This window comes from Micromonospora sp. CPCC 205739 (assembly GCF_036906795.1).
GTDB lineage: Bacteria > Actinomycetota > Actinomycetes > Mycobacteriales > Micromonosporaceae > Micromonospora.
In genome coordinates this window covers 341,372-397,617 of record NZ_JBAKHS010000002.1, presented here as the reverse complement: position 1 = coordinate 397,617, position 56,246 = coordinate 341,372, and the positions used below count along the sequence as shown (strand labels likewise).

Below are 56,246 nucleotides of genomic sequence, written 5' to 3'. Positions count from 1 at the left end.
AGCCCGCTGGAGCGAACTCCACTGGCGGGCGCTACAGACCTGATGACGTGAACGATTCACCCGGCCCGCGCGGCGTCAGGCCGTCGGCGTCGACACCGGCGGCGCGGTCGGTGCGCCGGCGGCGGCCTCGATCGCCCGGATGTGCCGGTAGGCGAACCAGAGCGGTGGGAAGGCGCCTACGGCGAAGGAGAGGTCGACCAGCGTCCAGAACCACGGGATGTCCCGGATCGGCCCGCAGATCAGCGCGAGCGGCACGATGCCGGCGCAGGCGATCATGCCGAGCTGCACCACCCAGACGTTGCGCACCGGGTCCCGCAGCGGACCCCAGAAGGCCACCGCCAGCACCAGGTGGGCGAAGGCGAGCCAGTCGGTGCCGTAGAGCATGAACGGGTAGCGGTCGCCGGTCTCCACCAGCCCGGTGTGTACCCGCTCGACCCAGTCGACCAGCGCCGGCAGGTCGTCGGCGAGCGGGTCCAGCGCGCGCAGCAGCCAGCGCACCTCGATCTCCAGCGGGAACGCGGTCACTCCACTGAGGAAGAGACCCACCAGCACGACCCACAGCCACCGGCGGACGCGCCGCAGCCGCTCCTCGGTATCCATGCCCGGAGCGTAGCGATGATCTTCGCGCCGCCCGGTCCCGTGGACGCCGGATCCACCGGCGAACCTCATGACCTCGCTCACCCGCAACCGGTCGCCTCAGGGCAGGCAGTCGGCCGGGGGCACCTCGATCAGGGCCGCGCCGGCCGACCGGGGGTGACGGCGGGACCGGGCCGGCGCCCCGCCGGCGCAGTCCGCTTCGGCCCGGACCAGTCGGCTGGACGGCAGCCGCCCCGCCCCCGGCCGGCGCACCGCCGCCGGGTACCAGCCGGGCGGCGGGCTCCCCGCCGGGCGGGGCGTCGTGGCCGGGCGGGCGGTCGCCACGGGCCGGGTCGCGGGCCGGACGACGCGGGTGGCGATGGCGGCGACCCGGCGGGCCGGGCGGCGCACCATGGGCGCGGCCAGCGCCAGGGCGACCCGGCGACGCAGCCGGTGGTCGCGCAGCCCGTCGAGGGCGACGCCTGCGGCGGTCGTGGCGACGGCGGTCACCGCGCCGGCCAGCACCAGGGTCTGCCGGGGGCCGGCGTGCTCGGAGAGCCAGCCGAGCAGGGGCGCGCCGACCGCCGCCGAGACCGAGCCGGTGACCGCCAGGGCGGCCAGCACCCGGCCGCGCATGGCGTAGTCGGTGTCGAGCTGGGCGCGGGCGCCGACCGTGGTGTCGATGACCACCGCCGCCGCGGCCACCGGGAGGATCACCGCGGCGAAGGTGACCGTGCCGGGAGCCAGCCCGGCGGCGATCTGCAACACGCTGGCCAGCAGGCCGGCGCAGATCAGCAGCCCGTAGCCCAGCTCGCGGCGGCGGGCCGCCACCAGCGCGCCCAGCACCGTGCCGACCGCGAAGACGGTGGAGAGCACGCCGTAGCCCGACGCCCCGGCGGCCAGCGGGCCGTCACTCATCGCCGCCATGGTCACCTGGTAGTTGCGGCCCAAGCTGCCCAGCACGAACGACAGCGCCAACGCGACCAGCACCACCGGCTGGCGCAGCAGGTAGCGGAAGCCGGCCCGGATGCCGCCGCCCGCCGGCGCCGCATCGGCCGCCGCCGGCTCGCCGGTGTGCCGCTCCCCCTCGCGTACGGCGAACAGGGCGCCGACCACCGCGACGAAGCTGGCCGCGTTGACGGCGAAGAGCAGTGCGGGGCCGGCGGCGGCGACCACGACGGCGCCGGCGCTCATGCCGAGGATGCGGCCGGCGGAGTTGGTCAGCGAGCCGAGCGCGAGGGCGTTGCCGAGGTCCTCCCGGTCGACCAGCGTCGAGGACCAGCGGCCCGACACCGGCCCCTCGATCGCCGACACCGCCCCGGTCACCAGCGCGATCGCGTAGATCGCCGGGAGGCCGCCGACGCCGGTGACGGCGACCACCGCCAGTCCCGCGGCGAGCAGAGCGTGTACCGCCTGGGCGGCGATCAGCAACGGCTTCGCCCGCAGCCGGTCGGCCAGCGCCCCGCCCCAGACGCTGAGCAGCAGCGTCGGCAGGGCTTGGAGCAGGACGGCCAGGCCCATCGAGGTCGCCGAGCGGGTCTGCTCGAGCACGTACCAGTTGACGCCGAGCACCTGCATCCAGGTCCCGATCACTGATACGAAACCGGCACCGGCCCAGATCCGGTAGTTGCGGTGACGCAGCGCGGCGAACGTGCTTCCGAGGGCCACGAGGGCCTCCCCGTCCAGACGACGACATGACGAAGCCGAACCCACGGCGGGTTCGGCAGCGGCCAAGTCTGCCGCGCGCTAAACCGATTTGCGGCTTTCGTGAGCGGACTCACCGGGTCGACGGCGCCGGCGTGGGGGCACGCCCCGCCAGCCCGGCAGGCCCCGGGACGGACCGGACGCCGACGACAGACACCCCGGTCGGGACGGGCACGTCCGGACCGGGGTGTCGGTGCGGCGGGGTCGCCGCCGAGGTCGTCAGCGGGCGGCGAGCGGCTGCCGGGCCGGGTCCACCAGCGCGGGCAGGGTGCCGACCCCGCCCAGGTACGAGTGGATCGCCGCGGCGGCGGCCCGCCCCTCGGCGATGGCCCAGACGATCAGCGAGGCCCCCCGGTGCATGTCACCGGCGACGAAGACGCCGTCGGCGTCGGTCTGCCAGTCGGGCCGGGCGTCGACCGCGCCCCGGGAATTGCGGCGCACCCCGAACTGCTCCAGCAGCGGCTGCTGCTCGGTGCCCTCGAAGCCGATCGCCAGCAGGACCAGGTCGGCCGGGAGTTCACGCTCGGAGCCGGGCAGCGGGGTGACGATCCGCCGGCCGTCCCGCTTCTCGACCCGGACCTCGGCGATCCGCACGCCCTTGACCTGGCCGGTCCCGTCGTCGACGAACTCCTGCACGGCGACGGCGAAGACCCGCCCGCCGCCCTCCTCGTGCGCCGGGTAGTTGCGCAGCACCCACGGCCAGGTCGGCCACGGGTCCCGGGCGGCGTCCCGGGCCTGCGGGGGCTCCGGGTAGAGATCGAGCTGGTGCACCCCGGCCGCGCCCTGCCGGTGGGCCACCCCGAGACAGTCGGCGGCGGTGTCACCGCCGCCGATGATCACGACGTGCTTGCCGGCGGCGTCGATGGGAGTGCCGTCGGGCAGCACCGCCAGGGCCGGGCGGCCCTCGCCCGCCGCCGCGACCACCCGATTCGCCGCGACCAGGTGCGCCATCGCCTGGTGGACGCCGCGCAGCTGCCGCCCGGGCGTCTCGGGAGTGTCCCGACCCTGGAGCGCGCCGCAGGCCAGCAGCACCGCGTCGTGCTCGGCGCGCAACTGCTCGGCGGTCACGTCCACCCCGACGTCCACCCCGGTGCGGAACTGGACGCCCTCGGCGGCGAGCTGGGCCAGCCGCCGGTCGATGTGCTGCTTCTCCAGCTTGAAGTCGGGAATGCCGTACCGCAGCAGGCCACCGAGCGCGTCGTCGCGCTCGTACACGGTCACCGCGTGACCGGCGCGGGCGAGCTGCTGCGCGGCGGCGAGACCGGCGGGACCGGAGCCGACCACCGCCACCGACCGGCCGGTCGGCGCCGGCACCGGGCGGGGCCGCAGCCCGCCCCGGGCCACCGCCGCGTCGGCGATCTCCACCTCGACCTGCTTGATGGTGACCGGCTGACCGCCACCGATGCCCAGCACGCAGGCGGCCTCGCAGGGCGCCGGGCAGAGCCGGCCGGTGAACTCGGGGAAGTTGTTGGTGGCGTGCAGCGACTCCACCGCGGCGTCCCAGTTGCCGGTCCGGACCAGGTCGTTCCAGTCCGGGATGCGGTTGCCCAGCGGGCAGCCGTCGTGGCAGAACGGGATGCCGCAGTCCATGCACCGGGTGGCCTGCTCGCGGATCAGCTCCTCGCCGGCCGGCGGGTAGACCTCGCGCCAGTCGCTGATCCGCACCGACACCGGGCGGCGCGCCGGCAGCCGCCGGTCGTAGCGCAGGAAACCGTTCGGGTCAGGCACGAGCCACCTCCTGGGCCGCCACCCGCGGGGCGGGCGGCACCGGCGCGGTCAGCGCAGACATGACCGCGTCGTCGACGTCACGGCCGGCGGCTTCGGCGGCCCGCATGATCTCCATCACCCGGCGGTAGTCCCGGGGGACCACCGCGGTGAACTCCTCCACCGCTTCCGGCCAGCGCTTGAGCAGCTCCGCGCCGAGCACCGAGTCGGTCTCCGCGACGTGCCGTTGCACCAGCTCGTGCAGCAGGTCGCGCTCGGAGTCGCGCAGCGACACCAGGTCCACCAGTTCGGTGTTGACCCGGCCCCGGTCCAGCCGGTGCACGTACGCGGTCCCGCCGGACATGCCGGCGGCGAAGTTGCGACCGGTCTCGCCGAGCACCACCACGGTGCCGCCGGTCATGTACTCGCACCCGTGGTCGCCGACGCCCTCGACGACGGCCACCGCGCCCGAGTTGCGCACCGCGAAGCGCTCCCCCACCCGGCCGCGCAGGAACAGCTCGCCGCCGGTCGCCCCGTACAGGATGGTGTTGCCGGCGATGATCTGGTCCTCGGCCCGCGCCCCGGCGGCGGCCTCCGGGTCGGCGAACGGCGCGGCGGCGTCCGGGCGGACGACGATCCGGCCGCCGGAGAGCCCCTTGCCGACGTAGTCGTTGGCGTCGCCGTGCAGCCGCAGGGTGACCCCGCGCGGCAGGAACGCGCCGAAGGACTGGCCGGCGGTGCCCCGCAGCACGAACTCGATCGTGTCGTCGGGCAGGCCGGCGCCGCCGAAGCGGCGGGTGACCTCGCCGCCGAGCATCGCGCCGACGCTGCGGTGCTCGTTGCGCACCGCCACCTCGACCCGCACCGGGCTGCCGTCGCGCAGCGCCGGCTGCGCCAGCGCGATCAGCTCGTTGTCCAGGGCCAGCTCCAGGCCGTGGTCCTGGGCCCGCACCCCGCGCCGCGCGGCGTCCGCCGGCAGCTCCGGCAGGTGCAGTACGCGCCCGAGGTCCAGCCCGTGCGCCTTCCAGTGCTCCACCGCCGGGGCGACGTCGAGCAGCTCGGCGTGCCCGATCGCCTCGTCGATGCTGCGGAAGCCCAGCTCGGCGAGGTAGCCGCGGACCTCCTCGGCGAGGAAGAGGAAGAAGTTCTCCACGAACTCCGGCTTGCCGGTGAACCGCTCGCGCAGCACCGGGTTCTGGGTGGCGATGCCGACCGGACAGGTGTCCAGGTGGCAGACCCGCATCATCACGCAGCCCTCGACGATCAGCGGGGCGGTGGCGAAGCCGAACTCCTCGGCGCCGAGCAGCGCCGCGACCAGCACGTCCCGGCCGGTCTTGAGCTGGCCGTCGACCTGCACCGTGACCCGGTCGCGGAGCTTGTTGAGCAGCAGCGTCTGCTGCGCCTCGGCCAGGCCCAGCTCCCACGGCGTACCGGCGTGCTTGAGGGAGTTCAGCGGGGACGCGCCGGTACCGCCGTCGTGCCCGGAGATCAGGATGACGTCGGCCTTGAGCTTGGCGACGCCGGCCGCGACGGTACCCACGCCGACCTCGCTGACCAGCTTGACGTGCACCCGCGCGGCGGGGTTGACGCACTTGAGGTCGTGCACCAGCTGGGCGAGGTCCTCGATGGAGTAGATGTCGTGGTGCGGCGGCGGGGAGATCAGGCCGACGCCCGGGGTGGCGTGCCGGGTACGGGCGATCCACGGCCAGACCTTGTTGCCGGGCAGCTGCCCGCCCTCGCCAGGCTTGGCGCCCTGGGCCATCTTGATCTGGAGGTCGTCGGCGTTGACCAGGTATTCGCTGGTCACGCCGAAGCGGCCGCTGGCGATCTGCTTGACCGCGGAGCGGCGCGCCGGGTCGTACAGCCGCTCGACGTCCTCGCCGCCCTCGCCGGTGTTGGACTTGCCGCCGAGCCGGTTCATCGCGATCGCCAGGGTCTCGTGCGCCTCCGCCGAGATCGACCCGTACGACATGGCGCCGGTGGCGAACCGCTTGACGATCTCGGTGGCCGGCTCGACCTCGTCCAGCGGCACCGCCGGGCGCACCCCGGTACGCAGGGTGAACAGCCCACGCAGCGAGCCGCCCTGCGCGGCCAGCTCGTCGACCTTGGCGGTGTACTGCCGGAAGACGTCGTACTGGCGGCTGCGGGTGGCGTGCTGGAGCAGGAAGACCGTCTCCGGGTTGAACAGGTGCAGCTCGCCCTCGCGGCGCCACTGGTACTCGCCGCCGACCTCCAGCCGGTCGGAGGTCTGCGCGCCCGGTGCCGGCCAGGCCAGCGCGTGCCGGGCGGCCACCTCGGCGTGGATCTCGTCCAGCCCGACGCCGCTGATGGTGCTGGGGGTGCCGCGGAAGTAGCGCTCCACCAGCCGGGTGTGCAGCCCGACCGCCTCGAAGACCTGCGCGCCGCAGTACGACGACACGGTGGAGATGCCCATCTTGGACATGATCTTCAGGACGCCCTTGCCGAGCGCCTTGACGTAGTTGCGGACCGCCCTCGCCGCCAGCTCCGACGGCGGCTCATCGGGCCTGGTCGGGGCGACTCCGGTCAGTACTCCGGTGGAGATCATGTCCTCGACCGACTCGAAGGCCAGGTACGGGTTGACCGCCGCCGCGCCGTACCCGATCAGCACGGCCGCGTGGTGCACCTCGCGGCAGTCGCCGGACTCCACGATCAGCGCCACCTGGGTGCGGGTCTGCTCGCGGACCAGGTGCTGGTGCACCGCGGCGGTGAGCAGCAGCGACGGGATCGGCGCCAGGTCGGCGTTGGAGTCGCGGTCGGAGAGGACCAGGATCCGGACGCCGTCCTCGATCGCCTCGGAGACGTGCCGGCAGATCTCGGTCAGCCGGGCCTTGATGCCGGCGCCGCCGTCGCGGACCCGGTAGAGCCCGGAGACCCGGACCGCCTTGAAGCCGGGCAGGTCGCCGTCCTCGTCGATGGAGAGGATCTTGGCCAGCTCGTCGTTGTCGATCACCGGGTAGGGCAGCACGATCTGCCGGCAGCTGGCCGGTCCCGGGTCGAGCAGGTTGCCCTCCGGCCCGATGGTCGACGACAGGCTGGTCACCAGCTCCTCCCGGATGGCGTCCAGCGGCGGGTTGGTGACCTGGGCGAAGAGCTGGTGGAAGTAGTCGTAGAGCAGCCGCGGCCGGGTCGACAGCGGGGAGATCGGAGTGTCGGTGCCCATCGAGCCGAGCGGCTCCGCGCCGAGGCGGGCCATCGGCGCGAGCAGGATCTTCAGCTCCTCCTCGGTGTAGCCGAAGGTCTGCTGGCGGCGGCGCACCGAGTCGTGGGTGTAGACGATGTGCTTGCGCGGCGGCAGATCGGTCAGGTCGATCAGCCCGGCGTGCAGCCACTCGGCGTACGGCTGGGCGGCGGCCAGCTCGGTCTTGATCTCGTCGTCCTGCACGATCCGCCCGTTGACCGTGTCGACCAGGAACATCTTCCCCGGCTGGAGGCGGCCCTTGGCGACCACGGTGGCCGGGTCGAGGTCGAGTACGCCGGCCTCGCTGCCCAGCACGACCAGCCCGTCGGAGGTCCGCCACCAGCGGCCCGGGCGCAGCCCGTTGCGGTCCAGCACCGCGCCGACGATCTCGCCGTCGGTGAAGGCGACCGAGGCGGGGCCGTCCCACGGCTCCATCAGGCTGGCGTGGAAGCGGTAAAAGGCCCGCTTGTCGGCCCGCATGCCCGGGTCGTTCTCCCAGGCCTCCGGGATCATCATCAGCACCGCGTGCGGCAGGCTCCGCCCGGCCAGGTGCAGCAGTTCGAGGACCTCGTCGAAGTTCGCCGAGTCGGAGGCGCCCGGGGTGCAGACCGGGAAGATCCGCCGGATGTTGCCGGGCAGGTCCGGGCTGCGCAGCAGCGCCTCCCGGGCCTGCATCCAGTTCCGGTTGCCGCGGATCGTGTTGATCTCACCGTTGTGCGCGATGAACCGGTACGGGTGCGCCAGCGGCCAGGACGGGAAGGTGTTGGTGGAGAAGCGGGAGTGCACCAGCGCGATCGCACTCTCCACCCGCTCGTCGGTCAGCTCCGGGAAGTACGCCGGGAGCTGGTCCGGGGTGAGCATGCCCTTCCAGGTCATGGTCCGCGCCGACAGCGACGGGAAGTACGCGGGCACACCCCGCTCGGCGCTCTCCCGCTCGGCCTGCTTGCGCACGCAGAACGCCACCCGGTCCAGTTCGAGGCCGCTCAGCGGGGAGCCGGCCGGGCCGGCCGGGGTGTCGGTGAGCCGGTGCGCGGCCAGGAAGAGCTGGCGGATCCGGGGCATCGCCGCGAGCGCGGTCTCGCCCAGCCCGCTCGGGTCGACCGGGACGTCCCGCCAGCCGAGCAGGTCGGCCCCCTCGACCAGGGCGTACTTCTCCACCACCTGCCGGGCACGGGCCTCGGCGGCGTCGTCGTCGGGGAGGAAGACCAGGCCGGTGGCGTACTGGCCGGCCGGCGGCAACGGGAAGTCGACCACGGCGCGCAGGAACGCGTCCGGGATCTGGATCATGATCCCCGCGCCGTCGCCGGTGTTGTGCTCCGCGCCCCGGGCGCCGCGATGGTCCAGGCGGCAGAGCGCGCCGAGGCCGTTCGCCACCACCGCGTGGGAGCGCCGGCCGTGCAGGTCCGCCACGAAGGCCACGCCGCACGCGTCGTGCTCGTTCGCCGGGTCGTAGAGACCGGCCGCGGGCGGTGCCGACTGCGGGCTGTGAGGGTACGGAAAGGCCACCGGGCCTCCTGTCGTCACTCAGGGATGGATCATGGTCGGGACGACGTCGGCCCTTGGCGGTTTATTGAGTCTACGTTAGGGAGACCCGCGCAAGGCCAGTGCAGATTGATCACACCTTCCAGACTCTGGGACATGTAGTCTCGCGCGGTGGATCCTCTGCACAGCGAACTTCTCGCGCGGCTGGAGCACTTCTACGACGCGGTCCCCCGGGACGTCGCCCGCGCAGAGGAGTACGGCGCGCTCGTGCTCTTCGTCCGCGAGGGCGTGGGCTGGCCGTTCTACGCCCGGCCGCGCCTCGACGCCACCGCGCCCCCGTCGCTGGCCGACGTGACCGCCGTACGCGAGCGGCAGCGGGAGCTGGGCCTGCCGGAAGCCCTGGAGTGGGTGCACGAGACCACCCCCGAGCTGCTCACCGTGGCCCGCTCGGCGGGGCTGGGCGTGCTGGAGGCGCCGCTGATGGTGCTCGACCCGGACGCGCTGCCCGACCCGGCGACGCTCACCGACGTACCCCTGCGGGTGCTGGACCCGGACGCGCCCGGCTTCGCCGCCGACGTGGCCGCCCGCCGCGCGGTCGCCGCGGTCGGCTTCGCCGCCGCCGGCACCGCCCGGGGCGAGGCCGGCCCGGCGCAGCGGGACGCCGCGATCACCGAGCTGGACGTCGCGGCGCTGGACGAGGAGCGGACCCGCATCGCCGACGGCCGCCGGCTCTCCGTGCTGGCCGGCACGCCCGAGGAGGGGGCGCTGGCCAGCGGGATGGCGATGCGGGTCGGCGACGTGGCCGAGATCGCCGGGGTGGCCACCCTGCCGGCCGCCCGCCGCCGCGGAATGGGCGCGGCGGTCACCGCCGCCATCGCCCGCGAGCTGCTGGCCGCCGGCACCGACCTAGTCTTCCTCTCCGCCGGCAGCGAGGAGATCGCCCGGGTCTACCTCCGCGTCGGCTTCCGCCGCATCGGCACCGCCTGCATAGCCGAACCCACCGCCCTCATCTAACCCCTTCCCCCAGCGCCACGCGCTCCCGCCCGTTGATCATGAAGTTGGCGGCACGACACGCCGAGGCAAGTGCCGCCAACTTCATGATCAACCCGGGTGGGCGGCGCGGGGCGGGCGGCAGAGGGGGTGTGGGGGTCAGGGGGTTGGGGGGCGCCATTGGGCGGCGGCGGAGGCGGCGCTGGAGAGCAGGCGGGGGCTGATCGTGCCGAGGGTGGCGTCCCGGGCCCGCAGGGCCAGCCGGCCCCGGGCCTGCAGGACCGCCGACATCCGGCGGGTCTGCCGCACCACCGTCGCCGCGCGGGGACGGCGCAACCGGTCGTACGCCTGCACCGCGTCGGGCAGCCGGGACTCGCGCAGCAGCGAGGAGAGGGTGGCGGCGTCCTCGAAGGCGAGGCAGGCGCCCTGACCCAGGTGCGGCGGCATGGCGTGGGCCGCGTCGCCGAGCAGCACCACCCCGCCGGAGCCGGCCGGGAAGCCGTACGCCCGGGGCAGCGGGCGCAGCTCGCGGACCTCCTGCTGCACCAGGTCGGCCGGGTCGGTGGCGTCGAGCAGTTCGCCGATCGGGGCGGGCCAGCCGGCGTACCAGCGCTTGAGCAGGGCGAGCTGCGTCTCCGGGGGCTCCGGGCGGGGCGCTCCGGCGGCGGTGGCGACCCAGTAGATGCCGCCCCGGCGGGAGGCACCGGAGGAGCCGCGCTCACCCAGCGAGGCGGCCACGAAGCGGTAGCCCGCGCCCAGCACCTCACCGCCGACCGGCTGGTCGGCCGGCAGCCGGGGCGCCCGGTACCAGGGGATGACCGCCCGCCAGGCCGCGCAGCCGGAGCTGACCACGGCCGAGGAGGGGGCGAGCTGGCGGCGTACCGCGCTGTCGGTGCCGTCGGCCGCGACCACCAGGTCGGCCTCGACCAGGTGTCCGGCGGTGCCGACCGCGGGCCGCTGGCCGGGGCGGACCCGGGCGGTGTCCACGGCCACGCCGGTACGCAGCTCCACCCGGTCGCCGAGCCCGGCGATCAGCGCGTCGTGCAGGTCCTCCCGGTGCACCACCACCGGCATCCGGTCGGCCGGGGTCGGGCGCGGCTGCACCAGCCAGTGGCCGTCCGGGCGGCGCACCCCGGCGTCGGGCAGCGGGGTGGCGATCGCGTCCAGGCCTGCGCCGAGGCCGAGCGCGTGCAGCGCGCGTACCCCGTTGGGCCAGAGCACCACGGCCGTGGCCTCCGGGCGGACCCGGTCCGCCCGTTCGAGCAGGGTGACCTGCCAACCGGAGCGGGCCAGCGTGCCGGCCACCGCCAGCCCGCCGAGCCCGGCGCCGACCACCACCGCGGTGCGCATCCCCGCCCCGCTCAGCTGTCCCGGTCGGTGGGCCGGGCGCCGGCGGCGCCCGCCCGGTCGTCCCGCTCCGGCGCGTCGCCGTCGCCGTCCGGCCCGGCCCCGGCGTCGGGGTCGGCGTCGGCCGAGGGCTCGTCGTCGGTCGTCGTGCGCGCTGCGGCGTCGGGTTCGTCGGGGACCTCGCCGGTCTCCCGGTACGCCCGGAACTGCTCCTCGCTGACCGTCCGGTAGCCCTCCGGGGCGACCGCCCGGGGTCCGTTCTCGGTGCGGGAGAGGTCGACCTGGGAGACGTCCCCACCGGCCGGCGGGGCCGGAACGGCCGGCACGCCCACCGGGATCACGTACTCGCGGGGGCCGCGCACGCGCAGGAAGTAGATCAGCGCGCCGATGAAGACCAGGCCGGCGGTCCAGACGTTGAGGCGGACGCCGAGGATCCGGTTCGCCTCGTCGTTGCGCATGATCTCGATCCAGAACCGGCCGGCGGTGTAGCCCATCACGTAGAGCGCGAACGCCCGGCCCTTGCCGAACTTGAACCGGCGGTCCAGGGCGTACACCAGGGCGGCGACGCCGACGTTCCAGAGCGCCTCGTAGAGGAACGTCGGGTGGTAGAGACCGGGCTCCAGGACCGGCTGGCCGGAGGCGTCACGCAGCGCCCGGCCCGGGTCGGCCGGGTCCATCTTGTGGATCTCCAGCCCCCAGGGCAGCGTGGTGCGGCCGCCGTAGAGCTCGTTGTTGAACCAGTTGCCGAACCGGCCGACCGCCTGGGCCAGCGGCAGGCCGGGGGCGAGCGCGTCGGCCACCACGGCGAACGGGATGCCGAGCTGCCGGGCGGCGATCCACGCGCCGACCGCGCCGCCGGCCACCGCGCCCCAGATGCCGAGACCGCCCTCCCAGATGGCGAACGCCTTCAGCGGCTCGCCACCGGCGCCGAAGTACTTCTCCGGCGAGGTGATCACGTGGTAGATCCGGGCGCCGACGATGCCGGCCGGGACCGCCCAGACCGCGATGTCGAGCACCGCGCCGGGGGCCACGCCACGCTGGCGCAGCCGGCGCTCGGTGATCCAGCAGGCCAGCACGATGCCGAGGATGATGCAGAGCGCGTAGGCCCGGATCGGCACCGGCCCGAGCTGCCAGACCGCGGTGGTCGGGCTCGGCAGGGCCGCCTGGGGGCTCAACGAGGCGAGGGTCACGGGTGAAGAGGCTACCGTTGCGCACCGCATCCGCGGCACCCCGGTACGCCGCACTTCGGCCTCGGATGACTTCCGGTTTGCCGGGCCGTACGCTCTTTGTCCATGAGCACGCTCACCTGGGCGGTCGCCGCGGTCCTGACCGACGCGGCCGGTCGGGTGCTGCTGTGCCGGCGCGACCGCGGCGGGCGGTGGGCGTTGCCCGGCGGACGGCTGCACCGCCTGGAGTGCCCGACCGGCGCGGTGGCGGGCGAGGTCCGGCGGGAGACCGGGTGCCCGGTCGAGGTGGTCGACCTGGTCGGCCTCTACCACCTCAGCGGCTCGCCCTGCGGCGGGCCGCCGACGCCGGACCCCCTGCCGGACGTGCTGGTGCACGTGTTCCGGGCTCGTGCCCACCGGGACGCGGCCCTCGCGCCGCCGGCCGGGTGCACCCTCTCCTGGCACCTGCCGGACCGGCTGCCGGCGGAGGTCACCCCGGTCACCCGGGCCGCCGTCGCCGACGCCCGGGCGGGGCGCTCAGGGGTGCTGCGCGACCTGCGCCCGGACCCGGCGACGGGGATCCCGACCCCGCCGTCGAGGGCGGGCGATTCCGCGCCGCCCGCGCCGCGTGGCGCGTCGGCCGTCCGGCCCGCTCCCTGACCGGGGCTTCCGCCCTGGGGCTCCGGGCGTACTCCCGTGTGCGGCGTGCCGGGGTGTCGCGGCTTCGGGACACCCCGACACGCCGCAAACCGAGTTGATCACGGTCGCGGAGCGCCGGCATGGACGTCGAACACCGGCACGGTGGCCGGGGCACCGGCCCCCGGGCGCGAGCGCGGTCGGGGGACCCGGGCGCGGCACCGGGCCAGGCGGCCCGGCGGCGGCGACGGGCCCCTCGGGTCAGCGGACGGGGTGGCGGACGCCCTCGGCGAGTTCGGCGCTGAGCGTGCGCAGCGCGGTCAGCCCGGCGGCGGGGTCGGGGGCGTCGAGCACGCAGCGGACCAGGGCGCTGCCCACGATCACGCCGTCGGCGTACCCGGCGACCGTGGCGGCCTGGGCGCCGGTGCCCACGCCGAGGCCGACGCCGACCGGCAGGTCGGTGACCTCGCGGAGCCGGGAGACCAGGACCGGCGCGGCCTCCGAGGTCTTCGCCCGGGCGCCGGTGACCCCCATGATCGCGGTGGCGTAGACGAAGCCGCGGCAGTGCTCGACGGTCATCTTCAGCCGGGCGTCGGTGGACGAGGGCGAGACCAGGAAGGTGCGGTCCAGGCCGTGGGCGTCCGAGGCGGCCAGCCACTCGCCGGCCTCGTCGGGGATCAGGTCCGGGGTGATCAGGCCGGTGCCACCGGCGGCGGCGAGGTCGCGGGCGAACGCGTCGACGCCGTACTGCTCGATCGGGTTCCAGTACGTCATGGTGACCACCGGCGCGCCGGTGGCCGCGACCGCCTCGACGATGCGCAGCGTGTCGGCGGTGCGGACCCCGCCGGCCAGGGCGATGTCGCTGGCCCGCTGGATCACCGGCCCGTCCATCACCGGGTCGGAGTAGGGGATCTCCACCTCGATGACGTCGACGCCCGCCTCGACCATGGCGGTCATCGCGGCGATGCTGCCCTCGACGGTCGGGAAGCCGGCCGGCATGCAGCCGACCAGCAGGGCCCGCCCGTCGGCGCGGGCCTTGTCGAAGGCCACCCCGATCCGACTCACGCTGTCACTCCTTGTCGAGGATGCCGAAGTACTCGCCGGCGGTGTGCACGTCCTTGTCACCCCGACCGGAGAGGTTGACCACGATGACCGGCTCCCGGCCGAGTTCGGCGGCGAGCCGGGGGGCGATCGCCAGCGCGCCGGCGAGCGCGTGCGAGCTCTCGATCGCCGGGATGATCCCCTCGGTACGGCAGAGCAGCTCGAACGCGGCCATCGCCTCGCGGTCGGTCACCGGCAGGTAGGTGGCCCGGCCGCTGTCGTGCAGCCAGGCGTGCTCCGGGCCGACGCCCGGGTAGTCCAGGCCGGCGGAGATCGAGTGCGACTCGACGGTCTGACCGTCGGCGTTCTGCAGCACGTAGGTGCGGGTGCCGTGCAGCACGCCGGAGGTGCCGCCGGTGATGCTGGCCGCGTGCCGGCCGGTCTCCACCCCGTCGCCGCCGGCCTCGAAGCCGTACAGCCGCACGTCGGCGTCGTCGACGAAGGCGTGGAAGATGCCCAGCGCGTTGGAGCCGCCGCCGACGCAGGCGGCGACCGCGTCCGGCAGCGCGCCGGTCAGGTCGAGGCACTGCCGGCGGGCCTCCTCGCCGATGCCGCGCACGAAGTCCCGGACCATCTCCGGGAACGGGTGCGGGCCGGCGGCGGTGCCGATCAGGTAGTGGGTGTTGTCGACGTTGGCGACCCAGTCCCGCATCGCCTCGTTCATCGCGTCCTTGAGGGTGCGCGAGCCGGTGGTCACCGGAACGATCGTCGCGCCGAGCATCCGCATCCGGGCGACGTTGAGCGCCTGCCGCTGGGTGTCGACCTCGCCCATGTAGACCACGCAGTCGAGGTCGAACAGGGCGGCGGCGGTGGCGGTGGCCACCCCGTGCTGGCCGGCGCCGGTCTCGGCGATCACCCGGGTCTTGCCCATCCGCTTGGTGAGCAGGGCCTGGCCCAGCACGTTGCGTACCTTGTGCGCCCCGGTGTGGTTGAGGTCCTCCCGCTTGAGCAGCACCCGGGCGCCCACCTTGGCGGAGAACCGCTCGGCCGAGTACAGCAGCGACGGGGTGCCCGCGTAGTCGCGCAGCAGGGCGTCGAACTCGGCGAGGAAGGCCGGGTCGCTCATCGCCTTGCGGTACGCGGCGTCCAGCTCGTCCAGCGCCGCCACCAGCGCCTCCGGCACGAACCGCCCGCCGAAGCGGCCGAAGTGACCGGCGGCGTCGGGAAGCTGACCGGCCGGGGCCGAGGCGTTGGCGCTCATCGCGGTGTCCTCTCGCTGCTGACGTCTCCCGGGCGCGGGCTCAGCGCACCGGGCGGGGCGTTGCCGGGTGGTTGCCGGCGTTGACCAGCTCGGCGACCGCCTCGCGGGGGCTCTTCTGGGTGACCAGGCCCTCGCCCACCAGCACGGCGTCGGCGCCGGCCGAGGCGTACCGGATGAGGTCGTGCGGGCCACGCACGCCGGATTCCGCGATCTTGACAACGCTGCTGGGCAGGCCGGGTGCGATCCGCTCGAAGACCGACCGGTCAACCTCCAGGGTACGCAGGTCGCGGGCGTTGACCCCGATCACCTGCGCACCGGCCTCCAGGGCGCGGTCGGCCTCCTCCTCGTCGTGCACCTCGACCAGCGCGGTCATGCCGAGCGACTCGATCCGCTCCAGCAGACCCATCAGCACGTTCTGTTCGAGGGCGGCGACGATCAGCAGCACCAGGTCGGCGCCGTGCGCACGGGCCTCGTGCACCTGGTAGCTGGAGACCACGAAGTCCTTGCGCAGGACCGGCACCCGCACGGCGGCCCGGACGGCGGCCAGGTCGTCGAGGGATCCGCCGAACCAGCGCCCCTCGGTCAGCACGCTGATCGCCCGCGCGCCACCGGCGGCGTACTGCCCGGCCAGGTCGGCCGGATCGGCGATCTCGGCCAGCCGGCCCTTGGACGGCGAGGAGCGCTTGACCTCCGCGATCACCGCCACGCCGGGCCGGCGCAGGGCCGCGTACGCGTCCAGCGGTGGCGGCGCGGCGGCGGCCAGCTCACGGATCCGCTCCAGCGGAACCTGCTCCTGTCGCCGTGCCACGTCCTCGCGGACGCCGGCCAGGATCTCGTCGAGCACGCTTCCGGACCCGGCCGAACCGGCCTCGTCCCCCTCCGCGTGCGCATGCTCAGCAGTCACCAACGGACTCCCCTCTCCGGGTGTCATGGGCCGATGCTAGGGGGCGCCAGCTGGCGACGGGTGCCGGGGGTATGGCGCTCCTCACGAAATGGGCTGTGGCATGATGGCCGACTTCCGGTGAACGCGATGTCACGCAGCGCCACCGCCCCCGTCGACCAGCTCGCCCGCCTGCGGCGGGGCCGTTCCACGAGCATCGATCTTCGCCCATGAACAATGAGAGCACGGCGACCGGCTCCGCGCAGCCTACTGACGCCCGTCGATGCTGTGACCAAGCTCAAGGATGAACGGCCCTAGCCAGCTCGTTGGCCTCGACGGACAGTTGATCCGGGCGTCACCACGGTGAAACGTGAACCGGGCAGCCTGTCCACCGGGCAGACTCGATGACGCGCCTGCCGATACGTCGGACTCCATCTGCGGGGTGACCTCATGAGCACGACCGAGCCGAGCTCCAGCGCCATCGGACTCACCACCATCTCCCGCACCGTCGCGTCGCTGGCTGTCGGCGTGGTGCACACCCTGGAACGCGCCGTGGTGGGCGAGGGCCGGATGCGTACCGCGCGCGGCAACGCCTGGGAGGCCGTCTGCGCCGACCGGGCCCGCGCCGACCAGCGGGCCGAGCTGGACCGCCTGGTGGCCGAACTGGCCGCCGCGCGGGCCGCGGCCCGGGACCGCCGCGAGGTCCGCGAGCGGCAGCCGGTCAGCTGACCGTCGGGTCCTCGCCCCGGTCGAGCGCGTCCCACGCCTCGCGGGTGCCCCGCTCGGCGGCCGGGCGGCCGTCGGCCCCGGCGGCACCGCCGGAGCGGCGCTCGTACCGGGCGCCCATCGCCGGCCAGCGCTGACCGCGCGCCGCGGTGAGCGCACCGCCGAGCGCCGCCAGCACCCCGCCGAGCAGGCAGAGCGCCGGCCACTGCCGGCTCACCTCGCCGTCGAAGGCGGCGATCAGCCCGTAGCCGCCGCCGGCCGCCACCGCGGCGCCGAGCAGGGCCAGCAGCCCGCCCAGCAGGCGGCGGGCCCGGCCCCGGGTGGCCAGCACCGCGCCGCCGCCGGCCAGCCCCACCAGCGCCAACGCCGACAGCCAGGGCAGCAGGTCCGCGCCCGTGCGGCCCTCCCGCGCCGACGGCAGCGACCCGCGCGGGGTCACCTCCACCGCCCAGGTCCGGGTCGCCGCCCAGAAGGCCAGGCCCGCCCCGGCCAGGCAGAGCAGCACCGCGTACGCCAGCTCGCGTCGGCCCGGCGCGGCCGGCGTACCCGCCTCGGCGGGCGTGTCCGGCGCGGCGGGCGTGTCCGGACCGCTCATCGGGGCCACCTTTCGTTCGCGACTGCGGGGCTCCGCTGCGCTACACTCCTCGCGCTCACCGGGCGGGCCGCAGCGTCTCGGCGGCGGCGATGGCGGCGAGCACCGCAGCGGCCTTGTTCCGCGTCTCCTGGTCCTCGCCGGCCGGATCGGAATCGGCCACCACCCCGGCCCCGGCCTGCACGTACGCCCGGCCGTCGCGGATCAGCGCGGTGCGGATGGCGATCGCCATGTCCAGGTCGCCGCCGAAGCCGAAGTAACCCACGGTGCCGCCGTAGAGGCCGCGCCGGACCGGCTCCAACTCCTCGATGATCTCCATGGCGCGCACCTTCGGGGCACCGGAGAGAGTGCCGGCCGGGAAGGTGGCGGCGAGCGCGTCGAAGGCCGTCCGGTCCTCACGCAGCGTGCCCACCACCGTCGAGACGATGTGCATCACGTGGCTGTACCGCTCGATGGTGGCGAACTCCGGCACCTCCACCGTGCCCGGGCGGCACACCCGGCCCAGGTCGTTGCGGCCCAGGTCGACCAGCATCACGTGCTCGGCCCGCTCCTTGGGATCGGCGAGCAGTTCCGCGGCGAGCCGGGTGTCGGCGTCGGCGGTGGCGCCGCGCGGCCGGGTGCCGGCGATCGGGTGCAGCAGCGCCCGCCGCTGCCCGTCCGGCCCGGCGTTGACCTTCAGGTGCGCCTCCGGGGACGAGCCGACGATGTCGAAGCCGTCGAAGCGCAGCAGGTACATGTACGGGCTGGGGTTGGTGGTGCGCAGCACCCGGTAGACGTCCAGCGGGTCGGCGTGGGTGTCGCGCTCGAAGCGCTGGGCGAGCACGATCTGGAAGCACTCGCCGGCCCGGATCGCCTCCTTGGCCGCCTCGACCGCTTTCGGGTAGCCGCCGTCGGGGGTACGGCTGGCGACCTCGCCGACCGGCGGCCGGCCGACGGTGGAGATCATGGGCGGAATCGGTCTGGACAGCGCGGTGGTCATCGCGTCGAGCCGCCCCACCGCGTGGTGGTACGCCGCCGCGACCAGCGCCTCCCGGTCCGGCGCGTCCAGCGGCGGCAGCACCGCGTTGGCGACCAGGATCGCCGAGCCGTCGTAGTGGTCGAGCACCACCAGGTCGGTGGCGAGCATCATGCCCAGCTCCGGCACCCCGAGGTCGTCCTCGGTCAGCTCGGGCAGCCGCTCGAAGCGCCGGATCAGGTCGTAGCCCAGGTAGCCGACCATGCCGCCGGTCAGCGGCGGCATGTCGCTGGCCGGGTCCCAGACCGGGCCGGCGAGCGCCTCGACGGTCTCGCGCAGCACCTCGACCGGGTCGCCGGAGGACGGCACCCCGGCCGGGGGACGGCCGGTCCAGACGGCGACGCCGTCCCGCTCGACCAGCGTCGCGCCGCTGCGCACGCCGATGAACGAGTACCGGGACCAGGACATCCCGGCCGAGCCGACGCCCTGCTCGGCGGACTCCAGCAGGAACGTGCCCGGGCCACCGGCGAGCTTGCGGTAGACCCCCACCGGGGTCTCCGCGTCGGCCAGCAGCCGCCGGGTCACCGGCACCACCCGCCAGCGGGCGGCCAGCTCGGTGAAGCTGCCCAGGTCGGGGCTCAGGGTGCCGTCGGTCATCGCCGGGCCTGCCTCTCGTCTGCGTGGACGCGCTCCGGTCGCGCCCCGCGGTCCGCGCTCACCGCTCGCTCCCCGCGCCGCTCACCGGCAGGTCGGTGAAGAAGCAGGTGCGGTGCCCGGTGTGACAGGCCGCCCCGACCTGGTCGACGCTGACCAGCAGCGCGTCGCCGTCGCAGTCCAGCGCGACCGAGCGGACGTACTGGTGGTGGCCGGAGGTGGCCCCCTTGACCCAGTACTCCTGCCGGCTGCGCGACCAGTAGGTGGCCCGGCCGGTGGTCAGCGTGCGGTGCAGCGCCTCGTCGTCCATCCAGGCGACCATCAGCACCTCGCCGGTGTCGTGCTGCCGCACCACCGCGGCGACCAGGCCGTCGGGGGTGCGGCGCAGCCGGGCGGCGACGGCCGGATCGAGGCGGGACGGGCGGACCGCGCCGGCGTCGGCGTCGCTCGGGGAAGACTCAGTCACGGGCACAGTGACCCATTGTCCCGCACGCGGCGCGGGGACCTGCGGGGCGTACCCGTCCCCGCGGGCCGTCCGGGCGAGTTGGGCGACGTAGCGGTCCAGCCGCCCGTCGGCCAGCGCCGCGGCCAGGTCCGGCCCGGCCACCTCCGCGACCCGGTCGGCGTACGGGCGGACCAGCGGGACGACCCCGGCGACCAGGCGCGCCGCGGCGGCCCCGAGCTGGCCGGTGGAGCCGGGGCGCAGCCCGAGGCAGAGCAGCATGTCGTCGCGGTAGCCCGGCGGGGCGACCGGCAGGGCGAGGGCGGCGGCGAAGGCGGCCCGCCGGGACACCACCCGCACGCTCGGATTGGCCAGCCGCAGCACCGAGGGGCAGAGCCGGGCCAGGTCGGCGGCGGCCAGGCGTACCCCGAGGTGGTCGCCGGCGGCGCGGGCGCCGGCCACCTTGCCCAGCGTCGCCACCAGCTCCTCCAGCCGGGGCTGGTCGGCGGGCTGGCAGAGCACCGGCAGGTCGATCCGGGGCCGCCAGCCCTCCTCGGCCCAGAGCAGCCGGACCGGCGCGGTGACCGGCAGGCCGAACGCCCAGTCGGCCGGCTCGCCGAGCCGGTCGACCCAGGATCGGACGTCCCGGGCAGCCACCGAGACGTGCACCAGCCGGCCGTCGACCTCCACCAGGTACGCCTGCCGGGCGGCGTACGGGGTGCGGCCGGCGCCGGTGGACCGGCCCGCCGCGCCGGAGGTGGCCGGGGCGGGCCGGTCGTCGTCGGCGACGAGCACGTCGAGATCGACGTCGCTGTGCGCCGTGGCGGCCCGTCGGGCGTGGCTGCCGCGCAGCAGGATTCCGACGACGGGGCGTTCGGCACCCTCGCGCAGCCGGGTCGCCCAGTCTTCGAAGAATGCACCCGCCAACAACGGAGCGTGATCCACCGCGCCATCGTGCCGTACGTCCGATCAGGCCGCAATGCCCGATGACGGACCTGGTGTCCGATGAGGAGGCTAGTGCCCCACGGTTCGCATTGATGCCTCGGGATACCTTTCGCCGGCGACGGCGTCGGCGGGAACCGCCGTGCGGAGCCGGTCCCGCTGCGCCGGGGTGAGCCGGATGTCGGCCGCCGCCGCGTTCTCCTCCAGGTAGCGGACCCGCTTGGTGCCGGGGATCGGCAGGATGTCCTCGCCCTGGGCCAGCAGCCAGGCCAGCGCGGCCTGGGCCGGGGTGCAGCCGATCTCCCCGGCCACCGCGCGCACCGCCGCGACCAGCCGCAGGTTGGCGTCGAGGTTGCCCGCGGCGAAGCGCGGCACGCCGGTCCGCCAGTCGTCGGCGGCGAGCTGGCCGCGCCCGCTGATCGCCCCGGTGAGCAGCCCCCGCCCGACCGGCGAGTACGCCACCAGCGCCACCCCCAGCTCCCGGCAGGTGTCCAGCATCGCCCCCTCGACGTCCCGGGTGAACAGCGAGTACTCCATCTGCACCGCGGCGACCGGGTGCACCGCGTGCGCCGCGCGCAGCGTCGCCGGGCTGACCTCGGAGAGCCCGATCAGGCGGACCTTGCCGGCCGCGACCAGCTCCGCCATCGCGCCGACGGTCTCCTCGATCGGGGTGCCCGGGTCGCGCCGGTGCAGGTAGTACAGGTCGATGGTGTCGACGCCGAGCCGGCCCAGCGAGGCGTCGCAGGCCTCGCGGGCCCAGGCGGCGCTGCTGTCCACGTACGCGCCGGGGGTGCCGGTGCCGCCGAAGCCGTCGCCGCGGGTGCGGTTGCCGAACTTGGTGGCCAGGAAGACCTCGTCGCGGCGGGCCCGCACCACCGGGGCGAGCAGCCGCTCGTTCGCGCCGGCGCCGTACATGTCGGCGGTGTCCAGGTGGTTGACGCCCAGGTCCAGGGCGCGGTGCAGGGTGCGGGTGGGCTCGGCGTCGTCGCGACCGCCGTAGGCGAAGCTCATCCCCATGCAGCCCAGCCCGATCGCGGAGACCTCGGGGCCAACGGCTCCCATCCGGCGGCGGATCATCGTCCCTCCTCGGCCTTGCGGTAGATGTCGATCTTGTAGTTGAGCACCCTCAGGTCCTCCTCCAGTTCGGCCATCCGGGCCAGCACCCGGGCCCGGTGCGCCTCGAACAGCGCCCGGCGGGCGCCCAGCGTCCGGTCCCCGAGCCGGGCCAGTTCGGCGTACCGGCGCATGTCGCGCACCGGCATCCCGGTCCGGCGCAGCCGGGTGAGCAGGAGCAGCCAGTCCAGGTCGGACTCGGTGTAGCGGCGCCGGCCCGCCGAGTCCCGGCCGACCGGGGCGACCAGCCCCTCCTGCTCGTACCAGCGCAGCGTGTAGGTGGTCAGGCCGACCCGGGCGGCTGCCTCGCCCACGGAGATGCCCGTCTCCTGCGTGCTGATGTCCACGCCGCCAGGCTTCCAGTTCGAGAGCACTCGAAGTCAACCGTTGCGCCCGGACAGGTATCTCATCTAGCGTTGAGTTCAACAGATGATGAGTTTCGGAGGTGGGCGGTGGAGGACGCGATCTCAGTCCGCGACCTGGTCGTCGACCGGGGCCGGCGGAGGGTGCTGCACGGCATCGCCTGCACCGTTCCCCGGGGCTCGGTGACCGGGCTGCTCGGCCCCAGCGGCAGCGGCAAGACCACCCTGATGCGGGCGGTGGTGGGGGTCCAGGTGATCGACTCGGGCACGGTCACCGTGCTGGGCCGGCCGGCCGGCGCGGCGGAGCTGCGCCACCGGGTCGGCTACCTGACCCAGGCGCCCAGCGTCTACGCCGACCTGACCGTGCGGGAGAACGCCCGCTACTTCGCGGCGTTGCAGGGCCGGCCCGCGGCCGACGCCGACCGGGCGGTGGCCGACGTCGGGCTGGCCGACGCGGCGACGCAGCTGGTCGGCACCCTCTCCGGCGGGCAGCGCAGCCGCGCCTCGCTGGCCTGCGCCCTGGTCGGCGAGCCGGAGCTGGTCGTCCTCGACGAGCCGACGGTCGGGCAGGACCCGGTGCTGCGGGCCGACCTCTGGGCCCGGTTCCACGAGATGGCGGCGGCCGGCACGACGCTGCTGGTGTCCAGCCACGTGATGGACGAGGCGGCCCGCTGCGACCGGCTGCTGCTGATCCGGGAGGGCCGGCTGGTCGCCGACGACACCCCGGACGGGGTCCGCGCGCGCACCGGGGTCGACGACCTCGAGGAGGCGTTCCTGCGGTTGATCCGATCGACTGAGGCGGGCCAGCGGCACGCCGGCACGGAGGCATGATGAGCGCGCGGATCCTGGCCGCCACCACCGGGCGCATCCTGCGCCAGCTGCGGCACGACAAGCGGACGGTGGCGCTGCTGGTGCTGGTGCCGACGGTGCTGCTGACCCTGGTCTACTACATGTTCGCCGACCAGCCCACCGCACCCGGGCAGCCGTCGGCGTTCGACCGGATCGCCCTGATCATGCTGGGCTTCTTCCCGTTCATCGTGATGTTCCTGGTCACCAGCATCGCGATGCTGCGCGAGCGGACCACCGGCACGCTGGAGCGGCTGCTCACCACCCCGCTGAACAAGCTCGACCTGCTCTTCGGCTACGGCATCGCGTTCGGGCTGGCCGGGGCGGTGCAGTCGACCGTCGCCGCGGGCGTGGCGTACTGGCTGTTCGGGATGGAGACCGCCGGCAGCGCCGCGCTGGTCATCCTGGTCGCGGCGCTGAACGCCGTATTGGCCGTGGCGCTCGGGCTGTTCTGCAGCGCCTTCGCCCGCACCGAGTTCCAGGCGGTCCAGTTCATGCCGGTGGTGGTCGCCCCGCAGCTGCTGCTCTGCGGGCTGTTCGTGCCGCGCGGCGAGATGGCCGGCTGGCTCCAGGCGGTCAGCGACGCGCTCCCCCTGTCGTACGCGGTCGAGGCCCTGCAGGAGGTCGGCGCGCACGCCGAGCCGACCGGCACCATGTGGCGGGACGTGGCGATCGTGGCCGGCGCGGCGCTGGTGGCCCTGGTGCTGGCGGCGGCGACCCTGCGGCGGCGCAGCGGATGATGGCGCGTCGCACCGGCCGGCGCCCCGGCAACCCGGACACCCGGCAGGCCATCCTCGCCGCGGCCCGGACGGCCTTCGCCGAGCGCGGCTTCGACGCGGCGTCGATCCGGGTCATCGCCGGCGCCGCCGGGGTCGACCCGGCGCTGGTGCACCACTACTTCGGCAGCAAGGAGGAGCTCTTCCGGGCGACCGTCGACATCCCCATGGACCCGGCGCAGCTGCTCCCCGTGGTGCTGGCCGGCGGGGTGGACGGCGTGGGTGAGCGGCTGGTCCGGACGTTCCTCGGGGTGTGGGACTCGCCGGCCGGCAAGGCGGCGGTGGCGCTGCTGCGCTCGGCGGTCAACAACGAGTGGACCGCCCGGTTGCTGCGGGAGTTCCTGGTCACCCAGGTGCTGCGCCGGGTGCTCGACCACCTCGACGTCCCGCCGGCGGAGCTGCCGCTGCGCGGCTCGCTGGTGGCCACCCAGATGGCCGGCCTGGCCATGATGCGGTACGTCATCCGGCTGGAGCCGGTGGCCTCCGCGGACCCGGAGACCCTGGTCGCGGCGGTCGGCCCGACCGTGCAGCGCTACCTCACCGGCGACCTGGGCTGACCGCTCAGCGGCCCTCCGCCATCGGGTGGACGGCCGCCTCGCGCGGGCAGAGCATCGGGTGCAGCAGCCGGGACAGCTCCGCCGGGTCGGCCACCGGGCGTGGGAAGGCCAGCCGGGCCCGCCGCCGGTCGCCGGGCCCGCCGTGCGCGACGACCAGGCCGTACCGGTCCAGCCGCACCACGCGGGGCCGTCCGGTCAGGTCGAGGCGGCGGCGCAGGTACGCGGTGACCTGGGGCTCGTGATGGTCGGCCAGGTCGGCCAGCAGTTCGGGCTCGACCGGGTGCAGCGGGTCCGGCTCGGCGGCGGCGTACTCCCCGGGGTCGATCCGGCGCACCGAGTCGGCGTTCTCCAGGCGGGCCTCGGCCACCTCGAAGCGGTGCAGCCGGAAGCGGGTGCCGACGTCGAGCAGGTCCCCGGTCGGGTCGACGGCCGCGAAGTCGGCCGCCCCCCGGCGGGCCTCGGCGCCCTGCAGCGGCGCCGCCCAGCCGGAGACCCAGGCCCGGCCGAGCGACGGCGCACCCGCGGCCGGGGGCAGGTCCAGCACGTCGAGCACCACGGCGACGTCGTCGTCCGCCCCCGGGTCCAGCTCGGCGGCGAGGTCGCTGACCACCGGTACGAGCATCAGCACCCGTCCCTCGGGGTCGGTGGCGTGCCGGACGTGGTACGGCCCCGGGCGGTGCGCGAGGTGCACCAGACCGGGCAACCGGCCGGCGACCAGGGTGCGGATGATCTCGGCGGGGCTCGGTCCCATCGGGGCACCTCCTGCATAGGTTAGGCTTACCTAAGTAGCACCCTAGAGCACCCGAGCGGAGACGTCCACGTGAACCACCCCCGCCCCAAGGCCCGCCTCTCCCGGGCTCTCGGCATCCCCTTGACCCGCAAGTGCGTCCAGTACCTCGAGCGCCGCCCCTACCCGCCGGGCGTGCACGGCCGCGCCCGCCGGCGCACCTCGGACTACCAGGTCCGGCTCCTGGAGAAGCAGCGGCTGCGGCACCAGTACAACGTCAGCGAGGTGCAGCTGCGCCGCGCCTTCGACGAGGCGGCGCGGGGCGCCGGCAAGACCGGCGAGACCCTGGTCGCCCTGCTGGAACGGCGGCTCGACGCGGTGGTGCACCGCGCCGGCCTGGCCCGCAGCATCTACCAGGCCCGGCAGCTGGTCGCCCACGGGCACCTCACCGTCGACGGGCGCAAGGTCGACCGGCCGTCGTACCGGCTGCGGCCCGGCCAGGTGGTCGCCGTCCGGGAGCGCAGCCGGCAGCTGCCGCCCTTCCAGCTCGCCGCCACCGGGGCGAACGCGGACGAGGGACCGGGCCGGCCGTACCTCTCGGTCGACCTGACCGGCCTGCGGGCCACCCTGCTGCGCGAGCCGGCCCGGCACGAGGTGCCGGTGATCTGCGACGAGCAGCTGGTGGTCGAGCACTACTCCCGGTGAGCGGCGCGGGTCCGGCGCGGCGTGCGCCGGACCCGGCTCAGCGGTTCCGGTCGGCCCGGTATCAGCGGGTCTGCTCCAGCCAGGAGGCGTAGAGCAGGCCGTAGACGGACTCCGGGTCGCGGACCAGCTCCTCGTGCGGGCCGCGCTGCACGATCCGGCCCCGGTCCACCACGATCACCTCGTCGGCCGCCTGCGCGGTGGAGAGCCGGTGCGCGATGGCCAGGGTGGTCCGGCCCCGGGTGACCGCGTCCAGGGTGCGCTGCAGGCGTACCTCGGTGGCCGGGTCGACCGCGCTGGTGGCCTCGTCGAGGACCAGCAGGTCCGGGTCGGCCACGTACGCCCGGGCGAGCGCGACCAGCTGCCGCTCCCCCACGCTGAGCGACTCGCCGCGCTCGCCGACCGGGGTGGCCAGGCCCGACGGCAGCCCGTCCAGCCAGTCGGCCAGCCCCAGCTCGGTGAAGGCGGTGGTGAGCTGCGCGTCGGTCAGCTCGGGGCGGGCGAAGCGGACGTTGTCGCCGACCGTGGCGTCGAAGAGGAAGCCGTCCTGCGGCACCATCACCACCCGGGCGCGCAGCGAGTCGAACCGCACCCGGTCCAGCGGCACCCCGGAGAGCAGTACCTGCCCGGCGGTCGGGTCCATCAGCCGGGTGAGCAGCTTGGCGAAGGTGGTCTTGCCGCTGCCGGTCTCGCCGACCACCGCCACCCGGCTCTTCGCCGGGATGTCCAGGGTGACGTCGTGCAGCACCGGCGGGCCGCCCGGATAGGCGAACGTCACCCCGGCGAAGCGGATGTCCAGCGGGCCCGGCGGCAGCTCCCGCCCCTGCTCGCCCGGGTCGGCCACGTCGGGGGCGACGTCGAGCACGTCGAGCACCCGACGCCACCCGGCGATGGCGTTCTGCGCCTCGTTGAGCACCTCGGTGGCGATCTGCACCGGCTGGATGAAGAGGGTGACCAGGAACAGGAACGCGGTGAGCTGGCCGATGGTGAGCGAGCCGTCCACGCCGAGCAGCACCCCGAGGACCACCACGCCGGCCAGCGCGAGGCCGGCGGCCAACTCCCCCACCGAGCTGCCCAGGATGCTGATCCGGATCGCCCGCTGCTGGGCCCGCTGCTGCCCCTCGATCGCCGTGTCGAGCCGCCGGGCGGTGCGCCCGGCGATGCCGTACGCCCGGATCACCGGCGCGCCGACCACGCTCTCGGCGATCGTGCCGAGCAGGGTGCCCGTCCGCTGCCGGACCACGCCGTAGGCGGCGCCGAGCCGGCGCTGGAGCTGCCGGATCACCAGCACCGCCGGCGCGAAGGCGGCGAGCACCACCAGGGTCAACTGCCAGGAGTACGCCAGCATCACGGCCGTGGTGACCACGAGCTGGCCGAGGTTGACGATCAGGATCACGCCGCCCCACTGGAGGAACTGGGTGATCTGGTCGACGTCGCTGGTGACCCGGGAGACCAGCGACCCGCGCCGCTCGGACTGCTGGTGCAGCATCGACAGGTCGTGCACGTGCCGGAACGCCCGGGTCCGGACGTTGGCCAGCGCGGTCTCGCTGACCGTGAACAGCCGGCGCATCATCAGGTACCCGCAGCCGGTGGTGATCACCAGCACCGCCGCGGTGATCGCGACCACCGTCCAAATCACGTCCAGGTTGAGGCCGCCGACGATGCCGCCGTCGATGCCCCGCTGCACGGCCACCGGCACGGCCACCCGGCCGACCATGTAGACCAGGGCCAGCGCCAGGGTGCCGGCCAGGCCGGTCCGCAGCTCCGGGGAGAGCGCCAGCCCGCGCCGCAGCGTCCGCCAGGTCGTCTCGGAACGCTCCTGCGGCGCCTCTTGCCGCTCCGGCTCCACCGTTGTCGCGCTCACCGGGCCAGCCTTTCGTTCGCGACTGCGGGGCTCCGCTCCGCTGCACTCCTCGCGCTCACCGGGCACGCCTTTCGTTCGCGACTGCGGGGCTCCGCTCCGCTGCACTCCTCGCGCTCACCGGTCCACCTCGACTTCCAGGCCCGAGGTCAGCGGCGCCACCTCGTCGTACGTGCGGTTCTGCTCGCGTTCGTGCTCGGCCTGCTCGTACGCGGTGACCAGGTCGGCGTAGCCGGGCACGGTGGCGAGCAGTTCGGTGTGCGTGCCCCGGGCCACCACCCGCCCCTGCTCCAGGTAGATCACCTCGTCGGCGAGCGCGATGGTCGCCCGCCGGTACGCGACCACCAGAATCGACGCGGCGGCGCCCTGCCCCGCGGTCGGGGCGCGCAGCCCGGCCAGGATGGCCGCCTCCACCCTCGGGTCGACGGCGCTGGTCGCGTCGTCGAGCACCAGCAGCCGGGGCCGGCCGGCGAGCGCCCGGGCCAGGGTGAGCCGCTGCCGCTGCCCGCCGGAGAGCGAGGTGCCCCGCTCGCCGACCATGGTGTCCAGCCCGTCGGGGAGCGCGGCGACGAAGCCGTCGGCCTCGGCCAGCCGCAGCGCGGCCCACACGTCCTCGTCGCCGATGCCCGGCCGGTCCAGGGTGATGTTGGCGCGCACGGTGTCGTCGAAGACGAACGGCACCTGGGCGACCAGGGCGACCGTCTCCGCCAGCGAGTCCGCGGCCGGCTCGCGCACGTCGACCCCGTCCAGGGTCACCGTGCCGGCGCGCGGGTCGACCAGGCGTACGGCCAGCGAGGCGATGGTGGACTTGCCGGCGCCGGTCGGCCCGACCAGGGCGACCGTCTTCCCGGCCGGCACGGTGAAGGTGACCTCGCCGAGCACCTCGGCGCCGGGCAGATGCGCCTCGGCCGGTTCGTACCCGAAGCAGACGTCGGCGAAGGCGAGCGTGGCGGGCGTCGGCTCGGCCGGGTCGAGCCGGCGCTCGCCGTACGGCATCTCGCCGGTGGCGTCGAGGACCCGGCGGACCCGGTCCCAGCCGGCGACGCTGCGCGGCAGCTCGGCGAGGACCCAGCCGATCGCCCGCACCGGGAAGGCCAGCACGGTGAAGAGGAAGGCGACGCTGACCAGCTCGGCGACGCTGATCGCGCCGGCCCGCAGCCGGAACGCCCCGACCACCAGCACGGCGAGGGTGCCGAGGCTGGGCAGGGTCTCCAGCAACGGGTCGAAGACGCCGCGCAGCCGGCCGACGGAGATCAGCGCGTCGCGCAGCTCACCGGCGCGGGCGGAGAACCGGGCGGTCTCCTCGGCCTCGCGGCCCATCGTCTTGACCACCAGGGCGCCGTCGAAGCTCTCGTGGGCGATGCCGCTGACCTCGGCGCGCAGCCGCTGGGCGCGGGCCTGCCGGGGCGCCATCCGCCGGGAGTAGACCACGTTGAGCGCGAAGAGCGCGGGGAACACGGCCAGCCCCACCAGGGCCAGCGCCCAGTCGGTGAGGAAGAGCGAGACGATCGCCCCGACCAGCATGACCAGGGTGCCGACGGCGAACGGCAGCGGGGCGATCGGGTACCAGGCCGCCTCCACGTCCGAGTTGGCGTTGGACAGCAGCGTTCCGGTGGCGTTGCGCTGGTGCCAGGCCAGCGGCAGGTCCAAATAGCGGCGGGTCACCCGGCGGCGGTAGGCGGCCTGGAGGCGGAACTGCATGTAGCCGGCGCCGAGCCGGCGGCCGAAGATGCCCACCACCCGCAGCACGCTGATGCCGAACAGCGCCGTCGCGGCCAGGGCCAGCGCGCCCGTCCCGACGTCGCCGTGGGCGACGGCCGGCACCACCACCTCGCCGACCACCGCGCCCACCACGAAGGCGCTGGCGATGACCATGAGGCCGAAGAGCACGCTGCCGGTGACCGCCACCGCGAAGATCCGGGGTTGTTCCCGGATCGCCCGGCCGAGAACCGACAGTCCTCTGCCGAGCACGTCCCGACTTGTCCCGCTCGTCACGCTGTCCCCCGCCGTAAGCCGCCTTGTACTCCCTCATCCTTACCGCTCCCGACCACCTCCGCCGACCCGGAACGGGTATGTCCGCCGTCACGTGCGCGCTCCCATGCGCTCCGGGGGCCACCGGCGGCTGCGCCGGCGCGCCGACCGCGCCGGGCGGGCCTACCATCTCCCTCATGCCGCGGTACGCCCGATCGGAGCGCGAGGCGCTCGCCGATCTCATGCTGGAGCTGGGACCGGACGCACCGACCGTCAACGAGGGGTGGACGACCCGCGACCTCGCCGCCCACCTGGTGGTGCGCGAGCGCCGCCTGGACGCGGCCGGCGGCATCGTGCTGCCGCCGCTGCGCGGGTACGCCGAGCGGGTGCGCCGGCGGATCGCCACCCGGCCCTGGGCGGAGCTGGTGGGACTGGTGCGCCGGCCGCCGGTGTGGAGCCCGGTGAGCAACCCGCTGGTCGACGAGCTGGCCAACACCCTGGAGTTCTTCATCCACCACGAGGACGTCCGCCGGGCCCGGCCGGGCTGGCAGCCGCGCGAGCTGCCGGCGGGCCTGCGGGGGCGGCTCTGGAAGCCGGTCTCCCTGCTGGCCCGCACGGCGCTGCGCCGGTTCCCGGCCGACCTGCTGGTGCAGGCCCCCGGTCACGGCGAGCTGTCGGTGGGCCGGGGCGGCGACCGGGTACGGCTGGTCGGGTCGCCGGGTGAGCTGGCGCTCTTCCTCTCGGGCCGGCAGCGGGTGGCCCGGGTCCAGGTCGACGGTCCGGCCGCCCTCGCCGATCGGCTCCGCCACGCCCGCCTCGGCTTCTGAGCCGGGTTTCCGACGTCCTCGGCGGTGATCGGACACGCCGCTGCCCGCCGGTCCCCGTACCGCCCCACCGCTCCGGCACGGTCGGCGGCGGATCCGGGTGGGCGAAGTCGGTCAGGGACGGGTTTCCCAACAGGCGCGCCCAGCGATGCTTGCCAATGTGAAGGTGTCGTACTCTTCTGCGCGCCGATCCCGTTCGGGGCGGCGGGACAGGGGGGCACCATGCGCGGCATCGCCGGGTCGGGACTGCACGAACCCCCCTTCCCCGGCCGGCGGCACCCCGCCACGGACCGGGTCGCCGGGGAGAGCCTGGCCTGGGCCCGCAGTCTGCGGCTGGTCGAGGACGGGCCGCGCTGGCACCGGCTGCGGGCCGCCGAGGCCGCCGAACTCGCCGGCCGGGCCTGTCCGCGCGCGCCGGTCGACCGGCTGCGGCTGCTCACCGACCTGATCACCTGGCTGTTCGTGGTGGACGACAGCTGCGACGAGGACGACCTCGGCGCGGAGCCGGGCCGGCTGGCGCCGACCGTCGGTGGGCTGCTGGGTGTGCTCGACCGGCACGGCGTGGACGGTACGGCGGCACCCGCCGTCGGGCCGCTGGGCATCGGGCTGGCCGACATCTGCCGGCGGGTACGCGAGCACCGCCACCCGGCGCTGCTGCTGCGGCTGGTCGCCCAGCTCCGCGAATATCTGCTGGCCCTGCTCTGGGAGGCGGCCAACCGGCAGCACCGGCGGGTACCGGAGCTGGCGGAGTACCTCCAGATGCGCCGGCACACCGGCGGAGTACGCCCCAGCCTCACCCTCACCGACCTGGCGTGCGACGTCCACCCCGGGCCGCACCGGTGGACCGACGCCACGGTGCTGGCCCTCGACGACCTCACCGCCGACCTGGTCTGCTGGTGCAACGACCTGTTCTCCCACCGCAAGGAGGTCCGCGGCGCCCCCGATCCGCACAACGTGGTCACCGTCATCGCGGCGCGTCAGGGGCAGGACGTCGACGCCGCCCTGCGCGCGGGTGCGGAGCTGTTCAACGACGGGCTGGACCGCTACCTCGCCGCCGAGGCGGCGCTGGCCGAGGATCCGACCATGGCGGAATACCTCGACGTGCGTCGATCCTGGATCCGGGCCACCTACGACTGGTCCCTGCGGGCGGTCCGGTACGCCTGAACGTTCCATCACGCGGGACTGGGCCGGCTCACCGCATCAGGGGCTAGCCGAGGCCCGGGTGCAGGCAATACTCTTCGGTAACCGCAGAACGGCGTGACCCCCGTCACGTCCATCCACCCCCTGAAGGCGGCTACCGCGATGGCTCTCGATGTACCGTACCGTTCCATCCCCGACATGTTCCTCAAGCGCGTGGCGGCCACTCCTGACCGGCACGCGTTCGCCCACCCGGCGCCGGACGAATCCGGCCCCGTCTGGCTGACGTGGGAGCAGGTCGGACAGCGGGCCAAGGCGGTCGCCGCCGGCCTGCACGGCCTGGGCGTCGGCCTGGAGGATCCGGTGGCGATCCTGGCCAACACCCGGCTGGACTGGGTGCTCGCCGACTTCGGCATCATGTGCGCCGGCGGCGCGACCACCACCGTCTACCCCACCACCGAGCCCGAGGACGCGGTCTACATCATCGCCGACTCCAGCTCCCGGGTGCTCTTCGCGGAGAACCCGGCCCAGGCCGCCAAGATCGCCGGGGCGGAGCTTCCCGCGCTCACCCACGTCGTGCTCTTCGACGGCGCCGCCGACCCGGCTGCGGCGGTCCCCCAGCTCACCCTCGCCGAGCTGGAGGAACAGGGCAGGGCGCGGCTGGCGGCCGAGCCGGACCTGATCGAGCGGCTCGTCGCCCCGATCGGCCCGGAGCACCTGGCCACCCTGATCTACACCTCCGGCACCACCGGCCGGCCCAAGGGCGTCGAGCTGCTGCACGGCGGCTGGTGCTGGGAGGGCGTGGCGCAGGCCGAGATGGGGCTGCTGCGCGACGACGACCTGCAGTACCTCTGGCTGCCGCTGTCCCACTCGTTCGGCAAGACGCTGCTCTGCGGCGCCACCCACGTCGGCCTGCCGACGTACGTGGACGGACGGGTCGACAAGCTGGTCGACCTGCTCGGCGTGGTCCGGCCGACCCTGATGTGCGGCGCGCCCCGGGTCTTCGAGAAGGTCTACAACAAGGCGGTCACCACGGCCCAGGGCGCCGGCGGCGCGAAGGCGAAGATCTTCGCCTGGGGCGTGCGTACCGGCAAGGAGAAGGTCGCGCTGGAGCAGGCCGGCCAGCCGGTCCCGGCCGGGCTGAAGCTCAAGTACGCGCTGGCCGAGAAGCTGGTCTTCAGCAAGCTCCAGGCCCGCCTCGGCGGCCGGATGCGGGTGCTGGTCTCCGGCGCGGCGCCGCTGAGCAAGGAGATCGCCACCTTCTTCGCCGCCGCCAACCTGCCCATCTCGGAGGGATACGGCCTGACCGAGACCAGCGCCGGCAACTTCGTCAACCCGCCGGAGGGGCTGCGCATCGGCACCGTCGGCAAGGCGATGGGCGACCTGGAGTGCCGGATCGACACCGACGGCGAGATCCTGGTCCGGGGCACGCCGGTGATGCGCGGCTACCACAACCTGCCGGAGGAGACGAAGGCCGCGTTCACCGAGGACGGCTTCTTCCGCACCGGCGACATCGGCAGCCTCGACTCCGACGGCTACCTGCGGATCACCGACCGCAAGAAGGACCTGGTCAAGACCTCCGGCGGCAAGTACATCGCCCCGTCGCACATCGAGGGCATGTTCAAGGCGATCTGCCCGTACACCTCACAGGCGATCGTGATCGGCCAGGCCCGCAACTACTGCACCATGCTGGTCACCCTGGACCCGGACGCGATCAAGGGCTGGACGGCCGGCGGCCCGCTGGAGGGCCGGGACTACGCTGAGGTCGTGGCCTCCCCCGAGGCGAAGGCCATGGTCGAGGAGTACGTCGCGCAGCTCAACGCGAAGCTCAACCGGTGGGAGACGATCAAGAAGGTGACCATCCTGCCGCGCGACCTGACCATCGAGCACGGCGAGATCACCCCGTCTTTGAAGATCAAGCGACGCGGCGTGGAGAGCAACTTCGCCGCCGAGATCGACAAGATGTACGCGGGCACGCTGGCCGAGCTCTGACCGCCTGAGGGGTCGTGCCCGGTTCTCGCCGGGCACGACCCCCGCGGCGTCCGCTCACAGGTGCCGGCCCCGCCACCTGCTCTGCTCCGCCGCCGGTCCGCTGCCCCCACGCGGGCAGTCTGGCAACCGGTAGGAGCCGGCACGGCGGATCGGGACAACCGCGTCCGTCCCGGCACAGGCCGGCAGCAGGGACCGCGGTGCAGCGTCGCGCCGGGCGCTCAGGCGATGACCGTCGCCTCCCGCCACTGCGGGCGCCCGGCCCGGTCCAGGTCGTACCGAACCGCGGCGAGCCGGCCCACCGCCTCGACCAGGTCGGCGGCGGGCAGGGTGAAGGGCAGCCGCAGGAAGCGTTCCAGCGTCCCGTCCAGGCCGAACCGGGGACCGGGCGCCAGGCGTACGCCGACCTCCTCGGCGGCCCGGGCCAGCGCGCTGGAGATCGGGCCGTCCAGCTCCGCCCAGAGGGTCACGCCGCCGTGCGGCGCGGTCACCCGCCAGTCCGGCAGGCGCTGCGCGAGCGCGTCGAGCAGGGCGTCGCGCTGCGCGGCGAGCTGGGTCCGGCGGGCCGCCACGATGGTCGGTGCGTCGGCGAGCAGGTGCACCGCGACCAACTGGTCCAGCACCGGGCTGGCCATGTCGACGCCGACCCGGGCCGCGGCCAGCCGCTGCACCTGCGGGGCGGAGGCGCGCACCCAGCCGATCCGCAGCCCGCCCCAGTACGGTTTGCTCATCCCACCGATGCTGATCACCCGGCTGTGCCGGTCGAAGGTCGCCGCCGGTGGCGGCACTTCGGTGCCGTCCAGCGGAAGGTCCACGAAGGACTCGTCGACCACCAGGTCGGTGCCGGCGTGGTGGGCGGCGGCGACCACCCGTTCGCGCAGCTCCGCCGACATCAGGTGACCGGTCGGGTTCTGGAAGTCCGGAATCAGGTAGGCCAGCTTGGGCCGGACCTGGCGGATGCTGCCCAGCAGCAGGTCGGCGTCCCAGCCGGCCCCGTCGACGGCCAGCCCGTGGGTGGTGACCCGGGCCCGCCGGGCGGAGAGCGCGGCCAGCGCGTTCGGATAGGTCGGCGACTCCACCAGCACGCTGCCGCCCGGCGCCAGCGCCAGCCGGAGCACCAGGTCCAGCGCGTGCTGGGTACCGCTGGTCACCATGATCTGCTCGGCGCTGGTCGGCAGCCCGCGCGCGGTGTACGACCGGGCGACCGCCTCGCGCAGCTCGATGATCCCGGTCGGGTGGTAGCCGGCGCCGCCGAGGTAGCGGGGCAGGTCCTCGGCGGCGGCGCGGGCGGCCGGAACGAGCTGCGGCGGGGCGGCCAGCGCGGCGACGCCCAGGTCGATCATGTCGCGGTCGTCGAGCGGGGTCCAGAGTCCGGTACTGGCCACCCGGTGGGTGCCGGGCAGCATGGTCCAGCTGCCCGCGCCGCGCCGGCTGGCCAGGTGACCGCTCTCCCGCAGCTCCCGGTACGCGGCGGTGACCGTGGTCCGGCTGATCCGCAGCGCCTCGGCCAGCTCCCGCTCGGCCGGCAGGCGTACCCCCAGGGGAAGGCGGCCGTCGGCGAGCAGGCCCCGGACCGCGGCGGCGAGCGCGGCGTAGTCCGGGCTGCGCCGGCGGCCCGGAAGCGCGTGCCACTGCCCCAGCAGTCGGGCCAATTGGGCTCCCCGCACCTGACTGGTCACGGCCACCCCTCCCAAATTGGCTCTTCTCCGGTCACGATTGGCACCTAGGGTGGCATGCATGGCAGCGATTGGCAATCTGCGGCACCGGCCGGTCCGGCGGCTCACCCAGCTCTACGTCGGGCTGGTGCTCTACGGCGTCAGCATGGCCCTGATGATCCGCTCCGGGCTCGGGCTGAACCCGTGGGACGTCTTCCACCAGGGCCTGTCCCGGCAGACCGGCATCTCGGTCGGCACGGCGAGCATCCTGGTCGGCGCGGTGGTGCTGCTGCTCTGGATCCCGCTGCGGCAGCGGCCCGGGCTCGGCACGGTCAGCAACGTCGTGGTGATCGGCCTGTCCGTGGACGCCACCGTGGCCCTGCTCCCGGAGGACCTGCCACTGCCCGCGCGGATCGGCCTGCTGATCACCGGCATCGTCGCCAACGGCGTGGCGACCGGCCTCTACCTCGGCGCTGACCTCGGCCCCGGCCCCCGCGACGGGTTGATGACCGGGCTGGTCGCCCGGCGGCCCGGCAGCTCGGTCCGGTTGGTCCGCACCGGCATCGAGGTGACCGTGCTGGCCCTGGGCTGGCTGCTCGGCGGCACGGCGGGCATCGGCACCGTCGCGTACGCCCTCGCCATCGGTCCGCTGGCCCAGGTGTTCACCCCGCTCTTCACCGTCCCGCCCCGGTCCATCCCCGACACTCCGGTGGCCACCCTCGCTGAGCTGCGGTGACGTCACGGGAGGAAAGTGGGTGTTTCCTCCGCCGACACCTAAGGGCATCATTCCTGCATGGGGGAGAGCGGATGGCGCTGGACGGACGCCTGGATCTTCGTGTCACTGGTGATCGCGAGCGGCGCCGGGAGGCACCGCCGCGCGGTGGACACCCGACGCCCGGAGGGCGTCCGGCTGGCCGACGTCATCTCCACAGCTGACCACCTCAACCAGGCCATCCCCGAGCGGCAGGACGTCGAGGCCGCGGTGCGCCGGCTCGCCGGCGCGGGCCTGGTCAGCGTCTCCGACGGCTGGTTCCGGATCACCCCGGACGGGGAGCGGCTCTGGCGCACCCGGCCGAGCTCAGGCGTGGGGACGACGGTGGACACCGTGCAGGGGGTGCTGGTCCGGCGGCACACCCCCGGTAGCGCGGAGTGGCACCTGGACGAGGAGGACCACGCCGCGGCCGTGCAGGAGTACATCGTCCGGTCGATCCCGGCCCCGCGCCGCTCGCCCGAGGGGCGGACCGGCCGCTGAGCCGCGCCGGAGCCGACGGGCCGGCGGAAGGCAGCACGATCGATCCTGATACCTCAGAGTCTGATACCTCTGCGGTATCCCGCGCACCCCGGAACGGGTCCGGGCGGCTCAGCGCACCGGGTGGCCGGCGGCCTTCAACGCGCCCTTGACCTCACCGACGGTCAGCTCGCCGAAGTGGAAGACGCTCGCCGCGAGCACCGCGTCCGCGCCCGCGCCGATGGCCGGTGGGAAGTGGGCCACCTCGCCGGCACCGCCGCTGGCCACCACCGGCACGTCCACCACCGCGCGGACCGCCTGGATCAGCGTCAGGTCGAAGCCGGCCTTGGTGCCGTCGGCGTCCATCGAGTTGAGCAGGATCTCGCCCGCCCCCAGCTCGGCGCCGCGCCGGGCCCACTCGACCGCGTCCAGGCCGGTGCCCCGCCGGCCGCCGTGGGTGGTCACCTCGAAGCCGCTGGGGGTGGTGCCGGCGGGCGCCCGCCGCACGTCCAGCGAGAGCACCAGCACCTGCCGGCCGAACCGGTCGGCGATCTCGGCGATCAGCTCCGGGCGGGCGATCGCGGCGGTGTTCACGCCGACCTTGTCCGCGCCGGCCCGCAGCAGCGTGTCGACGTCGGCGACCTGGCGTACGCCGCCGCCCACGGTCAGCGGGATGAAGACCGACTCCGCGGTGCGCCGGACCACGTCGAGCATGGTGCCCCGGTCGCTGGAGGAGGCGGTGACGTCGAGGAAGGTCAGCTCGTCCGCGCCGGCCCGGTCGTACGCGGCGGCCAGCTCCACCGGGTCACCGGCGTCGCGCAGGTCGAGGAATTTGACCCCCTTGACCACGCGCCCGGCGTCCACGTCCAGACACGGGATCACCCGTACCGCCACCGTCATGCCGCGAGCCTATCCAACGGACACGCGGCGGCGACCGACCTGTGAGGCCGGCCACCGCCCCGCGTCGGATCGGGACTCACACCCGGACGAGCATCTTGCCCAGGTTCTCGCCGCGCAGCAGGCCGAGGAACGCCTCGGGGGCGTTCTCGATGCCGTCGACGACCGTCTCGTCGTACGACAGCTTGCCGTCGCGCAGCCAGCCGGACACGTCGCGCACGAACTGCTCGCGCAGGTTGCCGTGGTCGCCGACGAGGAAGCCGCGCAGGGTGAGCCGCTTGCCGATGACCAGCGCCAGGTTGCGCGGGGCGGCCGGCGGCTCGGTGTCGTTGTACTGCGCGATCATGCCGCAGATGGCGGCCCGGCCGTGCAGCTTCATCGCCGAGATCGCCGCCTCCAGGTGGTCACCGCCGACGTTGTCGAAGTAGACGTCGATGCCGTCGGGGGCGGCCGCCTTCAGCGAGTCGCGTACCGGGCCGTCGTGGTAGTCGAAGGCGGCGTCGAAGCCGAGCGCCTTGAGCCGTTCGACCTTGGCCGCCGAGCCGGCGCTGCCGACCACGTGCCCGGCGCCCTTGAGCTTGGCGATCTGGCCCACCAGGCTGCCCACCGAGCCGGCCGCGGCGGAGACGAAGACGCTCTCCCCCGGCTTCATCCCGGCCACGTCGAGCAGCCCCGCGTACGCGGTCAGACCGGTCATGCCGAGCACGCTCAGGTACGCGCTCACCGGCGCGAGGGTCGGGTCGACCGGGCGAGCGGCCTTGGCGTCGAGCAGCGCGTACTCCCGCCAGCCCAGGCCGTGCAGCACGGTGTCGCCGACCTGCACGCCCTCGGCCTCGCTGGCCACCACCTCGCCGACCGCGCCGCCGTCGAGCGGCGCCCCGAGCTGGAACGGCGGAACGTACGACTTCACGTCGTTCATCCGCCCCCGCATGTACGGGTCGACCGAGATGAACTGGTTGCGGACCACGATCTGGCCCGGACCGGGCGTCGGCACCTCGGCCTCGACCAGGCGGAAGTTGTCGGCGGTGGGCCAGCCCTGGGGGCGGGAGGCCAGGTGGATCTCGCGGTTGGTGCTCACGCTGCCGTCCTTTCGTACGCGGGGGGAAGGGGCCGGGGCGGCGCTCAGGCCGCGGCGGCCTCGCGGACGGTCAGGGCGACCTTGATGTTGCCGCGGGTGGCGTTGGAGTACGGGCAGACCTGGTGGGCCGCCTCGACCAGCTGCTCGGCGGCGGTGCGCTCGACGGCGGGCAGGTCGACCAGGAGGGCGACGGTCAGCCCGAAGCCGCCGTCGCCGTTCGGGCCGATGCCGACCTCGGCCTCGACGACGGAGCCGGAGACGTCGGCCTTGGCCCGGCGGGCGACCAGGCGCAGCGCGGAGTGGAAGCAGGCCGCGTAGCCGGCGGCGAAGAGCTGCTCGGGGTTGGCCGCGCCGCCGGTGCCGCCCATCTCCTTCGGGACCGCCAGGTCCAGGTCGACGGTGCCGTCGGAGGTGCGGACGTGGCCGTCGCGGCCGTCGCCGGTGGCGAGGGCGGACGCGGTGTAGAGCACCTGCATGGTCACTGCTCCTTCTGTCGGTGGATCTTCTCGGTGACCCGGGTGAGGGTGTCGCGCAGGTCGATCAGCTCGGCCTGGGTGAGGCCGGTGGCGCGGGCGATCCGCAGCGGCACCTCGTCCATCCGCTGCCGCAGGGCCCGACCGTCGGCGGTCAGCCCCACCTCCACCCGCCGCTCGTCGCGCGCCGAGCGGGACCGGACCACCAGGCCCGCCGCCTCCAGCCGCTTGAGCAGCGGGGAGAGCGTGCCGGAGTCCAGCCGCAGCGCGGCGCCGAGCTCGGAGACCGTGGGGGCGTCCTCGCGCTCCCAGAGCACCAGCAGCACCAGGTACTGCGGGTAGGTCAGGCCGACCTCGTCGAGGATGGGCCGGTAGACGTCGGTCAGGGCGCGCGACGCCGCGTAGAGCGCGAAGCACACCTGCCGGCGTAGCACCAGATCATCGGTCACCGGGAAACCGTAGCCCGCGATTAAGTTGTGCACAATCGATCCGGCCGCAGTGTGACCGCCCCCACCCGGCACCGGGCGGGGCGGCCGGGCTCAGCGGTCCCCGAGCCAGGCCTCCAACTCCACCTCGACCAGGTGGTCCGGGTCGAGCAACCCGGCCACCACGACCATCGTCGCGGCGGGACGGACGGCGCCGAACACCGCGTTGTGCGCCCGGCCCACCTCGTCGGCGTACATCCGGTCGGTGACGTACATCCGGGTCCGGACCACGTCGCCCGGCTCCGCGCCCACCTCGGCGAGCGCGTCCAGCCCGATCCGCAGCGCCTGCGCGGTCTGCGCCGCCGCGTCACCGACGTGCGCCACCCGGCCGTCGACCGTCGACGTGCACCCCGCCGTCCACGCCAGGTCGCCCGCCCGGACCACCCGCGAGTAGCCGTAGACGGCCTCCCACGGGCCGCCCGAGCCCAACCGGGTCACGGTCACGCGGCGGCCAGCGTTTCCAGCGCCTGGGCGACGGTGAACGCGCCGGCGTAGAGCGCCTTGCCGGCGATCACGCCCTCCACCCCGATCGGCTCCAGAGTGGCCAGCGCCCGCAGGTCGTCCAGGGTGGACACGCCGCCGGAGGCGATCACCGGGGCGGCGGTACGCGCGCAGACCTCGCGCAGCAGGTCCAGGTTCGGCCCGCGCATGGTGCCGTCCTTGGTGATGTCGGTGACCACGTACCGGGACGCGCCGGCCTTGTCCAGCCGCTCCAGCACCTCCCACAGGTCACCGCCGTCGCGGGTCCAGCCCCGGGCGGAGAGGGTACGACCGCGCACGTCCAGCCCGATCGCCACCCGGTCGCCGTACTCGCCGCAGACCCGGTCGCACCACTGCGGGTCCTCCAGCGCGGCGGTGCCGATGTTGACCCGGGCCGCCCCGGTGCCGAGCGCCGCCTGCAACGACTCGTCGTCGCGGATACCGCCGGAGAGTTCCACCTTCACGTCGATCTGCCGCACCACCTCCGCGAGCAGGTGCGCGTTGGTGCCCCGACCGAACGCCGCGTCCAGGTCGACCAGGTGGATCCACTCGGCGCCGTCGGACTGCCAGGCCAGCGCCGCCTCCAGCGGGTCGCCGTACGCGGTCTCGCTACCGGCAGCGCCCTGGACGAGCCGGACGGCCTGGCCGTCGGCGACGTCCACGGCGGGCAACAGGGTGAGGCTCAACTTCTCTCTCCTCGCATCAGATCCGACGGTCCAGCGCGATCACGACGATCGCCGGCAGGACCAGAAGCAGCAGGACGACCAGCACCAGGCGCAACGCCAGGTCGTCGACGAACGTCCAGATCACGAACAGCGCGGCCAGCGTCAGCCCCACGATGGCGGCCCGCTCGCGGCGGCTGCGGCGGCCCACCCGGCCGGTACGGCCCCGCCGCAACTGCGGCGTCAGCTTGCGGACCAGCGTGCGCGTCCGGTGCCGGCGGGCCAGCCGGCGCTGGCGCACCAGGCGTTCCCGGGCGGCCTCGGCCTCCCGGACGGCACGGCGGCGGGCCCGCTCCTTGCTCACGCCGTGCCCCGCAGCGCCCCGGCGGCCAAGGTGCCCCGCGGCAGGCCGGCCGGCTCAGCCAACCGTGGCCAGCCAGTTGCGCAGGAGGGCGGCACCGGTGTCGGCCGACTTCTCCGGGTGGAACTGGGCGGCCGAGAGCGCGCCGCGCTCCACGGCGGCGACGAAGTCGGTGCCGTGGTGGGCGGTGGTGACCGTGGCACCGGCGGCGGCCAGCCCGGCGACGTCGTTCACGCCGTACGAGTGGACGAAGTAGAACCGGCTGTCGGCGGGCAGGCCGGCGAAGAGCACCGAGCCGGCCGGGGCGTGCACCGTGTTCCAGCCCATGTGCGGCAGCCGGTCGGCGGGCAGCTTCGTCACCCCGCCGGGCAGCAGCCCGAGCCCCTTGGTGACCACACCGTGCTCGTCACCGTGCTCGAAGAGCACCTGCATGCCGACGCAGATGCCGAGCACCGGCCGGCCGGCGGCGACCCGCTCGGCGATGACCGGGCCGGCGCCCAGCGCCTCGATCCCCGCCAGGCAGGCGGCGAAGGCGCCCACGCCCGGCACCACCAGGCCGTCCGCCTCGGCGGCGGCGGCCAGGTCGTCGGTGACGGTCACCTCGGCACCGGCCCGCTCCAGCGCGCGCTCGGCCGAGCGCAGGTTGCCGGAGCCGTAGTCCAGCACCACGATCCTGGTGGTCATCAGCCCTCCCCGGGAAGCAGCCAGAGCACCCCGGCGACGGTGGCCAGCGTGGCCAGCAGCGCGCTGACGACCACCGCCCCGCGCGGCGCGCCCTGCTTGTGCAACGACCACGTCCCGCCGACCAGCACGCCGGCCAGGATCAACAGCAGCGTCGGCAGCACCGGCCCCATCAGAGTTCTCCTTCATTCGCGACTGCGGGGCTCCGCTGCGCTGCACTCCTCGCGCTCATCAGAGCGCACCCTTCGTGCTCGGGATCGCACCCTGCGAGCGCGGGTCGATCGCGGTGGCCTCACGCAGCGCCCGGGAGACCGCCTTGAACTGCGCCTCCACCACGTGGTGGGCGTCCGGGTGGCCGCCCGGGCGGGCCGCCCGCAGCACGTCGACGTGCAGGGTGATCCGGGCCGACTGGCCGAAGGACTCCCAGATATGCCGGGTCATGCTGGTCGGGTAGACCGGGCCGATGTACGGCGCGAGCGGCGGCTCGTCGTGCACCACGTACGGGCGGCCGGAGAGGTCGACCGCGGCCCGGACGAGGACCTCGTCCATCGGCACGGTGGCCGAGCCGTACCGCCGGATGCCGGCCTTGTCGCCGAGCGCCTGGTCGAAGGCGGCGCCCAGGGCCAGCGCGGTGTCCTCCATGGTGTGGTGGGCGTCGATCTCCAGGTCACCGACGGTGCGTACGGTGAGGTCGAATCCGCCGTGCCGGGCGATCTGGTGCAGCATGTGGTCGTAGAAGCCGACCCCGGTGCTGATCTCGGCCTGGCCGGTCCCGTCGAGGTCGATCTCGACGAGGACCTTGGTCTCCTTGGTGATCCGCTCCACCCGGGCGGTCCGGCTCATGAAAGCTTCTCCATCGCTGCGAGGAAGGCGTCGGTCTCGGCGGGAGTGCCGGCGGTGACCCGCAGCCAGCCGGGCAAGCCGACGTCGCGGACCAGGACACCGTGCTCCAGCAGGGTGCGCCAGGCGGCGGCCTGGTCGCCGGCCACCTGGAAGAGCACGAAGTTGGCGTCGCTGTCGGCGACCCGGTGGCCGCGGGCGCGCAGCTCGGCGACGATCCGGTCGCGCTGGGCCTTGATCGCGTCGACGGTGCCGAGCAGGGCGTCGCGGTGCGCCAGCGCCGCCCGGGCGGCGGCCTGGGTGAGCGCCGAGAGGTGGTACGGCAGCCGGACGAGCTGCACGGCGGCCACCACCGCCGGGTCGGCGGCCAGGTAGCCGAGCCGGCCGCCGGCGAAGCCGAACGCCTTGCTCATCGTCCGGGTCACCACCAGCCGCGGGTGGCCGGGCAGCACGGCGAGGGCGCTGACCGTGCCGGGGCGGGCGAACTCGGCGTACGCCTCGTCGACGACCACCATGCCGGGGGCGGCGTCGAGCACCGCGGCGACCACCTCCGGGTCCAGCGCGGTGCCGGTCGGGTTGTTCGGCGAACAGAGGAAGACCACGTCCGGCCGGTGCTCGCGGACCTGCGCCACCGCGTCGGCGGCGGTCAGCCCGAAGTCGGCGCCCCGGGCGGCCGGCACCCATGCCGTGCCGGTGCCCAGCGCCAGCAGCGGGTGCATCGAGTACGCCGGGGTGAAGCCGAGCGCGCTGCGCCCCGGACCGCCGAACGCCTGCAGCAGCTGCTGCTGGATCTCGTTGGAGCCGTTGGCCGCCCAGACCTGCTCGACGGTGAGCCCGTGGCCGAGGTACGCCGCCAGGTCGGCGCGGAGCGCCACCGCGTCCCGGTCCGGGTACCGGTTGAGGTCGCGCAGCTCCGCCGCGACGGCCTTGCCGATCGCCTCGACCACCGGCTCGGGCACCGGGTACGAGTTCTCGTTGGTGTTCAGCCGCACCGCGACGTCCAGCTGCGGCGCCCCGTACGGCGTCAGGCCCCGCAGGTCGTCGCGGAGCGGCAGGTCGTCCAGGCTGGTCACGCCAACCCCCGGGGGAAGCGGACGCCGACGGCCTGGCCGTGCGCCGGCAGGTCCTCCACGTTCGCCAGGGTGACCACGTGCGGGGCCACCTCACGCAGCGCGTCCTGGCTGTACTCCACGAGGTGGATACCGCGCAGGAAGGACTGCACGGACAGCCCCGACGAGTGCCGGGCGCAGCCGCCGGTGGGCAGCACGTGGTTGGAGCCGGCGCAGTAGTCGCCGAGCGACACCGGCGACCAGGCGCCGACGAAGATCGCCCCGGCGTTGCGGACCCGCATCGCCCACTCGCGGGCGTCGACGGTCTGGATCTCCAGGTGCTCGGCCGCGTACGCGTCGACCACCCGCAGCCCGGCGTCGAGGTCGTCGACGAGGACGACGCCGCTCTGCTCGCCGCTGAGCGCGGTGCTGACCCGCTCGGCGTGCTTGGTGGCCGGCACCTGCCGGGCCAGCTCCCGCTCCACCGCGTCGGCCAGCTCGACCGACGGGGTGACCAGCACGCTGGCGGCGAGGGGATCGTGCTCGGCCTGGCTGATCAGGTCGGCGGCGACGTGCGCGGGGTCGGCGGTGTCGTCGGCCAGGATGGCGATCTCGGTCGGGCCGGCCTCGGCGTCGATGCCGACCACGCCGCGCAGCAGCCGCTTGGCGGCGGTGACCCAGATGTTGCCCGGGCCGGTGATCATGTCGACCGGGTCGCAGTGCGCGCTGCCCTCGGCGTCGACCGCGGCGCCGTACGCCAGCATCGCCACCGCCTGGGCGCCGCCGACGGCGTACACCTCGTCGACGCCGAGCAGCGCGCAGGCCGCGAGCACCCGGGCGTCGGGCAGGCCGCCGTTGTCCTGCTGCGGCGGGCTGGCCACCACCAGCGACCGCACCCCGGCCGCCTGGGCGGGGACCACGTTCATCACCACGGTCGACGGGTACATCGCCAGGCCACCGGGGACGTAGAGCCCCACCCGGTCGACCGGCACCCAGCGCTCGGTCACCGTGCCGCCGGGGACGACCTGGGTGGTGTGGTCGATGCGCCGCTGGTCGGCGTGCACCTTGCGGGCCCGGGCGATCGACTCCAGCAGCGCGGCGCGCACCTCGGGGTCGAGCGTCCCCTCGGCCTCGGCGATCGCCTCGGCCGGCACCCGCAGCACCTCCGGGGACACCCCGTCGAACCGCTCGCTGGCCTCCCGGATCGCCGGGTACCCATGCTCCCGGACCGCCTCCACGAGCGGGCGGATCCGCTCGACCGCCACGGAGACGTCGAGCTGGGCACGGGGCAGCAGGCGGCGCGGGTCACGGACGCCGCCGCGCAGGTCGATCCGATTCAACACCCTTGCGAGTCTAGGCGGCCCAGCGCCGGTGGGCCCGCGCCGCCCGTACCCCGGGAGGCGTGAGCCGAGCCACGCTCCAGGAGTCCGGTCGGGCTAGGCTCGACGCGTGACTGCGCGGCTGCCGGTGTTCCCGCTCGGAACGGTGCTCTTTCCCGGACTCGTGCTGCCGTTGCACATATTCGAGGAGCGCTACCGCGCGCTCGTGCGCCACCTGGTGGGGCTCCCCGAGGGGGCGCCCCGCGAGTTCGGCGTGGTGGCTATCCAGGCCGGCTGGGAGGTCGCCCCCGGGCCGGGCCGGGCGACGCCGGGCGGCGGCGAGGTGACCCTGCACGAGGTGGGCTGCACCGCCGAGCTGCGGCAGGTCACCGAGCTCGACGACGGGGGCTTCGACATCGTCACGGTGGGCCGGCGACGGTTCCGGATCGCCGAGGTGGACGACGCCTCCGCGCCGTACCTGACCGCCGAGGTGGAGTGGCTGCCCGAGCCGGGCGGCACCGACGACATCGCCGAGCTGCTGGCGGCCCGGGTGATCGCGGTCTTCCGGCAGTACCTGGGGCTGATCCGGCCCGACCCGGAGGAGATCTCCGAGCAGCTGCCGGAGGACCCCACCGTCCTGTCCCACCTGGTCGCGGCGACCGCCGCGCTCACCGTCGCCGACCGCCAGCGGCTGCTGGCGATCGACGACACCGCCGCCCGGCTCCGCGCCGAGCTGCGGCTGCTCAACCGCGAGGCGGCTCTGCTGCGCCAGGTGCGGGCGGTTCCGGTGCCGCTGTCGGAGCTGGCGTCGCCTCCGGCACCCAACTGAGGCCGCCGGGCTCGGGCTCCGGGCGCAGCGACGGCCACCGCGACCAGCCGGCCAGCAGGGTGTACGTCACGGCCGCGGCGAACGCCGGCAGCAGCAGGTCCCCGAAAGGCACCGGCAGGAAGCCGAACACCCACTCGATCCCCCCGGCGCGCAGGTCCGCCGGTTTGGCGAAGGCGGTCCCTTCCGGGGCGCTCTCCAGCAGCCGCTGGTAGCCGGAGAGCCCGACCCGGCGACCGACCTGCCAGGCGACCAGCGCCGCGCCGAGCGCGCCGAGGGCCGCCCCGGCCAGCACGGCGGGGCCCCGGCGGCGGCGCAGCACGATCCAGAGCCCGACCGCGGCGAGCAGCCCGAAGCCGAGCCCGAGCAGGCTGAACCAGCCGTCGGCGGCGATCGGCTGCTCCGGCTGCGGCTGGGCGTAGACCGCCCCCTCGGCGGTCTTGAGCACCGGGGTGTCCGGGGCCAGGGCGGCCCAGAGCAGCCCGAGCGGCACACCCAGAACGGTCAACCCGAGCAGGGTGGCGAGGGTCGCCAGGAGGGTCCCGCGGACCCGGTCGCCCGGCTGCTCGGGGAGGCCGGCGTAGGCCGGGGGCCAGGACGCGGCCGAGCCCGGCCCGGCGGCCGGCGGCGGCCAGGAGCCGTCGGGGGCGGGCCAGGAGGCACCGCCCGGCGGGTCCGGCTGGGCCGGCGCGGTGGGCCCGGCGGGCGACGAACCGGTCTCGGACGCGCCGGAGAGCGGGGTCCAGCCGTCGTGCGCCGGCCCGGCCGTCGGGCCCGCGGGCGGGGCGGGGCCGGCGGGCGCGGCGGCACGATCCGGCTCGTCGGGACGGTCGACGGGCCGGTACGGATCGGGGGTGTCCGGACTCACCCGATGATCCTCTCAGGCGGGGCGGCGACGCGGGGCTCGGGAGGCCGGACACCCGCTCAGCGGGCGAACGGCTCCAGCATCACCGCGGCGGCGCGCAGCCACGCCTGCCGGGTCTCCGGCTGGAGCTGGTGGTACTCGATCGAGGAGCCGGTCTCCAGCGCCGGGTCGTACGGCACCACGGCGACGGCCCGGGTCCGGGTGGCGAAGTGCCGCTCCAGGTCGTCCTGGAGCTGGGAGCGGCCCGGCGTCGGGCAGGAGATCAGGGTGACCGCGTTGTCGGCCAGCTCCCCCATCCCCTCCTCGTGCAGCAGGTCCAGCATCCAGTCCGCGCTGAACGCGGCGTCCTCGCGCGGCACGGTGGTCACCACCAGCTGGTCGGCGGCGTGCATGACGGTGCGCCAGTTGGCGCTCTCCACGTTGTTGCCGGTGTCCACGCAGACCACGTCGTGGGTGCGGCGCAGCAGCTCCAGCACCCGCTTGACGGTGAACTGGTCCAGCCGCTGGGCGAACCGGGGGCTCTCCTCACCGGCCAGCACGTCGTACGAGCCGTCGGAGGCGTGCCGCAGGTAGTCGTCGAGGGACTCCAGCAGCTCGGCGCCCTCGCGGATCTCGATGTGCGCCAGGTCGCTAATCAGGTGGCGGATCGTCCGGGCGTGCCGGGCGCTGCCGGCGCGCAGCCCGAGGGTGCCGCGCAGCTCGTTGTCGTCCCAGGCCAGCACGCCCCGCCCGCGGACGCTGCCGACGGTGGCCGCGGCGAGCACGGTGGCGGTGGTCTTGTGCACCCCGCCCTTGGGGTTGGCGAAGGCGAGCACCCGGGGCGTGCCCAGGTCGCGACGCAGCACGGCGGCGGCCCGCTCCTGCTCGTCCTGCGGGGCCTGCGGGCGCCACTCGATCCGGGCCGGCTCGATCCGGGCCGGCGGATAGCCCCGGTCGGCGGTCACCGCCGGTGGGTACGCCGGTTCGGTGCGGCGGGCCGGCTCCGCCGGGTACGCCGGTTCGGCGGGGCGCACCGGCTCCGGCGGGTAGACCGGCTCCGGCCGGTACGCCGGCTGCTGCGGGTACGCCGGCTCGGGCGGGGCGTAGCCGGGCCGGTAGCCGTCGTCGAGCAGCGGGGCGTACCGCGACTCGACCGGTGGCGGCGGCTCGTGCCGGTAGCCGTTGTCCAGCAACGCGTAGCGGGACTCCACCGGCGGCTCCGGCGGGTAGCCGGGCTCGGCCCGGTAGGACGGCTCCGGCTGGTACGCCGGCTCGCTGCGGTAGGGCGGCTCGGGCGGGTACGACGGCTCCATCCGGTACGCCGGGTCGACCCGGTAGGTCGCCTCGGCCCGGTAGCCGGGTTCGGTGCCGTAGCCCGGCTCGACGGGCGGGGGCACGGCGGCCGAGGCGCGCCCGGACCAGCCGGCGCCCGACCCGCGCCGCGGCAGCGGCTCACGCGTCGGGGGCGGCTCCTCGGCGCGGCGGTCGGCCTCCGGCTGCTCGCCGGCGCGGCCGCCGAGGCGGGCGCGGTCGAGCAAGGCCCGCCATCGCGGTGCCGGTTCGGCCGACCGGCCCCAGCCGGTCTCGGTGCCGTCCAAGGCTCGCCCTCCCGCGCCATCGATCTCCGCCTGACAGGCTACGAACGAAACCCTATTCGGACCACACCTGTCCCCGCACATCCCCCGGGGGCAAAACTCACCCGCCCGGGGCGGGTCGCGCGCCACCGCCGGTGTCCGGCGAGGTCGGAGGGGGTGTCGGCCCCTGCGGGGCGATCGATCCGGCGGGTGAGGGATCGATCACGTCCCGTGCCTGTTCCGACGAAACGCCCATCGTCGGCCCGGTCGGGTCCAGCGCGGTGTCGGCCGGCGGCCGCACCACGTCCCGCTGTTCGGGCAGCGGCGGGATGACCACCGCCCGGTCCAGCCGGCGCAGCTCCGGCGCCGGGTCCACCGCCCGCACCCCGGGCCGGGCGGCCAGCGTGCGCAGCACCGCCGCGTCGGCACGCACCACCGCGGCGTAGACGCACCCGCACCCCGCCCGGTACGCCCGCGCCTCCCCCACGGCCACCTCCGCGCCGGTGGCGTACACCCGGTGCAGCTCACCCTCGGCGGTGGCGGCGCGGGCGCGCTGGTCGGCGGCCTCGCGCTCCTTGCGCTCGGCCACCGTCGCCATCGCGGCGACCACGTCCTGCGGCAGCAGCTGCGCCGCCAGGCGGACCACCTCGGTCTGCCGGTCGGGCAGCGGCACCCGCGCCACCACCTCGGAGACGGGGGCGTCCGCGAGCACCCGGGGCAGCTCCTGCGGGGCGAGGTAGGAGGTGAACGAGACCAGCGCGTACGTCCCGGACGGCGACCCGGACGGCGGCAGCGCGGCCAGCTCCGCCGCGGCGGCCCGCACGTACCCGGGAATGTCGTCGCCGGGCCGGACCCCGACCCGGGTGACCTCGCCGACGGTCCGGTCGCCGACCGGCTCGTCCCGGCGGCCCGCCCACCCGGCGGTGAGCAGCACCGCCCCCACCGCGGCGATCGCGGCCCACCACAGCCACCGGGGGCGGGCACGGTCCGGCCGGCCCACCGGCGGTGTCGGCCGGTCGGCCGGTGGCGGTACGGCGGCGCTCACCGGCGCGGGCCCCCTGTCGCTCGGCTCGGTGCGGTCAGTCGCGCAGGACCGTCAGCGCCCGCGCCAGGTCGTCGGGGTACTCGCTGACGAAGGTCACCTCGTCGCCGCTGCGCGGGTGCAGGAAGCTCAGCGAGCGGGCGTGCAGCCACTGCCGGCTCAGCCCGAGCCGGGCCGACAGGGTGGGGTCGGCGCCGTAGGTGATGTCGCCCACGCAGGGGTGGCGCAGCGTCGAGAAGTGCACCCGGATCTGGTGGGTGCGGCCCGTCTCCAGCCGCACGTCCAGCAGGCTCGCCGCCGGGAACGCCTCGAGGGTGTCGTAGTGGGTGATGCTCGGCTTGCCGCCGGAGACCACCGCCCAGCGGTAGTCGTGGTGCGGGTGCCGGTCGATCGGGGCGTCGATGGTGCCGCGCGACGGGTCGGGGTGCCCCTGCACCACGGCGTGGTAGCGCTTCTCCACCTCGCGGTACTTGAAGGCCCGCTTCAACGCGGTGTACGCCTGCTCGCTCTTGGCCACCACCATGATCCCGGTGGTGCCGACGTCGAGGCGGTGCACCACGCCCTGCCGCTCGGCGGCGCCGCTGGTGGAGATGCGGTGCCCGATCGCGGCGAGGCCGCCGATCACGGTCGGCCCGGTCCAGCCGGGGCTGGGGTGGGCGGCCACGCCGACGGGCTTGTCCACCACCACGATGTCGTCGTCGGCGTAGACCACGTCCAGGCCCGGCACCGCCTGCGGCACCACCGTCGGCGGCGCGACCGGGGCGGGCAGCGTGACCTCCAGCCAGGAGCCGGCCTTCACCTTGTGCGAGTTGGGCCGCGCCACGCCGTCGACCAGCGCGTCACCGGCGTCGATGAGGGCCGCCGCGGCGGTGCGGGAGAGCCCGAAGAGCCGGGACACCGCCTGGTCCAGGCGCATGCCGTCGAGCCCGTCCGGGACGGGCAGGGAACGCTGGTCGCCGCCCCCGGCGGCGAAGGCGGAGGTCATGCCCGCCCCCGGGGCTCGGCGCCGGCGGTGTCCTGGTCGCCGGCCGGGGCGTCGTCGGTGGCGCGCTCCGCGCCGAGCCGGCTGCCGTCGCGCTGGCGGCCGGTCAGTTCGAGCAGCACGGCGAGGATCACGCCGGAGACCAGCGCGCTGTCCGCCAGGTTGAACACCGGCCAGACCTGGCCGTACGGGTCGAAGAGGCTGACCATGTCCACCACGTGCCCGACGAAGTGCCCCGGGGCGCGGAAGATCCGGTCGGTGAGGTTGCCCAGCGCGCCGCCCAGCACCAGGCCGAGCGAGACCGCCCACGGCAGGGACCGCAGCCGTACCGCCATCCAGACGATCCAGCCCACCACGCCGATGGTGATCAGCGGGAAGATCCAGGTGTGGTCGGCGCCGATGCTCCAGGCCGCCCCGCTGTTGCGGGTCAGGGTCAGGTAGACGGCGCCGCCGAGCAGGCGTACCGGCTCCCGGTCGTCGAGCGTGATCAGCGCGAGGTGCTTGGTGAGCAGGTCGGCCAGGAGCGCCACGAGGGCGATGGTGGCCAGGACCACGACCGCCTTGCGGCGGGGCGTACCGTCGCCCGGCTCAGTGGTGCCGGATCCGCCGGTCGGTGCTGTGGTCATCGACTCCCCATCGACTCCTCGGCGACGGTGCGGGTGCACCGTCTCGCGATCACCGGGGAGCGGACGTCAGCGCCGCTCCTCCAGCTGCTTGCAGGTCACGCAGAGGGTCGCCGACGGGAAGGCGGCGAGCCGCTCGACCGGGATCGGGTTCCCGCACCGCTCGCACCACCCGTAGCCACCCTCGTCGAGGCGCTCCAGGGCCCGCTCGACCTGCGTGATCCGTTCCCGGATGCTGTTGGCGAGAGAGATCTCCTGCTCGCGCTCGAACGTCTTGGTGCCGGTGTCGGCCTGGTCGTCCCCGGCCGAGTCGGTCAGCCGGTCGCGCTGCAGCTCGGTGATCTCGCTCAACGTCTGATCGTACTCGGCTCGCAGCTCGTCCCGACGGGCCGCCAGGGCCGCCCGGATCTTCTCGGTCTCCGCCGCGCTGCGGGTGGCCTTCACCGCAGGCTTGCGGCCGGCGGTCCTGGTGTCGGCTGGCTTCGCCATCGTCAGCTCCCTCAGCCGCATTGCGCGGCGGTCGGCGGTGTCCGGACAGGGGTCACCGGCCTGGCGTCCCCCACGTAACAAAACGGGCGCACGGCAACGAGGGCCGCGCACTCCGGAGGTTGGCAAGAATACGGAACGTACAGGCGTCCGACAACGTGGCGCACCGTCGTGCCGCTATTCAGCCCCTAGTAAGCCCTAATTGGGGCAAAGGGAACGCTAGCAGATCACCCATCCCGATCCTCGCCGTACTCGCCAAACCACCTGGCCAGTCGACCCCGCCGGCTGACCGCGCGCAGCCGCCGCTCGACCTGGTCCCGCACCCCGGCCGTCGCCACGATCAGCATGCTGTCGCCCGTCTTGAGCCGGGTGTCCGGGCCGGGCACGAAGCCTGACCCGTCGCGCAGCACCAGGGTCACCGAGGCGCCCACCGGCAACCGCAGCTCGTCCACGTGCACGCCGGCCAGCCGGGAGCCCGGCGGCACCTCCAACTGCAGCAGGTCCGCCCGCATCCGCTCCAGCGGCGCCGTCTCCACCCGGATCTCGGCCGGCTCGGCCGGCGCGGTCACCCGCAACCGGCGGGCCGCCGACGCCAGGGTGCCCGCCTGCAACAGGGTGAAGATCACCACCAGTACGAAGACCACGTCGAAGAGCCGGTCCGCCCCCGGCACCCGTTGGGAGAGCGGGATGGTGGCCAGCACGATCGGCACCGCCCCGCGCAGCCCGGCCCAGGACAGGAACGCCTGTTCCCGCAGGTTGACCCGGAACGGCAGCGCGGCGACCAGCACCGACAACGGTCGGGCGAGCAGCAGCAGGGCCAGGCCGGCGACCACGGCCGGCAGCACCGCCGCGTTCAGCCGACTCGGCGTGACCAGCAGCCCGAGCAGCACGAACAACCCGATCTGGGCCAGCCAGGCCAGGCCGTCGGCGAAGCCCAGGATCGCCTGCCGGTGCGGCAGCCGGGCGTTGCCGAGCAGCACCCCGGCCACGTACACGGCGAGGAAGCCGGAGGCGTGCAGCACCGCACCGGCCGCATACGCCAGCACGGTGAATCCGACGACGGCGATCGGGTAGAGCCCGGACGAGGGCAGCGCCGCGCGGCGCAGCGCGAACCGACCGGTCAGCCCGGCGGCGAGCCCGACCGCCGCGCCCACGCCCAGCTCGTAGCCGACCAGGAACACCTCGTACCACCACGGGTGGGCACCCTCGCCGTCGCGGGAGAGGAGCACCACCAGGATCACCACCGGGGCGTCGTTCATCCCGGACTCGGCCTCCAGGGTGGCCACCAGCCGGGGCGGCAGGCGCAGCCGGCGCAGCGTGGCGAAGACCGCCGCCGCGTCGGTGGAGGAGAGCACCGCGCCGTAGAGCAGGGCGAGCCGCCAGTCCACGCCGAGCAGCAGGTGCACCGCCAGGCCGACGACCAGGATGCTGACCAGCACGCCGACCGTGGAGAGGGCGGCGGCCAGCCCGAGCACCGGGCGCAGCATGCTCCACCGGGCGGTCAACCCGCCCTCCGCGATGATCACGATCAGCGCGCAGAAGCCGAGCACCCGGGTCAGCTCGGCGTCGTCGAAGTGGATGCCGAGCCCGGCCTCCCCGATCGCCACCCCGAGCGCCAGGTAGACCAGCAGACTCGGCACGCCCAGGCGGGTGGAGAAGCGGACCGCGCCGACCGCCACCAGCAGGACGGCGGCGCCGAGCAGCAGCGCGAGGTCCATCCCCGGCGTCACGGGTCACCGACCCGCAGCGCCCTCACCCGTCCGATCCGTCGCGCAGCCGGCGGAGTACGTCGGTCAGCCCGGCGCTCGGACGCTCGACGGTGAAGAGCTTGTCCCGGCTGGCCGCGCCGGTGCGCAGCGACACCGCGGCCGGCCGTACGCCGAGCGCCCCGGCCAGCGCCTTCCGGGCCGCCTCGGTGGCCCGCCCGTCGACCGCCGGCGCGTTCACCGCGATCACCAGGGCGGGGCCGTGCGGGCCATCGAAGCGGCCGCCGACCCGGGCCCGCGAGGCGCCGGGCTTGACGCGTACCGCGACGGTGAGCGGATCTCCGGTGGGCATCGACGCGACTCAGCTCGGTCGGGCGTCGGCGAGCAGCGTGGTGTCCGGCGCGCAGTCCGCGCACGGGGTGAAGCCGAGCGAGACCGCCTCGGAGACCGGCAGCGGCTCGTCGTCGCGGCCGAGCAGGTGGGGACAGGAGGAGAGGTGGTAGCGGGGGCGGCCGTCGATCACCCGCACCTCGGTATCCAGCCGGGCCACCCACGCGGCGTCGGCCGGGGACACCTGCTGGACCTCCGGTTCGTCGTCGACCGGCGCGGCCTGCTCCCCCGCCCAGGCGTCGGACTGCGCGCCGCGCCAGGACCGGCCGGGCGCGGGGCTCACCGACTGCCACGGGCCGGCGTCGTCCACGTCGCGGGATCGCCCGGCGGCCGCGGGGGCCTCCCACGAAGGGTCCGGCGCGCGGCGCGCGGCCCCGCTCTCCGGCTCCCACGGGCTCTCGGCGTGCGGCTCCCACGGCTCGGCGGCACCGGTCACCGGCGGCTCGGGCGGTTGCCGCCACCCGTCGCCACCGGTGCCGCTCGTCGGGGGAATGTGCTGGACGGGGATCTCCGGCTCCACCGGGGCGTAGGGCTCCGGTGGGGCGGTGAAGCGGGGCGCACCCGCGAAACCCCGTCCCGCGCGCGGCCCGGGTCGGTCCGTCGTCGCCCTGGCGGCGGCCACCTGGCGGGCGCCCGCGACCAACGCGACGGCGGCCAACAGGCTGGCCGCGATGGAACTGATCAACAGGGTGCTGGAGCCGTCGGCGAGACCGACCACCAGCAGGACGACCGCGACGAGGATGAGCAGCAGACTTGCGACTATCACGGCTCACCCCCGCCGCGTCGTGTCAGGTGTGCGCGGTCGGCGGACCGTCGGGCGACGGCCGCCGACCGTGGATCAGCGACCGGCTTCGAGAGCGCCGGAGCGACCGCCGCCGTACGAGCCGGCGAGGCCCGCGGCAGCCAGCCCGTTGCCGGTGGCGGCACGGCTGCCCTCGGCGCGGGTCATCTCGGCCTCGAGGCCTTGGCCCCGGCCGTCGAGGTCCCGCAGCTGGCTCTCCAGGTACGCCTTGAGCCGGGTGCGGTACTCGCGCTCGAACTGCTTGAGTTCCTCGATGTGCTTCTGCAGCGCGGTGCGCTTGGCGTCCAGGCCGCCCATGGCCTCCTGGTGCCGCTGACGGGCGTCACGCTCGAGGGCGTCGGCCTTGGCGCGCGCCTCGCGGGTGACCTCCTCGGCCTTCGACCGGGCCTCGGAGAGGAGCTGGTCGGCCTCGCGGCGGGCGTCGGAGACGTGGTCGTCGGCGGTGCGCTGGGCCATCATCAGCACCCGCAGCGCCTGCTGCTCGCCGTCGCCACCGCCGGCCGGGCCACCGGTGGACCGGACCTGCTCCAGCTCGGCCTGCATGGCCCGGGCGGCCTGCTCGGCCGCGGCCTTGTCGCGCTGCACCCGGTCGAGCTGGGCCTTGACGTCGTTGAGCTCCGCCGCGAGACGGGCGTCGCCGCCGGGGCCGGCGGGTGCGCCACCACGGCCGCCGCGCTCCACCTGGGCGCGCAGCTCGTTGTTCTCCTCGATCAGACGGGCAAGCTCACGCTCGACCTCGTCCAGGAAGGCGTCGACCTCCTCCTCGTCATACCCCCGCTTGCCGATCGGCGGCTTTTTGAAGGCGACGTTGTGGACGTCGGCCGGGGTCAGCGGCATCGAAACTCCTCGGGTCAGTTGCGGCCGCGTAGCGGGCTGGGCCACCGGATGTTCATCCGATGATCAACCGCTTCAACACGAACTCCATCAGCACGAACAGGATAACCAGGAGCACAAGGGAGGCCAGGTCGATGCTCACGGTACCAATTCGCAGTGGAGGGATCACACGCCTCAACGCCTTGAGAGGCGGATCAGTGACGCTCCACACGGATTCCAGTCCCGCCGATGCCCCGCGCCCCGGTTGCCACCGGCGACCGTACTGGAGGACGGCGCTGAGGACGAATCGGGCCAACAGCACAATAAGGAAGAGGTACAGCAACAGGTACAGCGCTTGGAGCACGATCGACAACACGGCAGGCGACGTCCCTCGGTCGGGCGGACTTAGCTCAGGCTGAAAAAGCCGCCCTCAGCGATCTTGGCCTTGTCCTCCGCGGTGACCTGGACGTTGGCCGGTGAGAGCAGGAACACCCGGTTGGTCACGCGCTCGATCGTACCGCGCAGCCCGAACGCCAGCCCGGCGGCGAAGTCCACCAGGCGGCGGGCGTCGGCCTCGTCCATCTCGGTGAGGTTGATGATCACCGGTACGCCGTCGCGGAAGTGCTCGCCGATGGTGCGCGCCTCCCGGTAGGTGGTCGGGTGCAGCGTGGTGATCTGGTAGCGCTGCTCCTCCTCGGCCACCACCGCACGCTCCCGCGCCTGGCTCTGCGGAGCCAGGGCCAGGTTGTCCCGGGTGTGGTAGGTCAGCGCGCCCGAGGTCTCCCCGGCGCCCGAGCGGGTGATCGACCGGACGCTGGACCGCTCGACCCGCTCCGGCCGGTCGTCGTCGGCCCGCTCGGCCTCCGCGGCACGGCTCGCGCCGCGCTCGCTGAGCCGGCCCCGCTCGCCGAGCCGCGGACGCGGCGCCGGCGGCTCCTCCGAGTCGTCCTCGTCGTCGTCGGCGAACTCCTCCGAGTACCGGCTCGACCGGTACCGCGACTCGCGGTAGGCCGGCTTGTCGTAGCCGTCGTCGTAGGCCCGCTCGTCATCTTCCTCGACGAGACCGAGCCAGACCCCCGCCTTGCGCAGTGCACCCATCCCGCGCCCTTCCGTCCGCCGTGCGGCACGCACCCCCGTGCCGTGTCGCTTGATCACGAATGGACAATCCATGCCCACCGGATCGGAGCGGCAATCCCCCGACAGGCGGTTCGCGGCCGCCCGCCGTGCCCCCGACAACGGGACGCCGTTCCTGAAACAACACTGATGTAATTTGCTTCTATCGCGGTCAGGCTACCGCAGCGTGGGACGCATTCCGAGCAACGCGCTGCCGACGCGGACATGTGTCGCGCCGTACCGGATCGCCTGTTCCAGGTCCCCGCTCATTCCGGCGGAGAGCGCGCCGGCCTCGGGGTGCCGTTCGCGGAAGCGCGCCGCCACCTCGGCGAGCCGGGCGAACGCCCGCTCCGGCTCCCAGCCCAGCGGCGCCACCGCCATCAGCCCGGCCAGCCGCAGGCCGCCGGCCCCGGCCAGCGCCTCGGCCACCGGGCCCAGCCCGCGGTCCGGGTCGGCCGAGTCCGGCAGCGCGCCACCGCGCGCCGGGTCGCCGTCGATGCTGACCTGCACCAGGGCGTCCAGCGGCCGGTCCCGGCCGGCGGACGCGGCGGCGTCCAGGGCCCGGGCCAGCCGGACGCTGTCCACCGAGTGCACGACGTCGGCGTAGCGGACCACCGAGCGGGCCTTGTTGCGTTGGAGCTGGCCGATGAAGTGCCAGCGGGGGCTCACCCCGGC

At 74.7% G+C, this 56,246-nt stretch carries 56 protein-coding genes and 1 pseudogene (1 of these 57 cut by a window edge); 13 read left to right on the top strand and 44 right to left on the bottom strand.

The features are described 5' to 3' along the window. Positions 1–75 precede the first annotated feature (75 nt). From V6U88_RS05790 to gltB, 4 genes are all read right to left on the bottom strand, one after another. Entirely contained in the window at positions 76–600 is a 525-nt protein-coding gene (locus V6U88_RS05790) for a hypothetical protein (protein WP_334450488.1), read from the bottom strand. Positions 601–696: 96 nt separating this feature from the next. Beyond that, positions 697–2,244: an MFS transporter gene (locus V6U88_RS05785; protein WP_334450487.1), complete on the bottom strand. Its 1,548-nt coding sequence runs from the start codon at positions 2,242–2,244 to the stop codon at positions 697–699. A gap of 255 nt (positions 2,245–2,499) precedes the next feature. Next, the gene (locus V6U88_RS05780) at positions 2,500–4,008 is read right to left on the bottom strand and encodes a glutamate synthase subunit beta (RefSeq protein ID WP_334450486.1); all 1,509 of its coding nucleotides are present in this window, start codon (positions 4,006–4,008) and stop codon (positions 2,500–2,502) included. After that, a complete protein-coding gene (gene gltB, locus V6U88_RS05775; RefSeq protein ID WP_334450485.1) occupies positions 4,001–8,689 on the bottom strand; it encodes a glutamate synthase large subunit in 4,689 nt (1,562 codons plus the stop codon). Before gltB ends, V6U88_RS05780 begins: the two co-directional genes overlap by 8 nt. A gap of 147 nt (positions 8,690–8,836) precedes the next feature. Between gltB and V6U88_RS05770 the strand changes: the two genes are divergently transcribed. Continuing rightward, on the top strand, positions 8,837–9,679 hold the full coding sequence (locus V6U88_RS05770) for a GNAT family N-acetyltransferase (protein ID WP_334450484.1): 843 nt from the start codon (positions 8,837–8,839) through the stop codon (positions 9,677–9,679). A gap of 135 nt (positions 9,680–9,814) precedes the next feature. Here V6U88_RS05770 and V6U88_RS05765 read toward each other — a convergent pair whose 3' ends face one another. Both V6U88_RS05765 and lgt read right to left on the bottom strand, forming a co-directional pair. After that, the gene (locus V6U88_RS05765; RefSeq protein WP_334450483.1) at positions 9,815–11,005 is read right to left on the bottom strand and encodes an FAD-dependent oxidoreductase; all 1,191 of its coding nucleotides are present in this window, start codon (positions 11,003–11,005) and stop codon (positions 9,815–9,817) included. A gap of 11 nt (positions 11,006–11,016) precedes the next feature. After that, positions 11,017–12,192, bottom strand: coding sequence for a prolipoprotein diacylglyceryl transferase (lgt, locus tag V6U88_RS05760; RefSeq protein WP_334450482.1), 1,176 nt, complete (start codon positions 12,190–12,192; stop codon positions 11,017–11,019). A 102-nt stretch (positions 12,193–12,294) separates the two neighbouring features. Between lgt and V6U88_RS05755 the strand changes: the two genes are divergently transcribed. Next, on the top strand, positions 12,295–12,828 hold the full coding sequence (locus tag V6U88_RS05755; protein ID WP_334450481.1) for an NUDIX hydrolase: 534 nt from the start codon (positions 12,295–12,297) through the stop codon (positions 12,826–12,828). Positions 12,829–13,065: 237 nt separating this feature from the next. Here V6U88_RS05755 and trpA read toward each other — a convergent pair whose 3' ends face one another. The 3 genes from trpA to trpC are packed head-to-tail and all read right to left on the bottom strand — an operon-like array spanning position 13,066 to position 15,950. Then, on the bottom strand, positions 13,066–13,869 hold the full coding sequence (gene trpA, locus V6U88_RS05750) for a tryptophan synthase subunit alpha (RefSeq protein WP_334450480.1): 804 nt from the start codon (positions 13,867–13,869) through the stop codon (positions 13,066–13,068). Positions 13,870–13,873: 4 nt separating this feature from the next. Continuing rightward, on the bottom strand, positions 13,874–15,106 hold the full coding sequence (gene trpB / locus V6U88_RS05745; protein ID WP_334450479.1) for a tryptophan synthase subunit beta: 1,233 nt from the start codon (positions 15,104–15,106) through the stop codon (positions 13,874–13,876). A gap of 40 nt (positions 15,107–15,146) precedes the next feature. After that, entirely contained in the window at positions 15,147–15,950 is an 804-nt protein-coding gene (trpC, locus tag V6U88_RS05740) for an indole-3-glycerol phosphate synthase TrpC (protein ID WP_334450625.1), read from the bottom strand. Positions 15,951–16,436: 486 nt separating this feature from the next. Here trpC and V6U88_RS05735 point away from each other — a divergent pair, with 486 nt between their 5' ends. Then, positions 16,437–16,715: a hypothetical protein gene (locus V6U88_RS05735; protein ID WP_334450478.1), complete on the top strand. Its 279-nt coding sequence runs from the start codon at positions 16,437–16,439 to the stop codon at positions 16,713–16,715. Here V6U88_RS05735 and V6U88_RS05730 read toward each other — a convergent pair. From V6U88_RS05730 to V6U88_RS05705, 6 genes and pseudogenes are all read right to left on the bottom strand, one after another. Next, complete coding sequence (locus V6U88_RS05730) at positions 16,708–17,307, bottom strand: Trp biosynthesis-associated membrane protein (RefSeq protein ID WP_334450477.1); 600 nt, start codon at positions 17,305–17,307, stop codon at positions 16,708–16,710. The two genes, V6U88_RS05735 and V6U88_RS05730, sit on opposite strands and share 8 nt — an antisense overlap. A gap of 55 nt (positions 17,308–17,362) precedes the next feature. Next, complete coding sequence (locus V6U88_RS05725; RefSeq protein WP_334450476.1) at positions 17,363–18,916, bottom strand: anthranilate synthase component I; 1,554 nt, start codon at positions 18,914–18,916, stop codon at positions 17,363–17,365. 58 nt (positions 18,917–18,974) lie between these two features. Further along, on the bottom strand, positions 18,975–19,385 hold the full coding sequence (gene hisI / locus V6U88_RS05720; RefSeq protein ID WP_334450624.1) for a phosphoribosyl-AMP cyclohydrolase: 411 nt from the start codon (positions 19,383–19,385) through the stop codon (positions 18,975–18,977). Positions 19,386–19,553: 168 nt separating this feature from the next. After that, positions 19,554–19,877, bottom strand: a pseudogene (locus tag V6U88_RS05715) (phosphoribosyl-AMP cyclohydrolase); the annotation flags it as partial. A 492-nt stretch (positions 19,878–20,369) separates the two neighbouring features. Beyond that, complete coding sequence (locus tag V6U88_RS05710; protein ID WP_334450475.1) at positions 20,370–21,374, bottom strand: aldo/keto reductase; 1,005 nt, start codon at positions 21,372–21,374, stop codon at positions 20,370–20,372. Next, positions 21,371–21,757: a MerR family transcriptional regulator gene (locus V6U88_RS05705; RefSeq protein WP_334450474.1), complete on the bottom strand. Its 387-nt coding sequence runs from the start codon at positions 21,755–21,757 to the stop codon at positions 21,371–21,373. Before V6U88_RS05705 ends, V6U88_RS05710 begins: the two co-directional genes overlap by 4 nt. Positions 21,758–21,862: 105 nt before the next feature. Here V6U88_RS05705 and V6U88_RS05700 point away from each other — a divergent pair, with 105 nt between their 5' ends. Genes V6U88_RS05700 through V6U88_RS05690 form a run of 3 tightly spaced genes read left to right on the top strand, consistent with a single transcriptional unit; the run spans position 21,863 to position 23,951 of the window. Next, positions 21,863–22,603, top strand: coding sequence for an ABC transporter ATP-binding protein (locus V6U88_RS05700; protein ID WP_334450473.1), 741 nt, complete (start codon positions 21,863–21,865; stop codon positions 22,601–22,603). Next, a complete protein-coding gene (locus V6U88_RS05695; RefSeq protein WP_334450472.1) occupies positions 22,603–23,358 on the top strand; it encodes an ABC transporter permease in 756 nt (251 codons plus the stop codon). The genes V6U88_RS05700 and V6U88_RS05695 overlap by 1 nt, the downstream gene beginning before the upstream one ends. Continuing rightward, positions 23,358–23,951: a TetR/AcrR family transcriptional regulator gene (locus V6U88_RS05690; protein ID WP_334450471.1), complete on the top strand. Its 594-nt coding sequence runs from the start codon at positions 23,358–23,360 to the stop codon at positions 23,949–23,951. The genes V6U88_RS05695 and V6U88_RS05690 overlap by 1 nt, the downstream gene beginning before the upstream one ends. 4 nt (positions 23,952–23,955) lie before the next feature. On the opposite strand, the gene V6U88_RS05685 is transcribed toward V6U88_RS05690, so the two are convergent. Then, the gene (locus tag V6U88_RS05685; RefSeq protein ID WP_334450470.1) at positions 23,956–24,702 is read right to left on the bottom strand and encodes a DUF2470 domain-containing protein; all 747 of its coding nucleotides are present in this window, start codon (positions 24,700–24,702) and stop codon (positions 23,956–23,958) included. A gap of 69 nt (positions 24,703–24,771) precedes the next feature. Between V6U88_RS05685 and rpsD the strand changes: the two genes are divergently transcribed. Continuing rightward, positions 24,772–25,383, top strand: coding sequence for a 30S ribosomal protein S4 (gene rpsD / locus V6U88_RS05680; protein WP_334450469.1), 612 nt, complete (start codon positions 24,772–24,774; stop codon positions 25,381–25,383). Between the two features lie 61 nt (positions 25,384–25,444). On the opposite strand, the gene V6U88_RS05675 is transcribed toward rpsD, so the two are convergent. After that, on the bottom strand, positions 25,445–27,244 hold the full coding sequence (locus V6U88_RS05675) for an ABC transporter ATP-binding protein (RefSeq protein WP_334450467.1): 1,800 nt from the start codon (positions 27,242–27,244) through the stop codon (positions 25,445–25,447). Positions 27,245–27,358: 114 nt separating this feature from the next. Beyond that, a complete protein-coding gene (locus V6U88_RS05670; protein ID WP_334450465.1) occupies positions 27,359–29,236 on the bottom strand; it encodes an ABC transporter ATP-binding protein in 1,878 nt (625 codons plus the stop codon). Positions 29,237–29,409: 173 nt separating this feature from the next. Between V6U88_RS05670 and V6U88_RS05665 the strand changes: the two genes are divergently transcribed. From V6U88_RS05665 to V6U88_RS05655, 3 genes are all read left to right on the top strand, one after another. Beyond that, a complete protein-coding gene (locus V6U88_RS05665; protein WP_334450464.1) occupies positions 29,410–30,039 on the top strand; it encodes a TIGR03085 family metal-binding protein in 630 nt (209 codons plus the stop codon). A 219-nt stretch (positions 30,040–30,258) separates the two neighbouring features. Then, positions 30,259–31,200: a terpene synthase family protein gene (locus V6U88_RS05660; protein ID WP_334450463.1), complete on the top strand. Its 942-nt coding sequence runs from the start codon at positions 30,259–30,261 to the stop codon at positions 31,198–31,200. A 138-nt stretch (positions 31,201–31,338) separates the two neighbouring features. Continuing rightward, positions 31,339–33,165: an AMP-dependent synthetase/ligase gene (locus V6U88_RS05655; RefSeq protein ID WP_334450462.1), complete on the top strand. Its 1,827-nt coding sequence runs from the start codon at positions 31,339–31,341 to the stop codon at positions 33,163–33,165. A gap of 218 nt (positions 33,166–33,383) precedes the next feature. Here the strand turns inward: V6U88_RS05655 and yczR are convergent, their stop codons facing one another. Beyond that, entirely contained in the window at positions 33,384–34,841 is a 1,458-nt protein-coding gene (gene yczR, locus V6U88_RS05650; RefSeq protein WP_334450459.1) for a MocR-like transcription factor YczR, read from the bottom strand. A gap of 58 nt (positions 34,842–34,899) precedes the next feature. Here yczR and yczE point away from each other — a divergent pair, with 58 nt between their 5' ends. Further along, positions 34,900–35,553, top strand: a complete 654-nt coding sequence (yczE, locus tag V6U88_RS05645; protein WP_334450457.1) for a membrane protein YczE — start codon at positions 34,900–34,902, stop codon at positions 35,551–35,553. A gap of 57 nt (positions 35,554–35,610) precedes the next feature. Then, complete coding sequence (locus tag V6U88_RS05640) at positions 35,611–36,069, top strand: hypothetical protein (RefSeq protein WP_334450455.1); 459 nt, start codon at positions 35,611–35,613, stop codon at positions 36,067–36,069. A 108-nt stretch (positions 36,070–36,177) separates the two neighbouring features. Here the strand turns inward: V6U88_RS05640 and hisF are convergent, their stop codons facing one another. The 12 genes from hisF to hisD form a co-directional block, all read right to left on the bottom strand. Beyond that, positions 36,178–36,945, bottom strand: a complete 768-nt coding sequence (hisF, locus tag V6U88_RS05635) for an imidazole glycerol phosphate synthase subunit HisF (RefSeq protein WP_334450454.1) — start codon at positions 36,943–36,945, stop codon at positions 36,178–36,180. A 76-nt stretch (positions 36,946–37,021) separates the two neighbouring features. Continuing rightward, positions 37,022–38,020 (bottom strand): NADP-dependent oxidoreductase, encoded by a 999-nt coding sequence (locus V6U88_RS05630; RefSeq protein WP_334450453.1) that lies wholly within the window; start codon positions 38,018–38,020, stop codon positions 37,022–37,024. Positions 38,021–38,064: 44 nt separating this feature from the next. Continuing rightward, positions 38,065–38,496: an organic hydroperoxide resistance protein gene (locus V6U88_RS05625; protein ID WP_334450622.1), complete on the bottom strand. Its 432-nt coding sequence runs from the start codon at positions 38,494–38,496 to the stop codon at positions 38,065–38,067. A gap of 2 nt (positions 38,497–38,498) precedes the next feature. Beyond that, positions 38,499–38,942, bottom strand: a complete 444-nt coding sequence (locus V6U88_RS05620) for a MarR family winged helix-turn-helix transcriptional regulator (RefSeq protein WP_334450452.1) — start codon at positions 38,940–38,942, stop codon at positions 38,499–38,501. A 90-nt stretch (positions 38,943–39,032) separates the two neighbouring features. Next, positions 39,033–39,422 carry a RidA family protein gene (locus V6U88_RS05615; protein ID WP_334450450.1) on the bottom strand — a complete coding sequence of 130 codons (390 nt, stop codon included), beginning with the start codon at positions 39,420–39,422 and terminating at the stop codon, positions 39,033–39,035. Next, complete coding sequence (priA, locus tag V6U88_RS05610) at positions 39,419–40,144, bottom strand: bifunctional 1-(5-phosphoribosyl)-5-((5-phosphoribosylamino)methylideneamino)imidazole-4-carboxamide isomerase/phosphoribosylanthranilate isomerase PriA (protein ID WP_334450448.1); 726 nt, start codon at positions 40,142–40,144, stop codon at positions 39,419–39,421. Before priA ends, V6U88_RS05615 begins: the two co-directional genes overlap by 4 nt. 16 nt (positions 40,145–40,160) lie before the next feature. Further along, positions 40,161–40,484: a hypothetical protein gene (locus V6U88_RS05605; RefSeq protein WP_334450446.1), complete on the bottom strand. Its 324-nt coding sequence runs from the start codon at positions 40,482–40,484 to the stop codon at positions 40,161–40,163. Positions 40,485–40,538: 54 nt separating this feature from the next. Further along, positions 40,539–41,165 (bottom strand): imidazole glycerol phosphate synthase subunit HisH, encoded by a 627-nt coding sequence (gene hisH / locus V6U88_RS05600; protein ID WP_334450444.1) that lies wholly within the window; start codon positions 41,163–41,165, stop codon positions 40,539–40,541. Continuing rightward, entirely contained in the window at positions 41,165–41,335 is a 171-nt protein-coding gene (locus tag V6U88_RS05595) for a hypothetical protein (protein WP_334450442.1), read from the bottom strand. The genes hisH and V6U88_RS05595 overlap by 1 nt, the downstream gene beginning before the upstream one ends. Positions 41,336–41,393: 58 nt before the next feature. Further along, complete coding sequence (gene hisB, locus V6U88_RS05590) at positions 41,394–42,005, bottom strand: imidazoleglycerol-phosphate dehydratase HisB (protein WP_334450440.1); 612 nt, start codon at positions 42,003–42,005, stop codon at positions 41,394–41,396. After that, complete coding sequence (locus V6U88_RS05585) at positions 42,002–43,075, bottom strand: histidinol-phosphate transaminase (RefSeq protein ID WP_334450438.1); 1,074 nt, start codon at positions 43,073–43,075, stop codon at positions 42,002–42,004. The genes hisB and V6U88_RS05585 overlap by 4 nt, the downstream gene beginning before the upstream one ends. Next, on the bottom strand, positions 43,072–44,394 hold the full coding sequence (hisD, locus tag V6U88_RS05580; protein ID WP_334450436.1) for a histidinol dehydrogenase: 1,323 nt from the start codon (positions 44,392–44,394) through the stop codon (positions 43,072–43,074). The genes V6U88_RS05585 and hisD overlap by 4 nt, the downstream gene beginning before the upstream one ends. 106 nt (positions 44,395–44,500) lie before the next feature. Between hisD and V6U88_RS05575 the strand changes: the two genes are divergently transcribed. Then, a complete protein-coding gene (locus tag V6U88_RS05575; protein WP_334450434.1) occupies positions 44,501–45,199 on the top strand; it encodes an LON peptidase substrate-binding domain-containing protein in 699 nt (232 codons plus the stop codon). Here the strand turns inward: V6U88_RS05575 and V6U88_RS05570 are convergent. From V6U88_RS05570 to V6U88_RS05510, 13 genes are all read right to left on the bottom strand, one after another. Then, entirely contained in the window at positions 45,114–46,064 is a 951-nt protein-coding gene (locus tag V6U88_RS05570; RefSeq protein ID WP_334450432.1) for a DUF2567 domain-containing protein, read from the bottom strand. The two genes, V6U88_RS05575 and V6U88_RS05570, sit on opposite strands and share 86 nt — an antisense overlap. 56 nt (positions 46,065–46,120) lie before the next feature. Then, positions 46,121–47,638 carry a MinD/ParA family ATP-binding protein gene (locus tag V6U88_RS05565; protein ID WP_334450430.1) on the bottom strand — a complete coding sequence of 506 codons (1,518 nt, stop codon included), beginning with the start codon at positions 47,636–47,638 and terminating at the stop codon, positions 46,121–46,123. A 97-nt stretch (positions 47,639–47,735) separates the two neighbouring features. Next, positions 47,736–48,659 (bottom strand): hypothetical protein, encoded by a 924-nt coding sequence (locus V6U88_RS05560; RefSeq protein WP_442934570.1) that lies wholly within the window; start codon positions 48,657–48,659, stop codon positions 47,736–47,738. 34 nt (positions 48,660–48,693) lie between these two features. Next, positions 48,694–49,641, bottom strand: coding sequence for an RluA family pseudouridine synthase (locus V6U88_RS05555; RefSeq protein ID WP_334450429.1), 948 nt, complete (start codon positions 49,639–49,641; stop codon positions 48,694–48,696). After that, entirely contained in the window at positions 49,638–50,264 is a 627-nt protein-coding gene (gene lspA / locus V6U88_RS05550; RefSeq protein ID WP_334450428.1) for a signal peptidase II, read from the bottom strand. Before lspA ends, V6U88_RS05555 begins: the two co-directional genes overlap by 4 nt. 66 nt (positions 50,265–50,330) lie before the next feature. After that, positions 50,331–50,750 carry a TraR/DksA family transcriptional regulator gene (locus V6U88_RS05545; protein WP_154943859.1) on the bottom strand — a complete coding sequence of 140 codons (420 nt, stop codon included), beginning with the start codon at positions 50,748–50,750 and terminating at the stop codon, positions 50,331–50,333. 224 nt (positions 50,751–50,974) lie between these two features. After that, positions 50,975–52,477 carry a potassium/proton antiporter gene (locus V6U88_RS05540; RefSeq protein WP_334450424.1) on the bottom strand — a complete coding sequence of 501 codons (1,503 nt, stop codon included), beginning with the start codon at positions 52,475–52,477 and terminating at the stop codon, positions 50,975–50,977. 22 nt (positions 52,478–52,499) lie between these two features. Then, complete coding sequence (locus V6U88_RS05535; protein WP_334450422.1) at positions 52,500–52,805, bottom strand: DUF167 domain-containing protein; 306 nt, start codon at positions 52,803–52,805, stop codon at positions 52,500–52,502. A gap of 9 nt (positions 52,806–52,814) precedes the next feature. Beyond that, on the bottom strand, positions 52,815–53,465 hold the full coding sequence (locus V6U88_RS30230) for a hypothetical protein (RefSeq protein ID WP_442934572.1): 651 nt from the start codon (positions 53,463–53,465) through the stop codon (positions 52,815–52,817). A 216-nt stretch (positions 53,466–53,681) separates the two neighbouring features. After that, a complete protein-coding gene (locus V6U88_RS05525; protein ID WP_334450420.1) occupies positions 53,682–54,482 on the bottom strand; it encodes a DivIVA domain-containing protein in 801 nt (266 codons plus the stop codon). 52 nt (positions 54,483–54,534) lie between these two features. Continuing rightward, the gene (locus V6U88_RS05520; protein ID WP_088961129.1) at positions 54,535–54,834 is read right to left on the bottom strand and encodes a YggT family protein; all 300 of its coding nucleotides are present in this window, start codon (positions 54,832–54,834) and stop codon (positions 54,535–54,537) included. A 29-nt stretch (positions 54,835–54,863) separates the two neighbouring features. Beyond that, positions 54,864–55,556 (bottom strand): cell division protein SepF, encoded by a 693-nt coding sequence (locus V6U88_RS05515; protein ID WP_334450417.1) that lies wholly within the window; start codon positions 55,554–55,556, stop codon positions 54,864–54,866. Between the two features lie 192 nt (positions 55,557–55,748). Next, positions 55,749–56,246 carry the 3' portion of a YggS family pyridoxal phosphate-dependent enzyme gene (locus tag V6U88_RS05510; protein WP_334450415.1) on the bottom strand. Its footprint extends 249 nt past the window's final position, so only the last 498 of its 747 coding nucleotides appear in the window; its start codon lies beyond the right edge, outside the window; the stop codon is at positions 55,749–55,751.

Coding starts and splice junctions, on each gene's coding strand:
- hisB (WP_334450440.1), bottom strand. CDS start 42,005: ATGAGCCGGACCGCCCGGGTGGAGCGGATCACCAAGGAGACCAAGGTC.
- V6U88_RS05790 (WP_334450488.1), bottom strand. CDS start 600: ATGGATACCGAGGAGCGGCTGCGGCGCGTCCGCCGGTGGCTGTGGGTC.
- V6U88_RS05625 (WP_334450622.1), bottom strand. CDS start 38,496: ATGCAGGTGCTCTACACCGCGTCCGCCCTCGCCACCGGCGACGGCCGC.
- V6U88_RS05660 (WP_334450463.1), top strand. CDS start 30,259: ATGCGCGGCATCGCCGGGTCGGGACTGCACGAACCCCCCTTCCCCGGC.
- V6U88_RS05655 (WP_334450462.1), top strand. CDS start 31,339: ATGGCTCTCGATGTACCGTACCGTTCCATCCCCGACATGTTCCTCAAG.
- V6U88_RS05515 (WP_334450417.1), bottom strand. CDS start 55,556: ATGGGTGCACTGCGCAAGGCGGGGGTCTGGCTCGGTCTCGTCGAGGAA.
- V6U88_RS05730 (WP_334450477.1), bottom strand. CDS start 17,307: ATGAGCGGTCCGGACACGCCCGCCGCGCCGGACACGCCCGCCGAGGCG.
- V6U88_RS05725 (WP_334450476.1), bottom strand. CDS start 18,916: ATGACCGACGGCACCCTGAGCCCCGACCTGGGCAGCTTCACCGAGCTG.
- V6U88_RS05755 (WP_334450481.1), top strand. CDS start 12,295: ATGAGCACGCTCACCTGGGCGGTCGCCGCGGTCCTGACCGACGCGGCC.
- V6U88_RS05685 (WP_334450470.1), bottom strand. CDS start 24,702: ATGGGACCGAGCCCCGCCGAGATCATCCGCACCCTGGTCGCCGGCCGG.
- V6U88_RS05555 (WP_334450429.1), bottom strand. CDS start 49,641: ATGACCTCCGCCTTCGCCGCCGGGGGCGGCGACCAGCGTTCCCTGCCC.
- V6U88_RS05545 (WP_154943859.1), bottom strand. CDS start 50,750: ATGGCGAAGCCAGCCGACACCAGGACCGCCGGCCGCAAGCCTGCGGTG.
- trpB (WP_334450479.1), bottom strand. CDS start 15,106: ATGAGCGCCAACGCCTCGGCCCCGGCCGGTCAGCTTCCCGACGCCGCC.
- V6U88_RS05735 (WP_334450478.1), top strand. CDS start 16,437: ATGAGCACGACCGAGCCGAGCTCCAGCGCCATCGGACTCACCACCATC.
- V6U88_RS05595 (WP_334450442.1), bottom strand. CDS start 41,335: ATGGGGCCGGTGCTGCCGACGCTGCTGTTGATCCTGGCCGGCGTGCTG.
- V6U88_RS05690 (WP_334450471.1), top strand. CDS start 23,358: ATGGCGCGTCGCACCGGCCGGCGCCCCGGCAACCCGGACACCCGGCAG.
- hisF (WP_334450454.1), bottom strand. CDS start 36,945: ATGACGGTGGCGGTACGGGTGATCCCGTGTCTGGACGTGGACGCCGGG.
- lspA (WP_334450428.1), bottom strand. CDS start 50,264: ATGACCACAGCACCGACCGGCGGATCCGGCACCACTGAGCCGGGCGAC.
- V6U88_RS05525 (WP_334450420.1), bottom strand. CDS start 54,482: ATGCCGCTGACCCCGGCCGACGTCCACAACGTCGCCTTCAAAAAGCCG.
- V6U88_RS05535 (WP_334450422.1), bottom strand. CDS start 52,805: ATGCCCACCGGAGATCCGCTCACCGTCGCGGTACGCGTCAAGCCCGGC.
- hisH (WP_334450444.1), bottom strand. CDS start 41,165: ATGACCACCAGGATCGTGGTGCTGGACTACGGCTCCGGCAACCTGCGC.
- yczE (WP_334450457.1), top strand. CDS start 34,900: ATGGCAGCGATTGGCAATCTGCGGCACCGGCCGGTCCGGCGGCTCACC.
- V6U88_RS05640 (WP_334450455.1), top strand. CDS start 35,611: ATGGGGGAGAGCGGATGGCGCTGGACGGACGCCTGGATCTTCGTGTCA.
- V6U88_RS05695 (WP_334450472.1), top strand. CDS start 22,603: ATGAGCGCGCGGATCCTGGCCGCCACCACCGGGCGCATCCTGCGCCAG.
- V6U88_RS05765 (WP_334450483.1), bottom strand. CDS start 11,005: ATGCGCACCGCGGTGGTGGTCGGCGCCGGGCTCGGCGGGCTGGCGGTG.
- V6U88_RS05710 (WP_334450475.1), bottom strand. CDS start 21,374: ATGATCCGCCGCCGGATGGGAGCCGTTGGCCCCGAGGTCTCCGCGATC.
- V6U88_RS05665 (WP_334450464.1), top strand. CDS start 29,410: ATGCCGCGGTACGCCCGATCGGAGCGCGAGGCGCTCGCCGATCTCATG.